This window comes from Pseudoduganella sp. GCM10020061 (genome assembly GCF_042683405.1).
Lineage (GTDB): Bacteria > Pseudomonadota > Gammaproteobacteria > Burkholderiales > Burkholderiaceae_D > Telluria.
In genome coordinates, this window is the sequence record NZ_JBHUJS010000003.1 from 56,475 (window position 1) to 113,173 (window position 56,699).

The window sequence follows — 56,699 nt, forward strand, 5'->3', positions numbered from 1 at the left end:
GCGCGGCATCCGCGAGAAGAAGCAACTGGTGCGCCTGGCGGCCGGTGGGGAATCGGACGTGTGCGTGACGTCGGTGCTGGAAGTGGACCCGGACAGCGACAGCGTCTACCTCGACTGCTCGATCGACCGTGCCCAGAACCGCCGCATGGTCGAGGCGAAACGCGTCGGGTTCGAAAGTTCGCTCGACAAGATCCGGATCATGTTCAGCACCGAGACGCTGGAAGAGACGACCTACGACGACCGCCCTGCACTGCGCATGGATATTCCGGAGTCGCTGATCCGCCTGCAGCGCCGCGAGTTCTACCGGATGGAAACGCCGGTCGGCAATCCGGTCAAGGTGCGCCTGCCTGCCGACGACTGCGGCGCGGTGCACCTGCTGCCGCTGGCCGACATCAGCTGCGGCGGCATCGCCATCCTCGACAACCAGCACCAGCTGGGCGACGAGGTCGGCAAGATGTTCGAGAACTGCATCATCGAAGTGCCCGAGATCGGCAACGTCACCACCAGCCTGCAGGTCCGCAACCACCTCGACATCACCCTGCTGAACGGCAAGACCAACCGGCGCGTGGGCTGCCAGTTCGTCAATATCTCGCGCGGCAACCTGGCCGCGGTGCAGAAGTACATCACCAAGCTCGAGCGCGAGCGCAACGCCCGCATCGCCGGACTGGGCTAAGGATCCTGGGACTGAACTGCCCGCCCAGCGGCGCAGGGGCAGTCCCCTTTCCTCCCTTACACCTGCATGTTCATGATTTCGTGATAGGCCGACACCAGCTTATTGCGTACCTGCACCGTCGCCTGGAAGTTGATGCTCGCCTTTTGCATATTGATCATCACATCCGACAGGCTGACCGAGTCGTCACCCAGCGCAAAGCGCTGCCCCAGCTCCTGCGCACTCTTCTGGCTGTCGCTGACCGCCTGGAGCGAGTTCTTCAGTGCGTCCGAGAAGTCGACCTTGGCGGCCGGACCCGCGCCCGGCACGGCGCCGCCGAGCCCGAGGGCATTGCCCACGTCGGGCGCGCCGGACGGCCGCTGCGCCGCCGCCTTGAGCTGCTCCATCATGGCCAGGATGCGATTCTGGTCAATGCCGCCAACGTTCATTTTGAGGTCCTCTCTGTTGCCCCGGTAAAATACCGATTCACTTTTTTCAGGCTGTCAGGATAACAGTGGCAGGTCACGCAATTTCTCAGGAGTAGGACCGGAATAGGCCTCCTATTTGAAGGTTTGCCCGCCCAGGCCCGGGTCCATAATTCTGCCTGAGCCCAACCCACATTCACCGGAACCAACCATGGCAGTAGCCGACGCACTCGACACCGCTCCTACCCCATTCCTGCAGACCTCGTTCGGGAAGAACATCCTCATCGGCGGCGGCATTGCGGTCGTGGTCGCGATCATGGCGGCGGTGTGGATGTGGAGCCAGCAGCCGGAATACCGTGTGCTGTTTGCCAACTTCACCGACCGCGACGGCGGCGCCCTCACCGCGGCGCTGGACCAGATGCAGATCGAGTACAAGTTCTCCGAAGGCGGCGGCGCGATCCTGGTCCCGGCCGACAAGGTGCACGATGCGCGCCTGAAGCTGGCCGCGCAAGGCCTGCCCAAGGGCGGCAACGTCGGCTTCGAGCTGATGGAAAACCAGAAGCTGGGCGTGTCCCAGTTCCATGAACAGGTCAACTACCAGCGCTCCCTGGAAGGCGAACTGGCGCGCTCGATCGAGTCGCTGGCCGCCGTGTCGGCCGCGCGCGTGCACCTGGCGCTGCCGAAGGACTCCGTGTTCGTGCGCGAACAGCAGCAGCCGACCGCTTCGGTCCTGCTCAACCTGCACCAGAACCGCGCGCTCGACCCGGCCCAGGTGCAGGCCATCGTCAACCTGGTCGCCTCCAGCGTACCGAAGCTGACCGCGTCGAACGTGACGGTGGTCGACCAGTCCGGCAACCTGCTGTCCGAGACGTCCCGGCAGGCCGGCGCGCGCCAGCTCGACCCGAACCAGCTCAAGTACGTGACCCAGCTGCAGCAGCAGATCGTGCGCCAGGTCGAATCGATCGTCACCCCGATCGTCGGCCAGGGCAATGTGCGCGCCGAAGCGACCGCCGACATCGATTTCGCGCAGGTCGATACCGCCGCCGAAACCTACAAGCCGAATTCGCCGCCCAACGAGTCGGCCATCCGCAGCAGCCACACCGCCGAATCGGGCGCCCCGGCCACGCCGCCGGCCGCCGGCGTGCCGGGCGCGCTGTCGAACCAGCCGCCGGGCGCCGCCGCCGCACCGCTGGACGCGAACGGCGCGCAGGCTGCGCCAGGCGCACCGAACACCCAGGCCGGCCCTGCGAGCAGGAACGCCACCACCAATTTCGAGGTCGACAAGACCATCCGCTACGAGCAGCGCCCGATGGGCGGCATCAAGCGCCTGACGGTCGGGGTGGTGGTGAACTACCGCCGCATCGTCGATCCGAAGACCGGCAAGGTCACCGTGCGTCCGCTGTCGCCGGCCGAAGTCACCCAGATCAATGACCTGGTGCGCGGCGCGATGGGCTTCTCGCAGGAGCGCGGCGACGTCGTGAACGTCACCAACGCCCCGTTCGACGGCGTCGACAAGCCGGCCGACCTGGGCCCGCAGGTGGAGTGGTACCGCGATCCGGAGAATCTCCCGCTGGCGAAGGAAACCGCGAAGTACATCGTGGCGATCGTGCTGCTCGCCTTCCTGTACTTCCGCATGCTGCGTCCGTTGATGCGCCCCGTGATGCGCAAGCTGGACGAGATCACCGATGTGCCGGAGCCGGTGCGTCCGGATCCGGAAGAGGCGGAGGATGCGCTCGAGCGCGCCCAGCTCAACGAGCTGGAAGTCAAACAGAACCGCGGCTACCGCGACAACCTGGAAGCGGCCAAGACGCTTGCCAAGGAAGATCCGCGCGTCGTCGCAAACGTAGTGAAAGCATGGGTGGGTTCCAATGAATGATAACGGCATCCAGAAGGCCGCAATCCTGATGCTCGCCATTGGCGAGGCGGAAGCGGCCGAAGTGATGAAATTCCTCGGCCCGCGCGAGGTTCTCAAGCTGGGCGCCGCGATGGCGACCATGAAGGGCGTGCAGCACGAGCAGGTGGTGGGCGTGCTGGAATCGTTCCGCGAGCAGACCGACCTGAATTCAACCGTCGGCCTGGACTCGGACGAGTACATCCGCCAGGTGCTGACCAAGGCGCTGGGCGACGACAAGGCCTCGGTCCTGCTGTCGCGCATCCTGGGCGGCAAGGACGCGAGCGGCATCGAAAGCCTGAAGTGGATGGACGCAAACTCGGTGGCGGAACTGATCCGCAACGAGCACCCGCAAATCATCGCGACCATCCTGGTCCACCTGGAACGCGACCAGGCCTGCGAGATCCTGTCCTGCTTCACCGACCGCCTGCGCAACGACGTGGTGCTGCGCATCGCCACGCTGGACGGCGTGCAGCCGGCCGCGCTGCGCGAACTGAACGACGTGCTGACCAAGCTCCTGTCGGGTAACGAGAACATCAAGAAGTCCTCGCTGGGCGGCGTGCGCGCGGCGGCGGAGATCCTCAACTTCATGTCCGGCGACCAGGAAAGCTCGGTCATGGACAACATCAAGAACTACGACAACGACATGGCGCAGAAGATCATGGACGAGATGTTCGTGTTCGATAACGTCATCGACATCGACGACCGCGGCATCCAGCTGCTGCTGCGCGAAGTGCAGTCCGAGATGCTGATCATCGCGCTCAAGGGCGCTTCGCAGGACCTGCGCGAGAAGATCTTCCGCAACATGTCCTCGCGTGCGGCCGAGATGATGCGCGAAGACCTCGAGTCCAAGGGCCCGGTGCGCCTGTCCGAGGTCGAGTCGCAGCAGAAGCAGATCCTGCAGATCGTGCGCCGCCTGGCGGACGAAGGCCAGATCGTCCTGGGCGGCAAGGGTGAGGACTCGTTCATCTGATGAGTATGTCGAAAGAAACGATGAGCGCCTACCAGCGCTGGGAAATGACCTCCTTCGGCGACGAGCGCCCGAGCGTGGTCGCAGCACGCCAGCCTGCTCCGCCGGCTGTCGAAATGCCGACCGAGGCGCAGGTCGCGGCGGTGTTCGAACAGGCCCGCCAGGCCGGCCTTGAAGCGGGCCGCGAGGCGGGCTTCCAGGAAGGCCTGGCCATCGGCCGCACCGAGGCCGCCGCGGAGCTGCAGTACGTGCGCCAGATCGCCGCTGAATTCAGCCAGGCGCTTGCGCGCGCCGACGAGCACATCGCGGCCGACGTGCTGGACCTGGCGCTCAACCTGTCGCGCTCGATGCTGCGCACCGCGCTCGAAGTGAAACCCGAACTGGTGCTGCCGGTGGTGCGCGAAGCGATCGAATACCTGCCGGTGGTGCAGCAGCCCGCGCTGCTGATGCTCAATCCGCTCGACGCCGACCTGGTGCGCGAGGGCCTGGGCGACGAGCTCGATGCTGCCGGCTGGCGCATCGTGGAGGATTACCAGATCGCGCGCGGCGGCTGCAAGCTCGACACACCGCATAACCAGATCGACGCGCAAGCCGCGAGCCGCTGGAACCGCATCGCCCACGCGCTGGGCAAGAACACGGACTGGCTCGGATAATGGACGCGGCAACTGCCAACGCAGCGGCGCCGGACCGCCACACCGCGCGCTGGCGCTCCTACCTCAAGGACTGCAGCGCGCTGGTCGGCTTCGTCGAACCGATGCAGATTTCCGGCCGCGTGACGCGCGTCGCCGGCCTGGTGATGGAATGTGTGGGCCTGCGCCTGGCGGTCGGCTCCGCGTGCACGATCCCGCTGTCGAACGGCGCGCGCATCGAGGCGGAAGTGGTCGGCTTCGACGGCGACCGCCTGTTCCTGATGCCGCAAAGCGATGTGGAAGGAGTGGTGCCCGGCACGCGCGTGTTCCCGGTCGAGGCCAATGTGCCCCGTCCCGGTTCCGTGTCGCACCCGCGCCGCCGCCCGAGCGACCGCGCGCGCCACCTGCCGGTGGGCCAGCAGCTGCTGGGCCGCGTGCTGGACGGCGCCGGCCGCCCGCTCGACAACAAAGGTCCACTGCACACCGAAGACAGCGCGCCGATCAACGTGCGCCCGGCCAATCCGCTCGAACGCCAGCCGATCACCGACACCATGGACGTGGGCGTGCGCGCCATTAACGCCATGCTGACCGTCGGCCGCGGCCAGCGCCTCGGCCTGTTCGCCGGTTCCGGCGTCGGCAAATCGGTCCTGCTGGGCATGATGGCGCGCTACAGCGCCGCCGACGTCATCGTCGTCGGCCTGATCGGCGAGCGGGGACGCGAGGTGAAGGAATTCATCGAACATATCCTGGGCGAGGAAGGCCTGGCGCGCTCGGTCGTGGTGGCGGCGCCCGCCGACACCCCTCCCCTCATGCGCCTGCAGGGTGCGGCCTACGCCACCGCGATCGCGGAGCATTTCCGCGACCAGGGCAAGGACGTGCTGCTGATCATGGACTCGCTGACCCGCTACGCGATGGCGCAGCGCGAAATCGCGCTGGCGATCGGCGAACCGCCGGCCACCAAGGGCTATCCGCCGTCGGTGTTCGCCAAACTGCCGGTGCTGGTCGAACGCGCCGGCAACGGCCCGGAAGGCGGCGGCTCGATCACCGCCTTCTACACCGTCCTGACCGAGGGCGACGACCAGCAGGACCCGATCGCCGACTCGGCGCGCGCGATCCTGGACGGCCACTTCGTCCTGAACCGGCGCCTGGCGGAAGCGGGCCACTACCCCGCCATCGACATCGAACAGTCGATCAGCCGCGTCATGCACTCGATCACCACGCCGGAGCACCAGAAATCGGCGCGCAAGCTCAAACAGCTGTACTCGCGCTTCGAGCGCTCGCGCGACCTGGTCGCGGTGGGCGCCTACGCGGCCGGCACCGACCCGGTGCTGGACCAGGCGATCCAGCTGAATGGCGCCATCGAAGAGTTCCTGTGCCAGGAAATCACCGAAAAAGTCGGCATGGACCAGAGCTTGGCCCAACTTACCTCGCTGTTCCCGTGATCGGACGCGCGGGCGGGCTCCTATAATCGTCTCCAATGGCTAAGCAATCCGCACTCGAGACGCTGATCGAACTGGCGCAGCGCGACACCGACGACGCCGCCAAGCGGCTCGGCGCGGCGCTCAAAGGCGTCGAGGAAGCGCAGCAAAAGCTCGAAATGCTGCTCGGCTACCGTGACGACTACGCCGCCCGGCTGCTGCAGGCGCAGTCCAGCGGCATCACACCGATGGCGTACCAGAACTTTGTCGCCTTCATGGGCAAGCTGGATGCGGCCACCAACGGCCAGCGCGAAGTGCTCAGGCACGCCCAGGCCAAGGCGGCGACGGAAAAGACCAGGTGGCAGGACGCGGAGCGCAAGCGCCTGTCCTACCAGACGCTCTCGAACCGTGCGGCCGAAGAGGCGCTCAAGCTCGAGAACAAGCGCGACCAGAAACTGATGGACGAACACGCGGCACGGCAAGCCTATTACCGGCGCTAACGAAACACCCCCGAAAATATGCAAGCTCAGACCATCCCGACCTCGATCAACGCCGCCAGCGCGGCCCCTGCCGGCGCGCGCGGCCCCGCCGCCGCCGCCCCGGCGGACGCCACCACCCCGTTCGCCGAAGCGCTGTCGCGCGAGATCGGCCAGCGCCAGCAGCCCGCAGACAATCTGGCCACCGACCCCGCAGCGGACCTGCGTCCCGGCGCCGCTGCCACAGCAGCAGCGCAGCCACACGACGCAGCCGCCGAGGCAGCCGCCGATGCAGCGGAAGAAGCCGCCCTCGCCGCCGACGCATCCGCGATCGCCCCCGTCACCGACATGCTGGCCCTGGCGGCAAGCCTGGCGCAGCCAGCGCGCACCGCCGCCCCAGCCGCACCCAAAATGGGGACAGACCCCATTTCGAAAATGGGGACAGACCCCATTTCTGCCTCCATTTCGGCTGCCAGCATCCCGGCGCCCTTGGCTCAAGCCGCACCGGAAATGGGGACAGACCCCATTTCGGAAATGGGGTCTGTCCCCATTTCCGGGTCTGTGCCCGGGTCGGGTGCGGCGGCGCTGGCTGGCGCCGGCCGCGCAGAGGCCGTGGCAGCGCAGAAGCCTGCTGTGGAGGTGCACGCGAGCGGTGTCACGCCGCGATCCCCGGCTTCTGCCATGTTTGCGCAGGCGCTGGTCCAGGCTGTGCAGACGGTTGGCACGGGCGCCGCGGCGCGACCGGAGGGGGAAGGCGGAGCTCAGCTGCGGTCCATGTTCGCGAGCGCGACGCAGGTATCGCAGGCCCCCGTCTCCATCACGCCAGGCGATACGGCGCAGACGGTGTCCGACCTGCTGGCGGGCGTGGTGGCGCAGCCTGCGCCGGCCCGCCCTGCGGCAGCACAGCCAGCCCAGCCGGCCGCGGCGCAGGGGGCCCAGTCTCAAGAGGAGCTGGCAACGCTGGCTTCCGCAGGTGAAGCGATGCCAGAGCCGGTGGCGGCTGAAGCACCTGCGCCCGCCGAGGCCTTTGCAACGCAGCTGCAGGCAGCGCGCACCGATCAGGTGCAGGCCAGCGCGATGGCCGGCGGCGATCGCCTGGCCGCACGCGTGGGTACGCCCGCCTGGGATAAGCAGCTGGGTCAGAAGATCGTGTTCATGGCCGCCGGCGCGGAACAAAGCGCTTCGCTGACCCTGAACCCGCCGGACCTGGGTCCGGTGCAGGTGGTCCTGAACATCAGCAATGACCAGGCCAGCGTGGCATTCAGCTCGCAACAGCTGGAAGTGAGGCAGGCGCTGGAAAACGCGATGCCGCGGCTACGCGAGATGATGGGCGAAAGCGGCATCACGCTGGGCAGCGCGACCGTCAACGCGGGGATGCCGGAACAGCAACAGCAGGCGCAGCGCGGGCAGGATGCGCGCGCGGGTGGCCACAATGGCAATGGCAATAACCGTGGCAACGGCGTGGCGGCGGATGGCGATGGCGCCGCGCCTGCAGCGCCGGTGCGCCGCGTCGCGAACGGCGTGGTCGACACCTTCGCGTAAGTAGCACGTCGTACCTGCGGACGCGGGCCCCGATTACGAGCATCCGAGGCCGCGCGATGAGCGGCCACGGTGCAAATCCGGCATGGGTCGCCGCGTCGGCGGGAACGGCGTGATGGCTGGTCGCCCGAGAAAGGCGTGGTTCCTCCCCCTTTTCGACGCATCTGCCTGCTCAATCTTTCCCGATAATGACATAATTACGGCTCATCCCGGAACCACCCCTGAAGTATCGAGGCGCCCTTGAACGCAAAGACAAAATCCAAAGCCGATTCGAAAGCCGACGCACCAGCTGTCGCGCCCAAGAAGAACATGCTGATCATCGCCCTGGCCGGCGCCATCCTGGCGGGCGGCGGCGGCGCGGCCGCGTGGTACTTCTCGCAATCGGCCGATGGCAAGCCGGCCAAGGAAGAAGTCTCGAACGAGCCGGCCGTGTTCGTTCCGCTCGAGCAGTTCGTGGTGAACCTGCAGCCTGAAGACGGCGACGCCTACCTGCAGATCGCCCTGACCCTGCAGGTGCCGAACCTGGAACAGGAAGAACTGCTGAAGCAGAACATGCCGAAGGTGCGCAGCCGCGTGCTGATGCTCCTGTCGGGCAAGCGCAAATCCGAAATCTCCACCGTGGAAGGCAAGCAGCAGCTGGGCCGCGAGATCGTCGCGGCGGTCAAGGAGCCGTTCGTGGCCAAGGGCGCGTCCCCGGTCGTGAGCGAAGTGCTGTTTACCTCGTTCGTCATCCAGTAACAGAGCATCATGGCCGATAATTTCCTCTCCCAGGAAGAAGTCGATGCCCTCCTCAAGGGGGTCAACGGCGACCAGGACGACGCAGTCGCGCCTGAAGAGACTTCGGGGGTACGAACTTATAACCTTGCGACGCAGGAGCGCATCGTCCGCGGCCGCATGCCGACGCTCGAGATCATCAACGAGCGTTTCGCGCGCCTGCTGCGCGTGGGCCTGTTTAACTTCCTGCGCCGTTCCGCCGAAGTCTCGGTGGGCACCGTGCGCGTGTCGAAGTATTCGGAGTTCGTCCGCAACCTGGTGGTACCGACCAACCTGAACCTGGTGCACATGAAGCCCCTGCGCGGCACCGCGCTGATGGTGTTCGATCCGGGCCTGGTATTCCTGCTGGTGGATAACCTGTTCGGCGGCGACGGCCGCTTCCACACCCGCGTCGAGGGCCGCGACTTCACGCAGACCGAGCAGCGCATCATCATGCGCATCCTGGACATCGTGTTCGACGCCTATACACGTTCGTGGGAGCCTGTGTTCCCGGTCGAATTCGAATACATCCGTTCGGAGATGAACACGCAGTTCGCCAACATCGCCACGCCGAACGAGGTCGTGGTGGCGTCGACCTTCACGGTGGAACTGGGATCGGTATCCGGCCAGATCCACTTCTGCATGCCGTACTCGATGATCGAACCGATCCGCGACGCGCTGACCTCCAGCCTGCAGGGCGAAGCCCTCGAGGTGGACAAGCGCTGGATCCGCCTGCTCACGCAGCAGATCCAGGTGGCGGAAGTCGAACTGGTGGCCACGCTGGGCACCGGTAAGGCCTCGTTTGACGAAATCCTCAATTTCAAAATCGGCGATATCATTCCGCTGCAGGTGCCTGAGATGATCCAGGCCACGGTGGATGGCGTCCCGGTCATGGACTGCACCTATGGCGTGATGAACGGCCAGTACGCAGTCAAAGTGGAAAAACTTCTCGCCGCCTCGAGCGAGAACAACAAGTAGCGCAGGAACTTAGGAGTACACGATGTCTGATACCCAGGACGATCAAAGCCTCGACGACGAATGGGGCGCCGCGATTGCGGAACAGGCGAAAGCCGAAGCGGATGCGCTGGCCAACCAGCAGACCGCCAGCGCCGCCGTGTTCAAGGATTTCACCAACAAGGGCGCGCGCAACGAGACCCCGAACGATATCGACTTCATCCTCGACATCCCGGTCCAGCTGACCGTGGAACTGGGGCGCACCAAGATCGCCATCAAGAACCTGCTGCAACTGGCGCAAGGCTCGGTGGTGGAACTGGACGGCCTGGCCGGCGAACCGATGGACGTGCTGGTCAACGGCTGCCTGATCGCCCAGGGCGAGGTGGTGGTCGTGAACGACAAGTTCGGTATCCGCCTCACGGACATCATTTCGCCGTCCGAGCGCATCCGCAAGCTCAATAAATGATCGCCCGCCTGGCGCTGGTCATGCTGCTGGGGACCGTCCTCCTGGGACCGTCCCCGGCTTTCGCTGCAGTCAAGGAGACCGTCCCCGCAGCGGACCGTCCCGCGGCCGCAAGCGAGGCGGGAGCGCGTGGCTTCGTAGGAACAGCCCCCGCCGCGCCCGGCACAAAGATCACGCCGATCCCGGCGCCCACCACCGAAGACACGACGGCGGCCATGCCGCGCCCGGCCACCCCGGCCAATCCCGTGCAAATCGTCCCGCCGTCCACCGGCACGCCCGGCGTCGGCAGCCTGCTGCAAACCATCATGGCCCTGGGCGTGGTCCTCGGCCTGCTGGCCGTGATGGCCTGGGGGCTGAAGCGCTGGGGCCCGCGCCAGCCGACCGGCGCCAGCAACCTGCACATCGTCGGCGCGCTGAACCTGGGCGGCCGCGAACGCATCGTGGTGGTGGAAGTAGGCGACCAGTGGATCGTGGTCGGCGCATCGCCCGGCCGTATCAATGCCCTTGCCACCATGCCGCGCCAGGAAGGCCTTGCCGCCAGCGCGGAACTGCAGGCCCACGCCGCACCCGCGCCCAACTTCGCGCAGTGGCTGAAACAGACGATCGAAAAACGTAATGCAAAATAAGAATCTCCGCCGCCTGCTGACGCTCGGCGTGGTACTGCTATTGCCGCTGGTCGCGGGCGCGCAGGGCATACCGGCCTTCAACAGCGCGCCGGCGCCGGGCGGCGGCACGTCGTACTCGCTGCCGGTCCAGACGCTGCTCCTGCTCACGTCCCTCACCTTCCTCCCGGCCGCGCTGCTGATGATGACCAGCTTCACGCGCATCGTCATCGTGCTGTCGCTGCTGCGCCAGGCGCTGGGCACGCAAGGCGCGCCGCCGAACCAGGTGATCGTCGGCCTGTCGCTGTTCCTCACGCTGTTCGTGATGGGTCCGACGCTGGACCGCATCTACACCGAGGCCTACCAGCCGATGCAGGAGAACCGCATCGAGATGACCGAGGCGATGAACCGCGCCGCCAAACCGCTCAAGGAGTTCATGACGCGCCAGACGCGCCAGGCCGACCTGGCGCTGTTTGTCAAGATCTCGCGCTCGGCGCCGCTGCAAAGCGCCGAGGACATTCCGCTGCGGATCCTGATCCCGGCCTTCGTCACCAGTGAGCTCAAGACCGCATTCCAGATCGGCTTTGCGATCTTCATCCCGTTCCTGATCATCGACATGGTGGTCGCATCGGTGCTCATGTCGATGGGTATGATGATGATGTCGCCCGCAGTGATTGCGCTGCCGTTCAAGCTGATGCTGTTCGTGCTGGTGGACGGCTGGCAGCTGCTGCTCGGCTCCCTCTCCCAAAGTTTCTATTAGGTGGGCACATGACTCCAGAAACCGTCATGACCATGGGCCGCACGGCGATGGAAGTCACGCTGATGGTGGCCGCGCCCATGCTGCTGGTCGCGCTGATCATCGGCCTGATCGTCTCCATCTTCCAGGCGGCGACCCAGATCAACGAAGCGACGCTGTCGTTCATTCCCAAGCTGGTCGGCATCTTTGTCGCACTGGTGGTGGCCGGGCCGTGGATGCTGGCCGTGATGCTCGACTATATGCGGCAGGTGTTCACCAGCATTCCGGGCCTGATCGGCTAGCGATGCACGATCCCGTCTCATCCCCGCGCACGCGGGGATCCGTACCGAGCGTACGCACCCTCACGCATGCGCGGGGACGCCCCTCATGCTGACGCTGACCAGCGGCGAACTCAATACCTGGATCGCCGCCTTCCTGTGGCCGCTGTCCCGCATGCTCGGGCTGGTCGCCTCCGCGCCCCTGTTCGGTAATTCCGCCGTGCCCACCACCGTCAAGGTGATGCTGGGCGCGACGCTTGCGCTGGTGATCGCGCCCGCGATCCCCGCCATGCCGGCGGTGAACCCGACCTCGATGGCCGGCTTGCTGATCGTCGCGCAGGAGATGCTGATCGGCCTGGCGATGGGCTTTGCCATGCGCATCGTGTTCGCTGCGATCGAGATGGCCGGCGAAGTCGCCAGCCTGACCATGGGCCTGGGCTTTGCGAGCTTCTTCGACCCGCTGACGCAGGGACGCTCGTCCGGCATCAGCCAGTTCCTCACGCTGGTCGCCACCATGGCGTTCCTGGCCGTGAACGGGCACCTGATCCTGATCGAAGTGCTGGCCGAGAGCTTCTACACGCTGCCTGTGTCGGCCACGCCACTGTCGATCGGCGGACCATATGAAATGGCGCGCTGGGGCGGTGAGATCTTCCGCTCCGGGCTGCAGCTGTCGCTGCCGCTGGTCGCGGCGCTGCTGATGACGAACGTGGCGCTCGGCATCCTGACGCGGGCGGCGCCGCAACTGAACCTGTTCGGTATCGGCTTCCCGATCTCGCTAGGGGTGGGCTTCATCGTGCTAAGCCTGGTGCTGCCCTACCTCGCGGGTCCGTTCCAGGGGCTGTTCAACCGGGGGATCGAGGCCAGCAGGAGTATCCCGAGGGCGGCTGCGGCGAGGGCGCCGGTGGCTGCACCGGCTCCGCCGGCTCCCGCTCAGCCCTGACCTGAAAATGGGGTCTGTCCCCATTTCGAAAATGGGGACAGACCCCATTTTTTGAGGTGACGGGGCGGGTTAGCCGATGTAGTTGAAGAGGGACAGGCCGGTCAGGGTCTTGAACGATTTCTGCGCGGCTTCGAGCGCGAACTGCTGCTGCGAGAACTGCGAGATCGCTTTCACCATGTCCAGGTCTTCCAGCTCGGATTTGCGCGCGGCGTACTGGATGTCGAGGTCTTCGCCGGCGCTGTCGAGGTAGTCCAGTTCCTTCATCCGGGCGCCCACGCTGGCACGCGAGGTCAGCACGTTGTCCAGCGCGTTCGACAGGTTCTGGCCGATCTTCGACAGTTCGGCGGTCGCCTTCTCGCGGTCCGTCGCCGATGGCGTCGGCGTGCGCAGCACGTTGATCAGGTTGCCGATCGTCTCGAACATGGACTGGCGCTTGGCCGGTTCGATCGTGAAGCGGTCGCCGTCCGCCGGGGCGCCCTTCACGTCGAAGGTCATGCCGCTCACCGTGATCGGATCGCCTGCCTTGTATGCCTGCGCAGACGCGAGGACGGCGCCGGTGCTGGTGTTGGTCACCGTGTAGGTCGGGTTGGCCGGATCGGTCGTGTCGAATTCGAGCTCGAAGGTGTCGTTGCTGAGCGCTGCCGGATTCGATACCGTGCCCTGCGAGATGACGCCGGTGCCCGTGTTTGCGGCCACCGCGCTGGTCGAGAATTTGCCGTTGCCGGTCGGGATATCGAGGAATACCGAAGCGCCGGACTCGGTGGTCTCGAGCTTGCGCGCGCTGCCAACCTGCAGCTCGCGCTGGCCGTAGTCGCCGCCGTAGCTCACGACGCCGCCCGAGGTCTTGGTGAATGGCTGCGTGGTGCTGCGGTAGCCCGAGAACAGGTAGTTGCCCATGCCGTCGGAACTGTTCGCGATGGCCATCAGGTCTTCCAGGCGCCCCGCCAGTTCCGTCGCCAGCGCTTCGCGGTCGGACTGCTGGAGCGCCGCATTGCCCGCGCTGACAGTCATTGCCTTCACGTCCTGCAGCAGTCCGGAGGCGTTGGCCAAAGCCATCTCGACGTGCGACAGCGAGTCGCGGGCGTTCGAGCGGTTCACCGCGTACTGCGCATTGACTGCCTGCGACTGGGTGATTTCCAGCGCGCGCGCCGATGCGATCGGGTCGTCCGACGGCGTGAGGATGCGGCGGTTGGTTGCCAGCTGCATCTGGGTCTTGGCCAGCTGCGACTGCAGGGTGCCCAGCTGGTTGGTGCCGGTCTCAAAGAGGACGCGGGTGCTGATGCGCATGATTAGTGTCCTAACGAGAGCAGGGTGTCGAACAGGGTGCTGGCAATCTGCATCGCCTTGCCGGCGGCCTGGTAGGCCTGCTGGTACTTGAGCAGGTTGGCCGCTTCTTCGTCCAGGTTGACGCCCGAGACTTCCTGCTGCGAGACGGTGGCCTGGTTCAGCAGCGCCTGGCCGGCGCTGGCGTTGACCTGCACTTCGCGGGTCTTGTTGCCGACGTAGCTGACCAGCTGCGCGTACGAGCCCTGGAAGCTGGACGTCTTCCCGTCGAACAGGTTGGTGGTCTGCAGCTGGCCCAGCAGGCGCATGTTGCGGTTGTCGCCCACGCCGCCCGTGTTGGGGCCGACCGTGAAGGTGTCGCCGTCGTTCGGCGTGCCCGAGATCGAGAAGTGCATGCCGCCCATGTTCAAGTCGGCGCCGGCCACGTACGGAATCGGCGCGGCGCTCGGATAGGCGGCCGGCGGCACGGTGGCGATGGTGCCGGTGAACGAGTTGGTGGCCTTGTCGTACGTGAAGGTGACGGGAGCGGCCAGCGGCGCTCCCCGGTAGCCCGCATCGACCGTGCCTTCGGTAATGGTGGCGTTGCCGGTGTTGTTGCCACGGCCCGTCGCGATCGGCGCGGCGGCCGCGATCTGGCTCACGTGGTTGATGTTCAGCGTAATGGCGGACGCGCCTTCCGAGGTCGGACGGATGCGGAAACGGTCGCCGGCGGTCGCGGTGCCGCTGGTGGTATCGAAACGCAGGCCGTCGATGATGCCGCCGCCGGAAACGGCCGAGAACGAGCCGGCCACTTCGCCCGCGGGGATGCGCGTGACGATGTAGTCGGTGCCGTCGAAGGTCATGTCGTAGTCGGACAAGGTCAGGCCCTGGACGTTATCCACGGTGACAGCCGGCACCACGGTGGACGCCGGATTGTTGGTGCCCGCCTCGCGCACGGTAATCGGCGAGAGCTTGAAGAAGTCGACGCCCGCCGCGCCGTTCATATCCTGGCCCAGGCGGTGCTGCGCATTGAAGGTCTCGGCCAGGCCGATCGCGATGCGGCCGATCGCATTCTGGGCGCGGTCCAGCGACTCGGAACGGAATTCCATCAGGCCGCCCAGTTCGCCGCCCTGCATCGACTTGGCGCTGAGCTGGGAGACCTTCCCGTTCGAGAAGTAGCCCACTTCGATGCGGCTCGGGTCTTCTGCCGAGGTGGTCGTGGTCAGCTGGAAGGTCTTGGCGCCGACCACCAGCGGCTGGCCGCTGCCGATCGACACGGTCAGGCTATTGTTGGTGCCCGGCGTGACGGTCGCGCGCACGTGCTTGCTCAGGTCGATCACCAGCTGGTCGCGGCGGTCGAGCAGGTCGTTCGGCGGCGCATTGGAGTTGCGGCTGTAGTCGGCGATGCTGTCGTTCAGCTGCGCGATCTGCTGGGCGTACGAGTTGATCGAATCGACATTGGCGGAGATCTGCGCATTGACGCTCTCGCGCACTTCGGACAGGCGCGCGTCGATGGCCTGGAAGCGCGCGGTCAGCGTGCCGGCCGAGGACAGCAGGCTTTGGCGCGCCGCGGTGGAGCCGGGATTGGAGGCGGCGTCCTGCACGCCCTTGAAGAAGTCCTGCAGCGCCGGCGACAGGCCAGACGAAGCGTCGGCCAGCACGTTGTCGATCTGGGTGACCTGCTCCATATAGGAGTTGAGCGAGCTCACGGTCGCCGTGGCCGAGCGCACCTGCGTATTCATGAAATCGTCGGAATAGCGCTTGATCTGCGAGATCTCGGTGCCGCCGCCGACGAAACCGTAGCCGAAGTCCTGCGCGGTGCCGGCACGCTGCACCACTTCCTGGCGGCTGTAGCCGATCGTATTGGCATTCGCGATATTGTGTCCGGTCGTACTCAAGCCTGCCTGGGCGGCGAGCAGTCCCGACTTCGCAATGCTGAACAGGTTACCGGCCATAATTCCTCACATCCTTCTCTATCCTATCCGTATCTACGGCATGCCGTACGGAAACTTTATGCTGTCGTTTCGTCAACGCCGGCTCGGGGAATGTCCCCTTCCCTAACCAGCCAGCGAGTGACGAATGATCCGTTCCAGCTTGGCGCCATAGGCCGGGTCGGTCGCGTAACCGGCGCGCTGCAGGCCGTGGGCGAAGCTGGCAGCGTCGCCGGCACTGGCCATCACTTTTTCGTAACGTGGATTATTCGACAACAGCCGCGCGTAATCCTTGAAGCTGTCCGCGTACGAGTCGTAGGCGCGGAATTTCTCGACCTTGCGCTGGGCGACGCCGTTCACGTATTCGGTGGTGACCACGTCGGTGGTCTTGCCGGTCCAGCCCTTGCCGGCCTTGATGCCGAACAGGTTGTGGCTGGAGGTGCCGTCCGCATTGCGGATCTCGCGCTTGCCCCAGCCGCTTTCCAGCGCCGCCTGGCCGATCATGAACTTGGCCGGAATGCCGGTCGCGCGGCTCGCTTCCTGCGCGTGCGCTTCCAGCTTGTCCTGGAACCTCTTCACGTGCGGCGCCTGCGGGCGGCCGGACGCGCTGCGTCCCGTTTCGACCGGCGCCATCGCGGCGAACGCGCCTGCGCCCGACGCGCGGGCGGCCTTGCCGGCGTGCGCGCCTGGGCCGTAGGCCTGCAGCGCTGCCATCGCATTGCCCGGAGCGGACGCGCCGCCCTCCCCGCCGATCGCCAGCGCCTGCCCCTGCGTGACCGGGGACAGCTGGCGCACCAGCATGTCGGCCAGGCCCATGCCGCGCTTGGCCATGTTCTGGCTCAGCTGCTGGTCCAGCATGGTGGTAAACATCTTGGTCTGCTGGTTGTCCATCATGCCGTCCTGCGGCGTGGCGTCGCGCATCGACTTCATCATCATGTTGATGAACATCGCCTCGAACTGCGTGGCCGCGCCCTTGAGCGCTTCCGGCGAATTGTTCTTGGCGGCCTGGCGCAGCTGGCCAAGACCCTTGGTGTCGAGGGCCAGCTTGCCGGTCAGGTCGTTACGGTCGATCATGGCAGTGCCTTAGATGATCTCGAGCTCGGCGCGCAGCGAACCCGCGGCCTTGAGCGCCTGCAGGATCGACAGCAGGTCCTGCGGCGAGGCGCCGATCGCATTCATCGCCTTGACCACTTCGGCCAGCGAAGCGCCGCCTGGCACGTTCAGCACCTTGCCCGGATCCTTGCGGATTTCGATGCTGGCGTTCTGCGTGACCGCGGTCTGGCCGCCCGAACGGGGATTCGGCTGGCTGACCTGGGTGTCGTTGGTGATCGTGACGGACAGGTTGCCGTGCGAGATCGCACAGGCTTCCAGCATGACCGCCTGGTTCATGACCACGGAACCGGTGCGCGCATTCATGATGACTTTCGCCGCGCCCTTGTCCGGGCTTACGTCCAGGCCCTGCAGGATGCCGAGGAAGGCCACGCGCTGGTCCGACGAGGACGGGGTGCGCACGCGCACCACGCGGCCGTCCAGCGCGGTCGCGATGCCGGGACCGAAGTGGTTGTTGACCGCCTCCACCACGCGCGCAGCGGTGGCAAAGTCGGTCTGCTTGAGTTCAAGGCGGATCTGGTTGTCCGCGCCGAGCGAATTGGCGACCGCCCGTTCGACGGTGGCGCCATTCGAGATCTTGCCGACCGAGAGGTGGTTCACCACGGTCTGCGCGCCGCCGGCCTGTGCGCCGACGCCGCCGACCAGCACATTCCCTTGCGCCATCGCGTAGATCTGGCCGTCCGCGCCCTTCAGCGGGGTCATGACCAGCGTGCCGCCGCGCAGGCTTTTAGCGTTACCGATCGAAGAGACGGTGATATCGATGGTCTGGCCCGGCTGCGCGAACGCAGGCAGCGAGGTGGTGACCATCACGGCGGCGACGTTCTTGAGCTGCAGCGCGGTGCCCGGCGGCAGGCTCACGCCCTGCTGCTGCAGCATCGCGGCGATCGATTGCACGGTGAACGGGGTCTGGGTGGTCTGGTCGCCGGTGCCGTCCAGGCCCACGACGATGCCGTAGCCGGACAGCTGGTTCTCGCGGACGCCGGCAATCGTGGCCAGGTCCTTCAGGCGTTCCGCCTGTGCCAGCGGACTGGCAAGAAGTACGGCTGCGGCAGCAAGGAAGGTAAGGAGTTTGCGCATGGTCGCCCTCACTAGAACGGCAGCATCGACAGGAAGAAGCGCGACGCCATCGACATCATCTCGGCGCGGTCCAGGCGGCTGTTGGTGCGATACTCGATGCGCGCATCGGCGACCTGGGTCGAGAGCACGCTGTTGTTGGTGATCGAGTCGGGGTTGACCATGCCGGAGAAGCGGATGAATTCCACGCCCTTGTTCAGCGAGACCTGCTTCTCGCCCGCCACGATCAGGTTGCCGTTCGCGAGCACTTCGGTCACGGTGACCGACAGCGTGCCGGAGAAGACATTGCTGGCGCTCTGGCGGTCGGCGTCGGTGTAGTTGATGTCCGATTCCAGCGACACACCGCTGCCCAGCTTCGCCTGCATCACGCCCGGCACCGCGAATTCGGCGGAACCTGCCTTGTTGCCGGAGCTCGCGCCCGCCTTGTTGGCGGTGGTGTTCTCGACGATCCGGATGGTCATGATGTCGCCGATGTGGCGCGCGCGGCGGTCCTCGAACATCGGGCGGTAGGTCGCGGCCTGGTAGATGGCGCCGTTGGCGTTGGCCTGCGGCTCGGGCGGCAGCGGACGCGCGCTGGTCGGCGCCTGCACGATGGAGGTGGGGGTCGTGCCGCAGGCGGCCAGCGCCAGCGCCGCGGCAAGGATAAAGATGGTCTTCATTGCTTCCTCAATCACCCGGGAAATCAGAGCTGCGACAGCTTCTGCAGCATCTGGTCGGAGGTGGTGATGGCCTTCGAGTTGATTTCGTACGCGCGCTGGGTCTGGATCATGTTGACCATTTCCTCGACCACGTTGACGTTGGAGGTTTCGACATAGCCCTGCATCAGCACGCCGGCGCCGTTGGTGCCCGGGGTGTTGACGTTGGCGGTGCCGGAGGCGCCGGTTTCGACGTAGATGTTCTCGCCCTTCGCTTCCAGGCCGGCCGGGTTGACGAAGGTGGCGAGCTGCAGGGAGCCGATCTGCGCCGGCGCCGCGGTGTTCGGCAGCGTGACCGACACGGTGCCGTCGCGCGCGACCGTGATGGTCTGCGCGTTCGGCGGAACGGTGATCGACGGCTGGATCACATAGCCGCTGGAGGTGACCAGCTGGCCGTTGGCGTCGCTCTGGAACGAGCCGTCGCGGGTGTAGCCGGTAGTGCCGTCCGGGAGCAGGACCTGGAAGAAGCCGCTGCCGTTGATCATCAGGTCCTTGGAATTGCCGGTGGCCTGCGGATTACCCTGGGTGAAAATGCGTTCCGTCGCCACCGCGCGCACGCCGGTGCCGATCTGCAGGCCGGATGGCAGGTTGGTCTGCTGCGACGACTGCGCGCCGGGCTGGCGCACGTTCTGGTACAGCAGGTCCTCGAACACCGCACGCGAACGCTTGAAGCCGTTGGTGCTGACGTTCGACAGATTGTTGGTGATGACGTCGAGCTGGGTCTGCTGCGCTTCCAGGCCGGTCTTGGCGATAAACAGGGAACGGATCATAAACTCTCCAGATTAGGCGTGCGAAAAGGGGACAAGCCCGAAAATGGGGACAGACCCCATTTTTTTTGAAAATGGGGTCTGTCCCCATTTCGGGGGGCCCCACCTTTCGCCCACAAATCAATTATGCAGCGGAGAGCGTCAACCCAAAGCGAGGATCTGGGTGGCTTTCGCCGCGTTATTCTCGGCGTTCTTCAGCAGGCTCATTTGGGTCTCGAACGCGTGCGCGAGCGAGATCATGGTGACCATCGATTCGATGGCGTTGACGTTGCTGCCTTCCAGGGCGCCGCCGGCGACGCGCACGTCCGGGTCGGCAGGCGCCGCGGCGCCGTTCTTGAGGCGGAACAGGCCGTCGTCGCCGCGCACCAGGTCGGCCTCCGGCGGGTTGACCAGCTTGAGGCGGCCGAGCGTGGTCGGCGCGCCCGGCTGGGTGGTGCTGGCAATGGTGGTGATGGTGCCGTCGCCGCCGATCGAAACGGTGACTTCCGGCGGGACCGTGATCGGGCCGCCGTCGCCCTGCACTACCTGGCCGGCGGCGGTGGTCAGCACGCCGTTCGGGCTCATTTGCAGCGAGCCGTTGCGGGTATAGGCTTCCGAGCCGTCCGCCATCTGCACCGCGATCCAGCCCTTGCCCTTGACCGCGACGTCGAGGTCACGGCCGGTGACCTGGAATGCGCCGCTGGAGAAGTCCGCGCCGACCGTGGAGTTGACCACGAAGGTGCGCGTGGGCAGCCCTTCGCCCTGCACCGGCACCGCGCGGAACGAATCGATCTGCGCACGGAAGCCCGTGGTGGACAGATTGGCCAGGTTGTTCGACGTGGTCGCCTGGCGCTCGAGGAGGTGCTTGGCGCCGCTGCCGGCGGTGTAGATGAGACGGTCCATGATGAATTCCCGTTAACTCGGGGACAGTCCCTTAGGGACAGTCCCCGTTCTTTGCTGCTCTTATTAACGCAGGTTGACCAGGGTCTGCAGGACCGAGTCCTGCGTCTTGATCGTTTGCGCGTTGGCCTGGTAGACGCGCTGCGCGGTGATCATGCTGACCAGTTCCGCGGTCAGGTCGACGTTGGAGTTTTCCACGGCTGACGATTGCAGCACGCCGAAGCTGCCCGAGTTGGGGCTGCCCACCAGCGCGGTACCGGACGCCGAGGTCTCGGACCAGGCGTTGTTGCCCAGCGGGGTCAGGCCGTTCGGGTTGGCGAAGTTCGCCAGCACAATCTGGCCCAGCGCCTGCGACTGGCCGTTGCTGTACTGGCCCAGCACGACGCCGTCGGCGCCGGCGGTGAAGCGGGTCAGCTGGCCGGCGGTGTAGCCGTCCTGGGTGATGCGGTTGACGGCGGTGGTGGAACCGAACTGGGTGGAGCCGGTGAAGTCCAGCTCCAGCGCGATCGGGTCGGCGCCGGTGGCCGGGAACAGCGGCATCGACACCGTGAACGGCATGGCCGGCGTGGTCAGCGCGCTCAGCGTGCCGGACTCGTTGAAGACCAGGCGGCCGACGCGCGACGCAGGAATGGTCTGGCTCGGCGGCACCGAGGACAGCGATGCAGCGATGGCCGCGTCGATCTGGTCGGCGTTGGTGCCGACCACGCCCGCTTCGGTCGTTGCGGCAGCGCTGACGATAGCTGCCAGCGATGCCGGCGCACCGTTCGCGGAAGCGACCGCGTTCACGGCAGCCGCTGCGGCGTTGGCATAGTTGGTCGCGTTGAACGGCACGGCATTGCGCGCAGCCAGCGCAGCGGCGCCCAGCGCGGTGCTGTCGTCCGATGCGGCGGCGGCGGCGGCCTGCATCTGGCGCTCGACGCCATCGCTGGCCACGTACACGTCCCATTGCGACGGGCCGGCCTTCACATAGAACACGGACAGGGTGTGGGCGTTACCGAGCGTGTCGTACACGTCGATCGGCACCTGCTTGTTGTAGGTCTCCGGATTGCTCGCATCGAACGGTGTGTTGACCGGGACGGTGGAACGCGAATCCAGGTTGATGCCGGTGGTGACCAGGCTGGTGACGCGCGGCGGCAGGTCGGCGGTGTCGATGCGCAGCGGCTGCGGGGTGCCGGCGAGGATCTGGCCGCCGTTGTCGGCCATGTAGCCGGTCAGCGTGGCGCCCTGGGCGTTGACGATGTAGCCCTGCTTGTCCATCGAGAACTGGCCGTTGCGGGTGTACTGGATCGCGCCGTTCAGCGAAGTGCGGAAGAAGCCGCCGCCGTTGATGGCGATGTCGAGCGGGTTGTTCGACGATTCGATATTCCCCTGGGTGAACTGCTGGGCGATCAGCGAGACCTTGGAGCCGATGCCGGCCTGGTTGCCGCTGGTGCCGTTCAGCGAGTTCGCGTACACGTCGGCGAACTGCGCCTGCGAACCCTTGAAGCCGACGGTGCTGGCGTTGGCGATGTTGTTACCGATGACGTCCAGCGATTTCGCCGCGCCGTTCAAGCCACTAAGACCTTGTTGGAAAGACATGTGATTTCTCCTGAATTTTGAGAGTGTGAGGCGCGGTTTACAGAACCTGCTTGACGTCGGCCATCGTGACCATTCCCTTGGCAGGGAGGTTCAGCTTGACGCCGTCCTTGGAATTGGTGGTGACGCTGACCACGCTGTCGAATTGCAGCGGGTTGGCATCGGTAAGCTCCTGGCCGCCGCGGGTGGCGACCACGCGGAAGCGGTAGCTGCCGTCGGCCACCGGGATCGGCTTGCCGTCCGCATCGAGCTTGGCGTCGGCCGTGATGCCGTCCCAGCCCAGCGGGATGATGCCCGGCTGCTGCGCGCCCAGGTCGATGGTGTGGATTTCCTTGCCTGCCGCGTCGGTGATGACGACCTTGACGTTGTCGGCCGGCGTCGCCAGCTCCACGCCCATGACGCCCTGCCCTTCGACCACCTTCAGGCCGGAACCGTCCACCAGCACGCCGCGGCCAATCAGGTTGGTGGCGGCCAGCGCCTCGGACGAGCGGTAGCTGTCCTTCAGCGACTCCAGCGTGTCGTTCAACTTGTTCACGCCGGTGACGGTGGACAGCTGCGCCAGCTGGCTGGTGATCTGCGCGTTATCGAGCGGGTTGAGCGGGTCCTGGTTCTTCAGCTGCGTGACCAGCAGGGTCATGAACTTGTCGGTCGCGTCCTGGACCGCGTCGGCGGAGCCCTTCGGTTTCGCGTTGACGGCGGCGAGCAGGTCGCTCGACGGGCCGGTGGTTGCGGTAATGGCCATCTGTGTTGTCCTTGTTATGCGCCGATCTGGAGCGTTTTCATCAGCAGCTGCTTGGCCGCGTTGGTGGTTTCCACGTTGGTCTGGTACGAGCGCGAGGCCGACAGCATGTTGACCATTTCATCGACCATGTTCACGTTCGGCATCGCCACATAGCCCTTGTCGTCGGCCATCGGGTGCTTGGGGTCGTACACCTGCTTGAGCGGGGACGGGTCCTCGATCACCTTCGCGACCTTGACCGCGGTGCCGCCGTTCGCGGTCGGCACGGCTTCGAACAGCACCTGCTTGGCGCGGTAGGCTTCGCCGGTGGCGCTGGTCGCGCTGTCGGCGTTGGCCAGGTTGGAGGCGACCGTGTTCAGGCGCTGCGCCTGCGCGCTCATCGCCGAACCGGACACGTTGAGGATATTAAAGAGCGACATCAGCTACCTCCCTGGATTGCGGCGAGCAGGCCTTTGATTTGACTGTTGATCATGGTGATGCCGGCTTCATAGCGGATCGCATTGTCGGCGAACTGGTTGCGCTCGACGTCCATGTCCACGGTATTGCCGTCCACGGCGCCCTGCACCGGCTGGCGGTACAGCACCGGGGTGCCGTTGGGGAGCATGTCCTGGCTGGCCAGTGCATTGTTGATATGGGCCGGATCCGTCCCGGCCATGACGCCTGCCGGCGGGGTGGTGCGCGCCAGTGCGCCTTGCAGGGCGCTGTTGAAATCGATGTCGCGCGCCTTGTAGTGCGGCGTGTCGGCGTTCGCGATGTTCGACGCGAGCAGCTGCTGGCGCTGGGCCCGCAGGTCCAGTGCCAGTTGATTGAAGCGCAGGTAGTCGTCGAGTTTTCCGATCATATCGCCCCCTTGAGGGTTTTCTGGTGATGACAGGTTCGATATTACGGACCCTGTGCGCAAGTCAATCGAAGGATAAGCACATGCAAAACGGGGCTTTTCGCGGCTTCACGCGCGAGGCCGCGCCGTCAGAATGGCTACCTCTGAGGGGACAATCCCCGCCTGCTGCACTGGCAAACCATGAAACTCACCAAGATCGTCTCCACCCTCCTGCTGCTGGTCCCGCTGCTCGCGCTGGCGCAGGCCCCGGCCCGCCAGGACGCGGCCGCGCTCAGGGCCGCCGCCGAGCAGTACCTGCAACAGCAGTCCGCCGGACTGCCCGGCAAGGTGACAGTTACCGTCGGCGCCGTCGACCCGCGCCTGGCGCTGGCCGCCTGCCCTGCCCCGCAAGCCTTCCAGGCGCCCGGCGCGCGTGCCTGGGGCAAGACCACGGTCGGCGTCAAATGCACGGCGCCGGCGTGGACTGTCTACCTGCAGGCGCAGGTGAGCGTGGTGTCCGGCTACATCGCATCGAGCGTGCCGCTGGCGCAGGGCCAGCCGGTCGAGGCGGCCCAGCTGGTCACGCTGCAAGGCGACATCGCCGCGCTGCCGAACGGCGTTGCGACCGACATGGCGCAAGTGGTCGGCAAGATGCCGACCGTGTCGCTGCCGGCCGGCGCGCCGCTGCGGCTCGACAACCTGAAAGCCCGGCCGGTGGTCCAGCAGGGCCAGACGGTGCAGGTGGTCACGGCAGGACAAGGATTCCGCGTGTCGGCGGAAGCGCGCGCGCTCGGCACCGCCGGCGAAGGCCAGGTGGTGCAGGTGCGCACGCCGAACGGCGCAATCATCAGCGGGGTTGCCCGGGCGGGCGGCCTTGTCGAGGTTGCACTTTAATTTTCCAGTGGGTAACGCCGGAAGGGGACGGAGCAAAAAAATCCGATATGCGCTAAAGTTTGCGGAATCCGCGCCGTTAGAGTACGCATATCCCGGAGAAGGTTTCTCCGTCCACACAAGGACGATGCTGTGAAAATCAACGACACACTCAAGAACCAGGGGCCCGCGGTAACCAATACGCCGGCCCAGGGCACCAGGACCGATAACAAGGCCGATGCTGCCAGGACGACCGCCACTGCGCAAAGCACGCAGGCATCGTCGGACAGCGTCCGCCTGTCGGCCCAGGGACAGGCCCTGGCCAGTGCCGTCGGCGGCAGCAACGCGGTGTTCGACACCAAAAAGGTGGAGCGCATCAAGCTTGCGATCGCGGACGGCCAGTACCAGGTCAACACAGAAAAAGTGGCGGATGGCTTGCTCGAGACCGTGCGAGACCTGCTGCATTCCCGTAAGCGATAAACCTACATGGCAACCCCGAGCCCGAAAAACGTACTCCGCACCGAATTTGACACGATGACCGAACTGCTGGACCTGCTCAAGCAGGAACAGCAGTACCTGGTGAACGCGAATACCGAGGCGCTCGAACAAGCCACTCCCGCCAAGACCGCGCTGGTGACCCGCATGGCGGCCGCCTCCGCCCAGCGCCAGCAGGCGCAGGCCGACGCCGGCTTCGCGGCCAGCGATTCCTCGATGGATGCGTGGCTCGAAGCCGCGGGCGATGCCGAAGCGACCGCGCTGTGGCAATCGCTGCTCGACATCACGCGCGAAGCCAAGGAGCTGAACCGCGTGAACGGCATGCTGATCGCGCGCCACCTCGCCAACAACCAGACCCTCCTCAACGCCATGCGCCAGCCTGCGGCCGGCGCCGACGCCGGCGTGTACGGCCCGTCGGGCCAGACCCAGGCTGGCGGTCCTTCGCGCCGCTTCGTCGTCGGCTGATGGCCGGGACCGTCCCCACGGGGGACCGTCCCCTGAACCTCACCTCGCATCGCGGCCCATGCCGCTGAATTATGTCCGCGCGCTGACCGCCACGCAGCGCAGCGCGCGCGCCAACCTGCATCTCGGAGTCGCGCTCGCATTCGTCGCGGGCGCGGCCAACGCCGGCGGCTTCCTCGCGGTCGGCCAATTCACCTCGCACATGACCGGCATCGTCTCGATGATGGCCGAACATGCAGCCGTCGGCGCGACCGGACTGGTGCTGGGCGGCGCGGGCGCCCTGCTCTCCTTTGTCGCTGGGGCGGCGTGTTCGGCCATGATGGTCAACTTTGCGCGGCGGCGCCGGATGCGCAGCCAGTTTGCGCTGCCCCTGCTGTTTGAAGCGGTCCTGCTGCTGGCATTCGGCGTGCTGGGCGCGCGGCTGGCCAGCGTGGAAGCGTTCTTCGTGCCGCTGACGGTGATGCTGCTGTGCTTCATGATGGGGCTGCAGAACGCGGTCATCACCAAGTTGTCGCGCGCCGAGATCCGCACCACCCACGTGACCGGGCTGATGACCGACATTGGCATCGAATTGGGGCGGATGATGTACTGGCGCGACCTGGGCGCGAACCGGCGGCTGGGCGTGCTGGTACTGCTGGCCGGCGGCTTCTTTGCCGGCGGCGTCGCCGGCGCGCTCGGCTTCCACCACCTCGGCTACCTGTCCACGGTGCCGCTTGCGCTGCTACTGGTGGGCCTGGCGATCGTCCCCGCCCTCGACGACCTGCGCAGCCGCTAACCAAAATGGGGACAGACCCCATTTTCGAAATGGGGACAGACCCCATTTTTCAACGGTCTCCTGCCGGGAATTTGCGATAGCCCATCGCTGAATCGCGCGGTTTTGCTAAGTTCGAACTCCACATCAAGGAGTTCAAATCATGGCGCGAACTGCGCGTATCGTGGTCCCCGGCCTGCCGATGCATGTCATCCAGCGAGGCAACAACCGGCAGCAGTGTTTTCGGGGCGCTGCGGATTGCCGTCGCCTGCTTCGCAGCATCCAGGAGCAGGCCGGCGAGACAGGATGCACGATCCATGCATATGTCTTGATGACAAATCACATTCACATGCTGCTGACGCCGCCTGACGCAAGGGCCATTGGGACACTGATGAAATCCGTGCTTCAGGAATACACCCAATATTTCAACCTGAAGCATCAGCGGACTGGCAGTCTTTGGGAAGGAAGGTTCCGCTCCTCGCTTGTGCAAACGGAGAACTATTTTCTCGTCTGCCAACGCTACATCGAGCTCAACCCTGTCCGCGCGGGTATCGTTACCAGCCCTGCGGATTACAAATGGTCGAGCTATCGCAGCAACGGAAATGGCGAACCGGATCCGCTGCTCGTCCCGCATGCCATCTATCTCGGCCTCGGCGAAAGTGATGAAGCCCGCCGTGCGAGATATCGCGCCCTGTTCAGCACCGAGATTGGCGAACACGCACTCCAACACATCCGGGATGCCGCTCGCAGCAACGGTGCGCTGGGCTCGACCGCCTTCATCGAGCAGATTCAGCAGCGTACCGGCCGAAAATTGCGATCACATCGGCCGGGCAGGCCCAGGAAAACAGTCCAGAGTTGACTGAAAAATGGGGTCTGTCCCCATTTCGAAAATGGGGTCTGTCCCCATTTTAGGGGGCGGCGAGGATGGTGATGGCGACGCGGCGGTTGCGGGCCCGGCCCGTCGGCGTGGCGTTGGAGGCGACCGGGCGGGTGTCGCCGTAGCCGAGCACGGTCAGGCGCGCAGGGGCGATGCCGGCGTCGGCCAGCAGGCGCACGACGCTGCCGGCGCGCACCGCCGACAGCTCCCAGTTGCTGGCAAAGCGCGGGGTGGCGATCGGCGTGGTGTCGGTGTGGCCTTCCACCTGGATGGCGTGCTTGTCGCTCCGGAGCACGGCGGCGACCTGGCGCAAGGGGTCGAGCGCTTCCAGCTGCAAGGCGGCGTCGCCCTCTTCGAACAGGACGCTGGTGTCGATGTCCACCAGGATGCCCTGCGCGGTCTGCGTGATGCGCACTTTGCCGGCCTTGACCAGCGGGCCGAGCGCGCTGGCGAGGTCGGCGGAGATGCGCGCCAGGCGCTCGCGCTCGCGCCGCGCTGCCTCGGCGCGCTTGCGCTGGATGATGTTGGGGAGCTGGATGACTTGCGGCTCGCCCGCCGTCGTCTGCGTGCCGCTGCCGCCGAACGCGCTGCCGAGCGAGTCGGAGAAGACGCGGTACTTGCCCTCGTTGACCGAGGAGATGGCATACATGACGACGAAGAACGCGAACAGCAGCGTGATGAAGTCGGCGTACGAGATCAGCCAGCGCTCGGTCTGTTCGGGCTCTTCCTGGAAGGGTTTGCGCGCCATGGCGGTGTCACGCCCGCGACAGCAGGCTTTGCACGCGCTCGTCGACGACGCGGCTGTAGTCGCCGCTGGCGAAGTCGTGGAACACGTCGGTGAGGATGTCGTACTGCGTCACGCGTTCGGCGATGATGGCCTTGAGCTTGGCGCCGACGGGATGGAAGAACAGGTTGGCCAGGCCGACGCCGTAGATGGTGGAGACGAATGCGACCGCGATGCCGGCGCCCAGGCGCGATGGCTCGGCCAGGTTTTCCATCACGTTGATCAGGCCGAGCACGGCGCCGAGGATGCCGATGGTGGGCGCGTAGCCGGCGGCCGAGTCCCAGATGCGGGCGCCCTGCCGCTGCGCGAATTCATAGGCGGAGACTTCGGTCTCGAGGATGTTGCGCACGCGGTCGGGCGCGACGCCGTCGATCACCATGCGCAGGCCCTTCTTGATGATGCGGTCGTCGTGCGCTTCCATGAACTGTTCCAGCGAGAGCATGCCGTCGCGGCGCGCGTAGGCGCTCCAGTTCTGGATGTCCTGGGCGAGGCGCTGGCGGCGCGAGACGGGCGGCAGGAACACCCAGCGCAGCATGCGCAGGCCGCGGCGGAAGGTGGCGGCGTCGTTCTGCAGCAGGACGGCGCCGAAGGTGCCGACGACGACGATGGCAAAGGCGGCAGGCTGCACCAGCGATGCGAGCTTGCCGCCTTCGAGGCCGTGGCCGAGCAGCACGCCGGCCAGTGCAAGAAGTATCCCTGTCAGGCTGGCCCAGTCCACGCCTTCTCCCTGAGGGTGGCGCGCAGGCGCGTCACCGCTTGCGTGTGCAGCTGCGACACGCGCGATTCGGAGACGCCCATCACGGCGCCGATTTCCTTGAGGTTCATCTCTTCCTCGTAGTAGAGGCTCATGAGGATCTTTTCGCGTTCCGGCAGCCGGTCGATGGCGTCAATCACGGCCTGGCGGAAGTCGCCTTCCATCAGGGCGCTGAGCGGGTCGGCGTCGTCCACGGCGTAGCGGTCGAGGAAGCTGTCGTTGCCGTCGTCGTCGTGGAAGTCCTCGTAGTACACGAGCTGGTGGCCGCCGCCGTCGGACAGCATCTCCTGGTAGTCGGCGAGCGACATCTTGAGCGCTTTCGCGACTTCCGATTCGGTGGGCGGGTGGCCGAGCTTCTGCTGCAGCGCCGTCATCGCGGTTTCGATCTTGCGCATGTTCTGGCGCATGGAGCGCGGCAGCCAGTCGCTGTTGCGCAGCTCGTCGAGCATCGCGCCGCGGATGCGCAGCACGGCGTAGGTCTCGAACTGGGCGCCGTGCGTCTCTTCATAGCGGGTGATCGCATCGAGCAGGCCGATCATCCCGGCCTGGACCAGGTCGTCCACTTCCACGCTCGGCGGGAGCTTGGCTTTCATGTGATGGGCCAGCCGCTTCACCAGCGGCATGTGCTCCATCAGCAGGTCGTCCTTGTTCGCTTTCCCTTTGGCCGTGTACATGTATCTCTTTTATTATTCGTCGTCGCTCCCGCGCAGGCGGGAGCCCATACTGCGCATCGCAGTACGATTGTAGCTGCGCTGCCTCTTCTCGTTCCGGTTTTCTTCGCCCGCCCCGGCATGGATCCCCGCGTCCGCGAGGATGCCGCGCGAGCGTTAGCGCACGGCGCCGGATGAAGAGAAGCGGCCAGCCAGGCGGCGGAACGCGACCGATGCACCGGCCAGCGGGAACGCATCCACCACCGCGCGCCCGAGGCTCGCTGCGCGGTGCAGGTATTCGTCGGCCGGCACGGAGCCCATCGACGTCAGCTGCACGGCGAGGTATTTGCTTGCCGCCGATGCCATATTATCGTAAACCACCTTGGCCGCAGCCTCGGAGGCGCCGGTGACCAGCAGGCCGAATGGCCGGCGGCCGAGATGCAGGGCCAGGCGCTTGATCAGCGCGTAGCCTGCCTTGATCGATTCGGCGCTGGTGCCGACCTGGATCACGATCTCGGACGACTCCATCGCGCGCACCGGGAAGGCTTCGCCTTCGGCCAGTTCGCCGTCCACCATGACGATGTCGGTCTGCTTGACCAGCACCTCGAAGGTGTTGGCGAGGCGGCGCGATTCGGCCAGCGTGGGCCACTCGCCGCGGCGCGACAGGCGCGCGACGGAAAAGCCCTGCGGGACGCTGCGGATCACCTGGTTCAGGCCGCACTCCTGGCGCGCGACGTTGGCCAGCGTGGGATTGCGGTCGACGCCGAGGCGGCTGGCGATGCCGTAGTCGCGCTGGCAGGCGTCCACCACGAGCACGTCGTTGCCGGCCTGGGACAGCGATGCGGCCAGGTTGACCAGCATGGCGCCCTTGTCGTCTTCGGGCGTGGCGCACAGGAAGGTGACGATGCGCGGCTTGGGGCCGGCCAGCATCCGGCGCAGGCCTTCGGCCTGGTCGAAGTCGAAGTTAGCCAAGCTGCACCTCGCGCAGCGTGCGGTCGGTGGCGGCGGTGCCGGCCTGCGCCATCAGCAGCGGCAGCTCGTCGTCCTGGTAGTCGGTGGCGGTGTCGCGCACGCGCTTGAAGGCGCGCTCGATCAGGAACTCGCGGTCGGCCACGTGCAGGTCTTCCGGCACGCGCTGGCCGGTGGACATGTAGAACATGTTCAGCTTGTGGCGGATCACGACGTCCAGCACGTTGCCGATCGACGCGGCTTCATCCAGCTTGGTCATGATCACGCCGGCCAGGCCGCTGCCCTGGTACGCGCGCACCACTTCGGACAGGGTCTCGGTGGTGGAGGTGGCGTTGAGGCACAGCAGGCGCTTCACGTCGGCGCCGGTATCGGACAGCATTGCCACCTGCTCGGTCACCATCTGGTCGCGCTGCGAGACGCCCACCGTGTCGATCAGCACCGTGTGCTTGTTGCGCAGTTCCTTCAGCGCGATGCGCAGGTCCGCTTCGTCCTTGACCGAGTGGACCATCACGCCGAGGATCTTGCCGTAGATGCGCAGCTGCTCGTGCGCGCCGATACGGTAGGCGTCGGTGGTGATCAGCGCCAGCTTCTCGGGGCCGTGGCGCATCACGACGCGCGCGGCCAGCTTGGCGGTGCTGGTGGTCTTGCCCACGCCGGTCGGTCCGACCAGCGCGAACACGCCGCCGTTGTCGAGGATCGCGTCCTCGTTGGCGATGGTTTGCAGGTTGCGCGACAGGACCGTCTTGATCCACGCGAGGCTGGCGGCGGCGTCCTTGCCGGCCGGGAGCTTCTCGACCAGGTAGCGCGCCAGGCTGGCGGAGAAGCCGGCCGACAGCATCTCGCGCAGCACGGCGGCCTTCTGCGGCTCGCGCTGCTGGGTCGAGCCCCAGGCGATTTCGGCCAGCTGCGACTCCATCATGCCGCGCATGGCGCGCAGTTCCTGCATCATGCCGCTGATTTCGGTGTTGGCGGATTCCTTGGCCTGTGCGATCGCGGCCTTCATCATCTTCGCCATCTCGGCCTGCATATCGGCGGCGCGGAACGTGTCGGCAGGCGCAGAAACGGGCACGCGCCCGGAAATGGCGGTACGCCCGGAAATGGGGACAGACCCCATTTTCGAGAAAATGGGGTCTGTCCCCATTTCCGTCCCCATTTCCGTCCCCATTTCCGGCCCCATTTCCGGGCGGGCCGCCATTGCCGGGCGCGGCGCCGGCTCGGGGCTCATGTCCAGGCTCGGGCGCGGCTGCGCCATTTCGGTGTTCGGTGCGGGCGAGGCGATCGAGGCGACGTCGTCGCTGGCCAGCGCCAGGATCTCGACCACGCCATCGACCGGGCGGTTGGACAGGATGACGGCGTCCGGGCCGAGGGCCTCGCGGACTTTGCGCAGCGCTTCTCGTGCAGTTGGCGCTGTAAATTTTTTGACGTTCATGTTCCGGCTCCGATGCTCTTGGGCTGCTGCGCGCCACCGCGCAACTGGCCTATCTCACAGGAACCATTATTGACGATGCCTATCGGAAACCATCCGTGGAAAAGGAGGGTAAATCTGGCGCTTTCCCAACGCGCTGGTACCGCCAGGCGTGCGCTTTTACAGACGATCGGTTGCAGGTTTTCGCTGCAACTGGTACAAGGTGGCAAGTGGCTGCTTCGCAGCAGCACTTCCGCCACCGTCCGCTTGCCGGACAATATTTCGCGAAAGGCTCGCCAACCTTGATCCAGCGAATCTTCCTTCTTGCGCTGCTGTCGGTGTGCGCGCTCGCCCAGGCCGCCCCGGCGCGCTTGGTGCGGGTCGGCATCTATGCCAATGCGCCCAAGGTGTATATCAATGCAAACGGCGCGGCGGACGGCATCCTGGTCGACATGCTGCGCGAGGTCGCCCGCGGCGAACAGTGGACACTGCAGTTTGTCGAATGCAACTGGGCGCAATGCCTGGCGGCGCTCGAACAAGGCAGCATCGACCTGCTGCCCGACGTCGCCTGGACCGAGGAGCGTAGCCGCCTGCTCGATTTCCACGAGGTCCCTGCCCTGATCAGCTGGTCGCAGGTCTACCGGCGCTCCGGCGTGGCGATCAGCTCGCTGGCCGACCTTGGCGGTAAGCGGGTGGCGGTGCTGGCCGGCTCCATCCAGCAGCGCTTCCTTGCCGATTTGCACGGCCACGGCGGTCCCGCGCGCCTGGTGCCGGTCAAAACGATCGCCGACGGCTTCGACATGGCCGAGCGCGGCGAGGTCGATGCGGTGGTCACCAGCTATTTCGTGGGCCGCCATCTCGGCGCCGGGCGCAGTGTCGTCGAGACGCCGATCATGTTCCAGCCGGCCCGCCTCTTCTATGCCGTGGGAAAAGGCCGCAACCGCGACCTGCTCGGCGCGCTCGACCTCACGCTTGCCAACTGGCAGCGCGATCCCGACTCGGCCTACTTCGAGATCCTGGAGCGCTGGCGCACGCGCGACCGGATTGCGCAGGTGCCGGGCTGGCTGTGGTGGGCCGGCGGCGTGATCCTTGCCCTGCTGCTCGGCAGCGTGGTGCTGGTGGTGGCGCTGCGGCTGCGCATCGCGCGCAAGATCGTTGCGCTATGGGAAACCGAACACCGGCTCGGCACGGTGCTCGACAGCGTCGACAGCCTGATCTACATGAAGGACCGGCATCACCGCTACACCTATGCCAACCGATCCCTGCGCACCTTCCTCGGCCGCGACGAGGCCGGCATCATCGGGCGCCAGGACAGCGACCTGTTTTCCGAGCCGGTGGCGGCGCAGATCCTGGGCGACGACGTGCGCACCATGGCCGAACGCCAGCGGCTGGTCACCGAGGAGACCGTGCCCGATGCGCACGGCCGCCCACTCACCTTCGTGACCACGAAAATCCCCCTGTGCCGCGAGGATGGCAGCGTGTATGGCCTGTGCGGCATCTCGACCGATATCAGCGAGCGCCGTGCGGCCGAGGAAGCCAACCGCATCGCGGCCACCGTGTTCCAGTCCGCCGAGGGCATGTTCGTGGCCGGCCCGGACCGCCGCCTGCTCAGGGTCAACGACGCGTATGCCTCGATGACGGGCTTTGGCGCCGGGGAACTGGCGGGCGCCCCCCTGCCGGCGTTTTCGCTGGAGCGCGACGGCGAAGACGCCGGCGCGGCCATGTGGGCGAGCGCGGAGGCGGGCGGCAAATGGCAGGGTGAAATCTGGACCCGCCGCAAGAACGGGCGCGCCTACCCGGCCCGCCTGACCGTCACCGCGGTGCGCGACGCGGGCGGGCGCATCACCCACTTTGTCGGCACCCAGGGCGACATCACCGCGCAGACCCTGGCCCAGGACGAAATCGCCAAGCTGGCCTACTACGATTCCCTGACCGGGCTGCCGAACCGGCGCCGGCTGCTGGAGCGGCTGCGCCATTGCCTGCCGCTGCACCGCAGCCGCGGCCAGGTGCTCGCTCTGCTGATCCTCGACCTGGACAACTTCAAGGACCTGAACGACTTGCGCGGGCACGAGAACGGCGACCGGCTGCTGCAGCAGGTCGGCGAGCGCATCAGCGCCTGCACGCGCCCGGGCGACACCGTGGCGCGCCTGGGCGGCGACGAATTCGTCGTCGTCCTCGAGAACGCGGGCATGGACGAACAGGAAGCGGCCAGCCACGCTGCCGCCACCGGCTGGAACATCATCGCCGCCGTGCGCGAGCCATTCCTGATCAACGGCATGCCGCACTTTGCCACCTGCAGCGTGGGCGCCGCGCTGGCCACGCCGGACGATGGCGACATCGACAGCCTGATGAAGCGCGGCGACATGGCCATGTACGGCGCCAAGCGCAACGGCCGCAATACCCTGCAGTTCTTCCATCCCGACATGGAAGCGGCCGTCACCTGGCGCCTGGCACTGGAAGGGGAACTGCGCGACGCGCTGGAGCGCTCCACGTTCGCGCTGCACTACCAGCCCCAGGTGGACGGGCAAGGCCGGATCACCGGCGCCGAAGCCTTGCTGCGCTGGAACAACGCGGCGGGCCACGCCGTCAGCCCGGCCGAATTCATCCCGGTGGCCGAAGCGTGCGGGCTGATCATCCCGCTGGGCCGCTGGGCCCTGCGCAGCGCCTGCACGCAACTGGCGCACTGGCACAAGCGGCAGGCGATGCGGCACCTCTCGGTCGCCGTCAACGTCAGCGCCAAGCAGTTCCGGCAGCCCGACTTTGTGGGCGAAGTGATGAGCATCGTGCGCGAGAGCGGCATCGATCCGGCGCGGCTCAAGCTGGAGCTGACCGAAAGCGTGCTGGTCGAAGACCTGGACGACACCATCGGCAAAATGCTGCAGCTGAAGCAATTCGGCGTCGGCTTCGCGCTCGACGACTTCGGCACCGGCTATTCCTCGCTCAGCTACCTCAAGCGGCTGCCGCTGGACCAGCTCAAGATCGACCGCTCGTTCGTGCGCGACATATTGTGCAACTCCAACGACGCCTCCATCGCGCGCAGCATCGTCGCGCTGGCCCAGGCGCTGGGGCTGGGCATCATCGCCGAAGGCGTCGAAACCGAAGCCCAGCGCGCCTTCCTGGCCGAACTAGGCTGCGAAAGCTGCCAGGGCTACCTGTTCGGCAAGCCGATGGAAGCGTCCGCCCTCGAGCGCCTCGCCGCCCCCGAAGAAATCTGCTCCTAGCAAAAAAATGGGGACCCCGAAAATGGGGACAGACCCCATTTTTTTGGAAAATGGGGTCTGTCCCCATTTTCGGGTGTCCCGATTTCGGTTAGCTGGCGCGCGACGAGCCCGGTGACGCGGATCGTCTTCGTTTCGGGAATCTCGTTGTGCGCGAGAGGACCTTCACGAAAATGGGGACAGACCCCATTTTTTTTGGAAAATGGGGTCTGTCCCCATTTTTGGGTGTCCCGATTTCGGGTTAGCTGGCGCCGACGAGGCCGGTGACGCGGATCGTCTTCGTTTCGGGAATCTCGTTGTGCGAGAGGACCTTCAGCTGCGGGAGGCCGCGCCGCAGGAAGCGGGCCAATATGGCGCGCAAGGGGCCAGGCACCAGCAGCACCGGCGTCAGGCCGAGCTGCTCTTGCTGGGCCGCGGCCTGCCCCGCCTGCTGGGCGATGGTGTCGGCCAGGCCAGGCTCGATGCCGGCGACGTCGCCGTTGCCCGTCATCGCTTGCAGTAGCAGGCGCTCGAGGCGGTTGTCGAGGGTCATGACGGACAGCTCGTTGGTGCCCGGGAACAGCTGCTGGACGATGGCGCGGCCCAGGGCGATGCGCACCTGTGCCGTCAGTTCGTTCGGGTCCGGCACCGCAGGCGCGTATTCCGACAAGGTCTCGATGATGGTGCGCATGTCGCGGATGTGCACGCCCTCGGACAGCAGGTTCTGCAGCACTTTTTGCAGCGAGGACAGCGAGATGACCTTCGGCACCAGGTCTTCGACCAGCTTCGGCGCTTCCTTGCCCAGGTGGTCGAGCAGCGCCTGCACTTCGGTGCGGCCAAGCAGTTCGCCGGCGTGGGTGGTGATCAGGTGGTTCAGGTGCGTGGCGACGACGGTGCCGGCATCCACGACGGTGTAGCCGAGCGCTTGCGCTTCATCCTTCAGCGACGCGTCGATCCAGGTGGCCGGCAGGCCGAACGCCGGATCGGTGGTCTGCGCGCCCGGCAGCGTGCCGGTGGCCATGCCCGGGTTGATCGCGAGGAACTGGCCGTTGATGGCTTCGCCGCTGCCCACTTCCACACCCTTGAGCGTGATGCGGTAGGCGGACGGCTTGAGTTCGAGGTTGTCGCGGATGTGCACCGGCGGCGCGAGGAAGCCGACTTCCTGCGCGAATTTCTTGCGGATGCCTTTGATGCGCTTGAGCAGTTCGCCGCCCTGGGTGGTGTCCACAAGCGGGATCAGGCGGTAGCCCACTTCCAGCCCGAGCGTGTCGACCGGCATGATGTCCTGCCAGGTGGCTTCTTCCTGTTCCGGCGGGGTGGTGGCAGACGAGGCGTTACCCCCCGCTGCGGCGGCCTGTTCGGCCGGGGCGTCCGCCTCACGCTTGATGCGCTTGCTGACGAGGTAGGCGGACCCGGCCAGGGTGGCGGCCAGCAGCAGGAACACGAGGTTCGGCATGCCCGGGATAATGCCCATGCCGGCGATGATGCCGGCGGTGATGTACAGCACCTGCGGCTTGGCGAACAGCTGGCCGACCAGCTGGGTGCCGACGTCCTGGTCGCTGGCAACGCGCGAGACGACCACACCGGCTGCGGTGGAGATGATCAGGGACGGGATCTGCGCGACCAGGCCGTCACCGATCGCCAACAGCGTGTAGACCTTGGCCGCGTCGCCAAAGCTCAAGTCGTGCTGGACCACACCGATGATGAGGCCGCCGATCACGTTGATCAGGGTGACCATGATGCCGGCCACGGCGTCGCCGCGCACGTATTTGGAGGCACCGTCCATGGCGCCGTAGAACTCGGCTTCCTGCGCCACTTCCTGGCGGCGGCGGCGGGCTTCCTGTTCCTGGATCAGGCCGGCGTTGAGGTCGGCGTCGATCGCCATCTGCTTGCCCGGCATCGCGTCCAGGGCGAAGCGCGCGCCGACTTCGGCGATACGGCCCGCGCCCTTGGTGACGACGGTGAAGTTGATGATGGTGAGGATGATGAAGACGACGATACCGACCGTGTAGTTACCGCCGATCAGGAAGTTGCCGAACGCTTCGATGACGTGGCCGGCCGCGGCGCCGCCGGTGTGGCCGTCGGTCAGCACGACGCGGGTGGAGGCGACGTTCAGCGACAGGCGCAGCATGGTCGACACCAGCAGGATGGCCGGGAAGGCCATGAAGTCGAGCGGCTTGACCGTGTACAGGCTGGTCAGCAGCACGATCACGGACAGCGCGATGTTGAACGTGAAGAACACGTCCAGCACGAACGGCGGCAGCGGCAGCACCATCATCGCGAGCAGGAGGACGATGATCATCGGCGCGGCAAGCGCCTTGCTGTTGGCGCCGGCCAGTCCGTTCATCCAGGCTGGTTTGTTCACGTGAGGTACTCCGCTTGTATTAGGTCTGGCAATGATGCCGTAAGTTGCCTTACGTCCATACCGCGAATAAGCGCGGAAAACCCGTTCTTATAGGGAAGGAAGACCTGATCAGCAGAGTTTGAAAGCGCGATACTCCCTAAGTATCACAGAGCCATTTTCGAGTCGCAGAAAATATCACCAATATAATGGTTCCATTTTCCGCTCCCCCGGGACAGCTCTTCACTTCCCTGCACACCACGCAAGAAAAAGGCTCGGCCGTTCAAATTGCACCACTGTGTATGCGTCATCCGAAATCTTTTGGGCAGAAATCGCCGAGCAAAAAGCCTCAAAATCCTCGCGCCAACGCGACGCTTCGCTGAAGGAATGGACCAACATCATCGCGGTGGAGGCGTGGAACTGGCGGGCGGTCAGAATTGCCGACGCAGTCCTATGCATGAGCTGATATCGCACTGCCGGGTCCGGGGCCTGTCCCCCGAATAGCAGCGACACGAGAAAGTCGATGCGTTCCATCTGGCCTGTTGTTGCGTTGGCCATTTTCTCGCGAACAGTTGGCCCAAACGGCTCATCGACCTTCGCCTCGACTGCGATGACCACCAGCCCTAGCGCATTTCGCGTAATTGCCAGCACATCGGTACACGAGCAACGCTCACCGCCGGGTAGTTTCGTTTGCCATTCGGGAAATGCCGCTAAGAGCTCGAGGTTCGCCAACGATGGATCGCCGCTTGCTGTGAGCACGCCCGAGACCTCGGGCGGCAGGTGGAATCCGCCTCGAGAATCCCATCGTTCGGCGGCCATCATCGCGGAATAACCCGGCTTCCAGTGGAGCTCAGGCTTTGCCAGGAATCGCTTCCAATCGTCGGGACCTTGCGTGGGTATGAAAATCCGTTTCATGGACAGAGCATAGTCCTGGCACGGACGAGGACGGCGCTAGATTGAGCCCACCCCGCAAAAAGCTGGGGAGGGTCCCTTGCAAGGACAGTCCCCCGCGCCTAGCGGAGCGCCGCCACTCCGAAGGCGCCAGCCGCCACCAGCCCTGCGGTCCACACGACGATCCCCGCACCCAGCAGCGCCAGCGATCGCGCCCGCGGTAGTCCGATCGCTCCAGCGAGTCCCGCTGCGATCGTCGGCCCCAGCAGCCCAGGTCCCAGCAGGCCGATTGCCCACGGGCCCTTTGCGATAAGCCATTTGGACACCCGGCCCTCCTCCGTCTTTTCCTTCGAGCGCCAGAACATCAGGCGGCGAAGCCCGTTCCCCAGGTAGATCGCCGCGACGGCGCCAGCGAACGCGCCCGTCATCGTCGCAACCGCCAGCAAGACAGGATGCAGCTTCAGGTGGAAACCCAGTGGGATGGCCGCCCACATTTCAATGATCGCCAATGCGAACACGCCAAGGAAACTCTCAATCATGTTTTTTCTTCTATCAGGTCTGGTGTGGATCGGGTACTGCGGCCGGCGCCATACGCCGCGTTAATGCCGCGTGAGATACAGGACGAAGCTGTCAGTCAGGCTTCGTGCGAGTTCCTCCTCTGAAAATGCTGGCGCCAGGTGCCAGATGGATCGGTCGTCCAGCGCGTACACCTCGACGGCACAGGCGGCCTGGAGCACGGCGAAGCGCAGCGCCGTTTCCGGCTGCGCATGGCGGATCTCCTCCCGGTGCGCGAGCAGGATGCGGATCAGGCAGTCGAGGTTCTGCCCCAGTATGGCGCGCGCCTTGCTGACGAATTCCTGGTCCGAGTCCGTCTCGATGAAGCGCGAAAGCGAACGCATGAACAGCGGATGGCTGCGGTATTGCTGGAACATCAGCGCGATGACCTTGGCGACGGAGTCGGCCAGGTGATCGCCGAGGATGTGCTGGGCGAGCAAGGCTTCATTGTTCTGGTTGCTGCGCGACAGGGCGTGGAGGAACGCAGCCCGGATCAACGCTTCCTTATCGACGAAGCGGCGGTAGACATTCGCGGGCGCCATGCCGGCATCCTTGGCGATGCGTGGAATCAGCGCGCCTTCCAGCCCCGCCTGGTTGAGAATGCCGATAGTGGCGTTCAGCAGGCGTTCGACGGTGGCGCGGCTGCGCTCCTGGCGCGGTTCCAGTGTTGTGGGATTGCTCATGCGCCCAGTGTAATAGAGCTGCCGCAAAATGTAAACGTGAATTCACGTTCACACCTTGCAAGCGGCTCTAACCGCACGCCTCCATGCTGAGTCAGCTAGGGGTCCGAAATGGGGACAGACCCCATTTCGAAAATGGGGTCTGTCCCCATTTCTTCCCCATTCGGGTTACTGAGGCGGTTTTTGGGAGGCGGGGTTGTGCGGGTCGAGCTCGGGCGGGACCTGCAGCCTGGTCGGGCGGTCCGGGTAGTGGCCGCCAGCTTTGGCATAGTTGCGCAGCTGGAAGACGTAGGCCAGCACTTCGGCCACGGCCGCGTACAGCGCTTCCGGGATCTCGTCGCCGATTTCGGTGTGCTTGTGCAGCGCACGCGCCAGCGGCGGCGCTTCCAGCATCGCGACCTTGTGCTCCTTGGCGATCTCGCGGATCCTGGCCGCCACTTCGTCGGTGCCCTTGGCAACGACGCGCGGCGCGCCCTTCTGCCCGTCCGCGTACTTCAGCGCCACCGCGAAGTGGGTCGGGTTGGTGACCACCACGTCGGCCGTCGGCACGTCGGCCATCATGCGGCGCTGCGCCATCTCGCGCTGCATCTGGCGGATCTTGCCCTTGATCTGCGGGTTGCCGTCCGATTCCTTCGATTCCTGGATCACTTCCTGGCGCGTCATCTTCAGCTTGTCGGCGTAGTGCCACATCTGGTACGGCGCGTCGATCGCGGCGATAAAGCCCAGCCCGCCCACGATGAAGATGAAGCCCCACGCCAGCATGTCGATCATGTGCAGGCTGCCCGCCTCGAGCGTTTCCAGCGCGAGGCCGAACACGGCGTCCTTCTGGCTCATCACGACGGTATAGGTGACGGCGCCCACGACGAGCGTCTTGGCGATCGCCTTGAGCAGCTCGACCAGCGCGTTCTTGGAAAACATGTTGCCGATGCCCTTGATCGGGTTCAGCTTGCCGAAATTGGGCATGAAGGCCTTGGAGCTGAACAGCCAGCCGCCGATCAGCAGCGGCGAGGCCAGGGCGACCAGCATGATGATGCCGGCCAGCGGCAGGCAGGCGAGCAGGACCGAGCCCACGTCGACGGCGACGCGCTCGATCAGGACGTCCGGGTTGTAGATCTGCTCGCGCGTGAGCGCCAGGCCCGAGACCGTGGTGGACTTGAGTTTTTCCGCCAGCGCGCCGCCCGTGAACCACAGGCCGACGCCGGAGACCATCAATACTGCAAAGGTTGCCAGTTCCCGCGACCGGGGCACGTCGCCTTCTTCACGCGCTTGCTCCAGTCGCTTGGGTGACGCCGGTTCTGTTTTTTCTGCGTCGCTGTCTTCTGCCATGCCGCACTCCTGTTGTGACAGCCAGCATTATTCCGGATGTTGCCCCACGGCGATAGCGCAAACAGCAGCCGTTTTCCGCGCCTGCTCCAGGTGAGACTCTCCCTGCCAGCGGCAGTTCCTCTCCCCCCGCAAATCTCACCGATTCCCGCAAACCTGTGACGCACTCATCCCAACATTTAAAACCCGTTGTAAAGATGCATACATCCTTATAAAAAAGTTTATCTTCGTTGCAAGTAAATATATTTTCGCGGTACTCTCCTGTCACCAATTGTGCAATGGAAACCGGTAACTGGTATGCAGTCCTCGTTCTGCCAACCGCCGTCACCTGCGCGCGAGGCACATAACGATAACTAAGCCGCGCAGCACGCCTGTAGCGGCAATGCGGAGATACAGATGGAAAACGCTGCACAGAGGCCAAACGGTCTCGGCTTTACTATTGGTATTGTCCTGTTGGCCGCGGTCGCGGTCACGCTGGTCGCCAACGGCGCACCGGCCCCTGCGCTGAGCGCGTGGATCATCCTGTCTGAAATCACCTACCTGATCTGGGCCGCCTGGGGCGAGAGTCCGCACCGTGGCGACGCCGCCGCCTTCGCCGTCAAGATGAACGTGCAAGCGGGCATCCGGGTCATGTTCCTGCTGGTGCTGGCAATGATGGGGCTGCTGGCGACATCGCTTCTACCGGGCGTGTCCGCGGCGGACATCATCGGCGCGCTGGATCCGAACGGAGACCTGGCAGGCGGCGGCGTCGTGCTGATCAAGCTGGCCATTGCTGCCTCGATCGCCTTGGCAGCGGTCCGGCTGCAACGCGCGCGCCAGCGTGGAATGAGCTTCAGAAGCCTGGCCGATGGCAGCTACTGCAAGCATTCGGTGCGCATACAGGGCACCCTCACCGAGGTGAGCGATGCGCTCGACGAACGCCTGGCCTTCCTGGCACTGCCGGACGCGCCACGCTTCGGCGGTCTGCTGCTCGCCTCGCGGGTGCGGGTGCTGCGCACTGAGGAAGACGGGCGGCCGATCGCACGCCTTTACTTCAGCAACTTCCCGGTGCGTGCGACGATCTCGCTGCGGCAGATCGACCAGCGGCATACGGACCTGCGCGTGTGGTTCCGCGTGCGCGGGGGCTACCTGCTGAGTGAGCTGTTCCCAAATCCGCTCAACGTGACGGCGCTGCAGGAGTTCCTCGACGACGCTGTTGTCGAGCCGATTAAAAACAGGCAGGAGCAGTTGGCTCCGCTGCCGGGATCGCCCCGTCCAACGAGCGACATGCACATCCCTGCGGCTGCCTGAAGCTTCCTACGCTTAGGTAGAGCATTCGCGGCGCCAGCGCCGTGTTGGAACAAGGCGCTTTCCGCCTGGGCTGCTTGAAGAATGACCACCAATTGTCAGGCTGGTCTAATTTCGGCTGCCGGCGTTGACGCCTGAGATGTAGCCGTTGAGAGCAATGTGGGCCAATCCGCGCCGCCCAGGTTGCCTTGCGAAGAGAATCAGGCGCTAGCTCATGCGTTTAGCGCACACACCAGTACACCCCGCCGCGAAGCTGGATTGTTCACGAATTCGCACCACTCCTCGAATTCGGCGATTGAACCGATGACGCGATTCGCGCCAGGCGCCATAGCAGCAACAGACAAGCCGGCATCCAGCAGAAGGCCCACGGCGAAATTCATCCGCAGTTTCCATTCCCCGGCTTGCTGCTCACTTGCGCTGCACAGCGCCGCCTCACTGATGACAACGCCGATCGGCTCCCACAGCAGTAACGCAGTCTCGTCCACCGGCACCAGCGGCCACCCATCTGGCTGCCCCAGGCTGTGCGACCAGTTCGACATTTCCCCGTGGCGGACATGCAGTCCGATCTGAAGGAATTCAGAGAATGCAGCCTGCAGAGCAGCCTGCTTTTGCTGGTCGATCGGAGCCGCATTGGACAACGCCCGCAACCTGATCCAGACGTCTGGTGGATTCCACATTTCAAATCTCACTCAAGAATAAAATAGTAACCGTTCTAAATTTCCGCACAATGTCACAACAGCGTCGGCGATAAAAAAACCGCAGCCTCGGCTGCGGTTTTTTTGCACTGCTACCAGCGAGCGATTAGCCGCCGCTGCCGCCGGTGCCACCGGTAACAGGGTTGTTTTTAGCGTTGTCGATAACACGCTGGATCACTTCAGCAGCAACTTGGCCGCCAGGGGTGACAACGTTCTTCGTCTTCAGGATTTCCAGCACCTGGTCCAGTGCGTTACCTGGATTGGTTGCGTCCTTCGGGATCAGCGTGCCGGTAAGGAAGTCCGCCGGCACGGTCACGCCAGGGCCCGCTGCGGTTTGCACCACCTTGATCACTTCAGTCACGGTTGCCGACATCATGGTCGGGTTGGTGACGATGGTCTTGACGTTAGCGCTCTGTGCCAGCTGAGTTGGCGTTGCGGTCGCGCCGGCGCCCGACGAAACAGCGATGTACTGAACCAGCATTTCCGACAGCGGAGTCACGTTGGCCTTGGCGCCATCACCTGCTGCGATCGAACGCAGGGTCAGGTTGCCCTTGGTGACCGCGATAACGCAAGGGCCTTCGCCTGGTACCGGCACCTTAATCGTGTAAGAACCTTTCGAATCGGTGGTTGCGGTACCGGAACCGACCTTGCAGGCCACGGTGACGTTGCCGTTATCGATCGCAGCGCCGGTTGCAGCGGTGCCGGTCATGGTCATCGCGTAGGTGACGACTGGAGGTGGTTTGACTGGTGCAGGCGAATCATCGCCGCCGCCGCATGCTGCCAGGGTGGTAGCCATACCGGCCATCAGCACCAGTTTGAAGGCTGCGCTAAATTTAAAGCTCTTGTTCATCAAATACGTCCTTTTCAGTTGTTTTTACTAGTTTTGCAGTGATTTCTTGTGCGCGCTGCACTCCGGCCGCAGAGCCGGTATTCAAACAAATGCGTGGTGGCCCGCCAGTTTCTTCAGCTCCGACACTATATACCAGTGCTTTACCGAGAACAACTCCTAAAAGTCGATAACGATGCCTAAGTGGTTGATAACTAACACCAAAACTCACGCAAATCCACCATTCCCCGTTATCCGATCCGATCTGCAGCCAAATGGCGGGGTTATTATTAAATTATTCGTTAATTCATCAGACCGGTGTATTGACGGAATGCGTTCCGCATTCTCGGCATTTGGCGGACGATATATTCCCGGCCAATTCGGCCCTGATTGAAGAACATCGCCCTGGCGCTGTACGCCATCGGGAATTCCTCGACCACGCCCATGTTGATGCAGTTGCACTCGCCGCTGCTCGCCAGCTTGGTTTCCACCCGCGCCATATAACTGCCGGACCCTTCGATGTGGGTCCAACCCGGCTTCATGCCCTTGCGCGGGGTCAGCGGAATCGCCAGGCCAAAACCGACTCGTGTTTCGATCTCGCTCTTCTTCACATAGGCCTGCGCCTGCACATCGCCAAACCAGCGGCTCACTTGCAGGAACGGCCCCTGGTCTTCGCCGCGGTAGCGTTGGTAGCCAGCTTCCACAGTGGCGTTGAGTGGAGCGTAGTTCCACATATATGAGACGGCGCCGGTCTCGATGTGATCCGTGCGGTAGCGGAATTCCTCGCGCAAGTGGGTGTACTGCACGCGCACCTGGTCATCCGTGCCGGGCACGAACCAGGTAGTCTCGTTCTGTACGCCCTTGAGATCGTAGAGGTACTTGCCGGCGGAGGTGACGTTGACGATATTGTCCGTCAGCCAGACAGCCTGGCTGAGGATCGCAGTGCGCAACCCGTTGCGCTGCTGCGCCCAGCCGAGGAAGCCGTGCGCCACGTCGTCCGATTCATGCACAGTCTCCAGGTAGCTGGTCGATAGTTCAGCGCCCTTCCATACCGGCACGTAAGCCTGGATGTTGGCGGCGAGGCTGTAGTCGAGCAAGCCCTTCTCGGTTCCGACAAAGTGAACCGTGCGTGGCTCGACGCGAATGCGCGAGTAACCGCGCGGCCCCTCGTCCGTATCCAGCCACTGCACGCCCCAGCCGCCATCCGGACGGAACTGGAACGACAGCGCCGACTGCGCCTCGCGCCACTGGCCGTCTTCAAGGAAGCGGCGGTAGCTCGTCTTTTCGACCGTGGTCTTGTACAGTTGCAGGCCGGCCTTCTTGGTGACCACCGACACGTAGCGGATCTCTTCAGGCGCAAGTGCCACGCCAGCGCCAAGCGCTATGCCAACGGCGTCGACTTCATTTTGGTTGTAACGGTGGTTCTCGTACTCGACCACCATTTCGGCGCCGCGTTTGCCGACGCGCACGCGTTCGAGACCGGAATTGACCAGCTCTTCCCAAATGCGCGCCATGGCGTCACCAGCGAGCATGCGCGGCGTATCAGCGGCAGCTACAGCAGGAGCCGCCGTAGCGTAGTTCGAAGCAAAGGCTGCGGTAGCGCTGCTATCGGCACGCGCCGTGGCGGACGCCGGTGGCGTCGACTGTGCCGGGGCGGCAACTTGTGCAACCCGGTGTGCGGGATAGGCTGCAGCCACTGCCGCGGCTGGCGCAGTGGAACGCGCAGGCACATCCCAGATACGGCCATTCTCACCGACCGGAATCACAAGGTTAATGCCAAACGCCGAACGATCGTACGGTTTGCCCGCGGGAGTATTCGTTTTGAACGCGCGCTGCGCGGTCGCAACAATACTCGAGTTGGCCAAGAACGGAATAGTCCGGCTCTCATACCGCACCCCCAAGTTATTGGCGGAACCATTACGTTCCAAGATGACCGACGCGCCAGTCCTCCAGAGAGGCAGCTCTGCACTGGCAAAGTAATTGCCGAGATAGTCTTCCCCTCTGGACGCCCCGATGATCCAGCGCACGGGACCATAGCTATCGCTCATTGAAACATATTTCGACTTGAAAAAGGAAGCGCCGCCACTCAGGTCATTGACGCCAACTGCAATATTCGGCTGCCATGCAACAAACCGTGGCAGCATGAACTTGACGTTGGCAGAGAGATCGCGAATTCCAAGCGTTCCATTCGGACGCGGCATCTCAGCCAATCGCGCCGAGATCTCGAGATGCGGCATCAAGCCCAGTACAAACTGGTAGTTTTTTGCGCCGCGGAACCGAGTGAACCCAGCACCGAGATGATTGTTGTAGCCGAACGCTAATACACCGTCGGCGATAGTGCGCCCATTCGGCAGGTTCAGCGTGCCTGATGGGCCAGTCGTCGCTAACGACGGAACGGACAGGGAAGGCGTCGACCAGTAGCGCGCTATTTCCTGCGCAAAGGCAGCGTCAGAAAGAAGAAACGGAGAGGCGAGCGCGACAAAGTAGAAGAAACGTGACTTTTTCAATTAAACCACTATCAGTTGAAGAGCCGGTAAATATCAGCAAGAGCGGATGATACCAGCTAACACATCCGCACCCGGCATCCAACTTGCCAAGAATTAAATTCCTCAGCTATTAATACAAACTCAACACACGCCGGTGACCGAACTTATGCCGCCTGCGCGACGTCGTCGTCCACGTTGGCCACAACAGAAAGGACCTGCCCGGGCTGAAATTCGACAACTTGAGCAGTCGCGCTCGGAGCAACATGCTCGACCGCTGGAATGTTCGCAAGCAGGAGGTAGATCCCGACGTAGAACAGAAAGCTGGCCAGGCACGCAACCATCAATGCGGCGGTGTTGGTCGAAAACTGCACAGCGAGGACTGCTGGCACCGCCGCCACGGCCCAGGAGAACGGCGACACGGAAGCATTACGAAGGCTGGCCGTAACGCGCCTAAAGATGCGCATACAAATCTTGACCTTAATTAGAGTGTGCAAATGATTGCCATCTGGCTGCCCTGGATCAGCCTTAGCCAATACGCGTCGGATGATGGTAAACACCGTCTCAAACACCGGGTACCCGCAAACCAGGAACGGCGCCCATGCCGAGACGGATGGATTACGCGCGGGTAGCATTACAGCCAGCCATGCAAGGATGAAACCAAGCAAGTAAGCACCACCATCCCCGAGGAACAACTTCCCAAAAGGGAAGTTCAGAAGGAAGAACCCGAGCGTAACGCCGCAGACAATAAAGCAAACCAACGCCAGATTCGTATCGCCTGCGTTAAGTGCAATGAGCCCAAGCGCAGCCAAGGCGATCATTACCGAGCCACTCGCGAGACCGTTGAAACCGTCGATGATGTTGACGGCATTTGCAACGCCACTGACCGCGAAGGCGGTGAATATGACCGATATTGGCAAAATGCCGAGCGCGGAGTCGACTCCCCACACACCCGTGTTAGTGACACTGGCTCCCGTGAGGTACCATGCAAAGATACCGCTAGCCATCGTCGCCAGAAGACGAGCTCGCACCGAGACGCGCTTCGTAACGTCCTCTGCGACACCAAAGCAGAATGCTGGCAAGCCCGCCACTAAAATTGGAGCCAGGATAGCCCGCCGTTCTTCAGCGGCGACTAGGCATGCGCAAACTAGACCGGCGAAGATTGCGAGGCCGCCGATTCGGGGTGTGGGTACCGCATGAAATTTCTGAATTCCAACCAACTGGTCGAGGCTATATTTACCATGCCACCGAGTCGTGAGCACGAGGCCTAATGAGACAACAATTGACACTGCGAACCCCACGATCACGCCAACTGTCACGAATTCCGAAACGCCCATAAAACTCCTCATACTTAGATACACATCAATGCATCCAGAAACAAACCCCTACTATGGTAGGTAAGCGTCGTCATACAAGCAAATAACATTACGCGACGCCCGCAACGACTTCACAATTCCTTCGCCACTTTAAGAACTCCGAAAGATTTCGTGACAATTTCAGTATCAGCATCTCTCATCTCGGCCCTCTAGCAAAAAGCTAGATAACATCCAACGATACAATGTGTGAAATAGCTCGCGTCTGTAACGCTATTCCCAGCAGTTGTTTCTACGCAACAAACTCCTCTCTAAAAGTTCCACGGACCTTAGCCAAAAACACCAGCGAACGCGTGCGTATGCATCGTGATAATGTTGCTCGGCGGCATCCTATGCCAAGGGAGCGCGATAAATCGCAGAGGAATATGAGAACTCAAGCAGATTCCCGGATTGAAACCGTGAATCGACTATAAGCTGGTCGCTTCATAATTAGAACGTAGAAATTTATAAGCCCACCCTAGGACCGGCCTTGGAGAAAGACGCAAAAATGAGCGCGATGCAAGGTTAAAAATTAACGCAGGTAATCTAATATGTCCCGATCGGAACATAAAAAACTGCAATCTGAACTCTTTTTTTAAATATGACATGCCTCGGCGCCGCGATAGCATGCCACTACCAGCACTGACATTTACCAGCGGAGTATCAAGATTCGCGCAAACTGCGCCCGCATTCAGGGCACGCACCCATAAATAATAGTCCTCCACACCCGAGAACGAGTTGTACCCACCAAGAGAGCGCAACAGTGCTGTCCGAATAAAAACCGTCACGTGATTGAACGGACAACGATAACGGGAGAACTTGCGAATATCATCGATTGACAGAGGTGCCTTCCTAACAGAAACTATTCCGCCCGAATCCCATTCATTTATATGCCCGCCAACAATATCCATATGTGGATGGGCCTGGATGAAGTCGGTTTGAACTTTGAATCGTTGTCCGTGCAACCAATCATCCGGGTCCATACGCGCTACATAGTCAGAGTCGCAATAATCCAAGCCAGCATCAAGCGCCTCCGAAAATCCGACCATCGCCTCTCTCTCAACCATCACGAACGTCAGCGAGGGAAAAGTTAGCTGGATTGACTCACGGAAACTGCGTGCCTTGATTCCGTTGAGCACTAGGATGACGCTGTCAGGCTGGGCGGTCTGACCCAAAAACGATTCGAAACAACGGACGAGATCGCGGAACTCATCAGTGTCGCTGAACACCATGAGAACCGAAAAATTAACATTGATAGAGGACATCTGCATAGCTCTCAATCATTTTTTTATATTTAAAAAGGGACAAATCTGGCGGCACCAAAGGCAACTGCAACTGACGAACCTGGCTAAGCGAACGAGCAAACTGACGTTCAGAATCGGCGAATACCACACCATCAAACCCTACAATTTTCTGCAACTCAACGAAAATATCCAATTTCAGGCAAACAATCGGCATCCCAGACGCCATCGCCTCAATAAAGACCAATCCGAAACCCTCGCTGAGCGAGGGTATAATTAAGCAGTCATAGCTAGAAAAAAGCGAAGGTACGTCATTCACCTGTCCGAGAAAAGAAATATCACTCCGGCAGGCAGCGAACGATCTCAATTCCGATTCACAGGGCCCCGTACCCGCAACAGCGAGCACATCGCCATCAACCGCAACTTCTATAAACGACGTAATACCAAGCTTCACATTTTTCACTGGGCTTAGAGCCGACACAATAAGAAAACGCGTAGCTCTTCGTGTTGTTCTCGGAACTCCCCATCGGGCTACCACGAAAAACTTCTCGTCTACAGCGTTATAGATCACCTTTTTTTTTAACCCATCCGGCAGAGACCGCGCAACCTGCTCTGACACGCACACTACCAAATCAAACCTGCGCAACGCGCGGAGATGAACTCGATAGACTATTCTCCCAAACCACTTATAATTCAAAGCGTATTCGGCAGAGATGCAACTATGTACGGTCGTCGAATAGCTTACCCCGCGAAATAAGATCGAAAGCAATGCAGCAACAACATCAGGCAAAAAACACGACGAGTGCAGCCGTTTGACCGGAGCGCTTCGCATGGCCACCAACAGCTTAGCTAATCCATGTATCAATAAAACTGCGTCAAAAAGACGCATAGAAAGCGAAAGCCTTGGCGACCTGGCGGCGCTACGCAGATACACGACGCTCGCGCCCGGAATAGAGTTCGCAAGGGATTCCATCAGTTTATTAGGCGCGGTTTGCGCTTTTCTTGGAAGTAAAAACAGCATATATCAGCCCGGTAATCCCCAGCAACAAATGCAAAGAAACAAACTTGAAATAAGACAACCCAAAAGTGGGCATTAAAATTACCTTGATTGCAGTCTTTATCGAACCTTTCGGATTCCTAAAGACCAATGACTTATACCTAGAAGACAAACCATCACACTGATATTCCACTTGCACCACCCTACGTCCAATCGCGTGAAAACAGTTCCTTCGATGCAATGCACTCCACAAATAGGCCTCGGTTAAGAAGAACTCATCAACGCAATCTGGGAATGGGCGCTTGGCCATCTCTGATGTCGGCACAACCCTAGTGCAATCCTGACTGATCTTAAAATACTGCCTATAACTCACACTAGTGCCAGCATACTCAAAAGGCACGCCTTGCATAGTGGGAAATATGCAAAACCTAACTCCGCAATTTATCAGATCCTTCACACACTCAACAGCATCTGGATATAGTAAATCGTCGCTATCGACAATCATCGTGTACTCGTACTTGCAGAATGAAATCGCACTATTTATGGCAACGTGCTTCCCCCGATTTCTCTCATGAATATGATATTCAAATTCAAATTTTCGATCTTTAGCAGTTGCTACGGCATTTAAAAAGCCGCGAGTACCATCGGACGACCCATCGTCAACGACAACCCATTTAAACTCTAAATCGCTCTGCTCAAGAAGGCTCAAGTAGAGCCGCTCTAATAAAGTACATCTGTTTAACGTGGCTGTAACTATGTTGAGCACTACAAGCCCCAGAAATTAATCATATTCTGACCATTGAACGATATCTCATTCAATCCCAAATCATTCTTGACAAGCCAGCGAAAGAACTGCAGCACAAACATCACACCCAATGGGATCAATAAAAACCGCCTTATACCGCCTCGACAAACGGAAAGGGCATAAGAATAATACAAAGGAAAAAACACAATAACGGCCAATCCCATCCTTGAACCCAAATTGCCTATCTCACGGAAATAGATCAGAAACAGCAGAGAGAAGTACATCAAAACCTGCACGTCTGACGAAACCGCGTGCTTGACCTTAGTTGACGAAAAACCTATAGCAAACCACGTGAGCAACGGGAACAAAATAAGAGGAGAATAAATTGGAATACTGGCTAGCAAACGCTCGCCGTAATACGCGTAGCGATATTGCAGATCGGAATCTAATAGCGAAAATAACTGTGCGAACTTCGACCCAACAGGAAAAACAATAGCGACGAGAATCAGTAACACCTGGAACAGGAAATTCACGCGCACTATTCGCGTCGCATATGATATAACCATAAAGATCGCAGAGCTCGTGTGTGTCAACACCGCGACTACGAACATGAATAACTTTCCTCGCTCGCGACGAAAAACGCAAATCGCCGTGAGAACAAAAAGCATCGCGAAAGTTTGCCTGGTCGAAAACAAGGGAGCCTGATACAACGCCGGATTAAAAAGCATGAGCGAAAATCCGACAGGACCAAAATACCGGTAAGATAAACTCAGGGCCAAAATCGCAAAAAGAAGAGCAGTGAAAAACAGGTATTGATCCTGTGTCGCAAAACTTCCTAATACAGTCAAATACGATGGGTAAACAATTTCACTTCCAAACTGAGTGAAGTCCAGACCAGAGTCAGCCGCTTCTGCAAATAGATGAAGATATCGTTCTACATCACTGACCCTGTCAATAGTTGACGATACCAGAGCAACGACAATCGCCACTAACACAAAGCCAAGTTTTTTTACTGGCGCGGATCGTAGGAATAACACAGCAAACGCAGCTAACACGAGTCCGGCCATTGGGGACAGCGCGACGAGACTGGTTATTACAATACCCCACGAAAGAAATTTCGCGACATAATGAATTCGATTTTCAGCGCCACCTTGAGCGGCATAATTGTTCGGTGCCTGTAACATTCCAGCAATACCTCAAATAGCCCTACACGATTTAAACCTGCAAGCCGCGAAAGACACAGAAAGTAGTTTCTCTGGGTAGGCGACATGCAAGCGCCGTGCTTTTCGAGAATTTTTCTGAATCCAGTCGCTCTTTTGATCGAACTTGTAATGCGGTTTGGTGAATCCAGCGTCGCAAAGTAATCGAGGGTATCCCATTTGATCATTTTGCCGCCGTGTTTCAGCACCCGCATCCAAAGCTCCCAATCCTGACTCCCAGTCATCTCTTCATCGAATCCGCCTGCTTCCACCAAGAGATCCTTCCGGATCAAGCAGGAGATCCCGACTATGCACTGCTCGAAAAAGTCATGCAGTCCAAAGATGCCAGGCACATCACCCTTAAATCTTGAATGCGAGTCGCCCTCGACTTTGACAGTGGTGGTACCCAAGAATTTATAAGTGGCAGAGTCGTCACCTTGCATGAAGCCAATAAGATTTTTTATTCGATCCACGCCCAAAAAATCATCATCATCCAAAAACGTTATCCATGCTGTTGTCGCAAGCCTCGACCCGACGTTCCGTCCAAATGGGGCCCCTTTTTTTCCACCGGTGTAGTGGTAGATCAACTCTACGCCTAAACAACTAAAATCGATGTCAAGCGGGATCGTCCCATCGTCTATCAAAATAACTTCAAACCGCCTGTCAGTTTGCGCCGCGCAACTCCGCAATGCGCGTTCACATAAACTAGGCCGATCACATGTAGTTAGTACAACACTAATCAACGGATGCTTTTCCATTATCCTATTTCATCAAACTTTAAAACGGCCGCCTCGAATCCCTTAGGCAGATCGAGGAATTCCAATTAGTTTATAAAGTGATCGTGTCCAGTCACGATTGAGCACATGACTGAGCGCAATGTATATCGAGGCCGACACACAAGCCCCCACAGCCAGACGTGTAACCGACTGGGTTAATGGTGCAACCAAAATATAAGTAGGCCAGAGCGCCAGTAGCGAGAGGAGCATCGGCCGCAGCGTCGCTAATAAGTATTCCGAAAAAGTAGCTTGGGTAAGCGGTCGAACTATCAATATCCAAACTAAGCAGAACTGAAACATATTCCAATACATCAGTGCTCTCGCAATTCCAATCGGTCCATAGAATGCCCCCAACCAAAGGCAAGGGGCAACGATAAACGCTAACGCCAGATTCCATTTGAGCGAGAGATCGGCACGTCCCATTCCTAGCAAAAGACTACCAGCAGGATTTCCCGTAGCTCGAAGGAAGCCCCAAAGCGCTAACGGGACGAGGAGCTCAGTCGACTGAGCCCACTGCGGGCCCAGCACAGCGTGTACAACCTCAGGCGCGAAGATAGCCATGCCCATGTATAGAGGAGCATTAGCAGACGAAGTCATATTCAATGACATGAGAAAGATTGCACGAACAAGGGGCACCTCAGCTTGGACTTGAGCAATGACTGGAAATCCGACACGATTCACAATTGGATTTATTAGTCCTTGAACTTGGAATACAAGAGCACGAGGAATACTCAGATATCCTAATGCCTGTGCGCCAAGCAGGCGACCGGCTAGCATTAAATCTACATTTCGATTGAACTCGTTCAGCAAATTACTCATGACGAGAGCACCACCGAAGCCCGCGTAACCTCGAACGTCGTCCAGACGGAACTTTAATTTCGGACGCCAACCTTCAGACAAGAAGATCCACGCAAAGATTGCATTACTAGTCGAGCAAGCTACGGAGCTTATAACCAACGAATAGAAGCCTGCACCAGAGTAGGCGCAGATCACTGCGAGAACAAACGCCATCACAGCAGAAAAAACTTCTATTAGCGTAACGACACGAAAATTTAAACTCTTTTCCGCATTCATGCGAAGCTGCTGCCCAGTCGCGTTGATGAGCAGAGTCAAAGCTGCAAAAATGAGGGCACCCTGCAACTCAACACTTCCGAACCACAGCGATACAATATGGCTAACGCAGACAACGAGAACGAAAATTAAACTAGCAATTGCTACGTTGAGCCAAAATAGGCTATTTCGTTCATCATCGGTCACAACCCGACGCTGCATAAATGCACTGCTCAGCCCCATATCCGCAAACAAGGTAGCAAAGCCTAAAACCACGGTTACCATCGCCATCAGGCCAAAATCGCTGGGCGGAAGAAGTCGCGCTAGAATTGCAACTTGGGCTACCTGCAAGCAAGCGCGTAATCCGCCACCGAGCGTAGTCCACCGCACGGCCGAAAAAACTCTACTTTTGATAGTGGGCTCCACGCTAATTTTCCCGTCGTTTAGTAAAATCTAAAGTGGCGCCCATATTGGAGATTCCCACTCAACGTCCAGTCGAAATGCGCTTTATCGTACGCGCGATGCGCAAGGCCAAACTATAAGTTTTCGGAAATCGAGTGATATAAGGAAAGCGGATATTGTCGTAACTGTCCGCCATCTTAACCAGTTCACCGCCTAGCGGAGTTCTTTCGGCACTCGCAAAAATCCGGTTTATCACCGCGAACCTTTGATTCCAGTCCAAATGATTAAGTGCGTACTCTCTAGCCTGCGATCGATATTGGGATAGATTGTTCACATCACGCAAAAAAAACTCCATTTGCTTACAGAAGGAATCAATATCCACTTCACTAATAGGCCAGTAATACCCATCTGCGCGACAATAAAATTTCTGGACCCTTGCGACACGTGACGGAGGCTCGATAAATTCGTTCATTGGCGCATTGTCTATTGTCACTACAGGAAGACCGCACGAAATTGCCTCCGCGACTGTCAAGCCAATACCCTCAAGACGGGACGGGTAAAGGTAAACGTCGCCTAGATGATACAACCCTGGGGCGGGTACTGTTTTCGTGATGACTTCCAGCCGTCCCGCAGCTTTTAGCCCTTTGATCAGGTGGACTACTTCAGGCAAAGCATTCTCCAAGTCGGCTTGGGAATGTATTAGTAGGCGACAATTAGCATAGGATTGAATTAGACGATCAAACGCACATATCGCAAGATCAGTACCCTTCCTGCGAGGACTCATACCGGCGGAGTGGAAGAAAACAACATCCCGCCCATCGCAGGACGCAGGAACGCCGAAGCCCTGCGGATGAAAAACATTTACGTCCGTTCCCCAAGGGACATAATGACATTGCGGATGCCACGAAAAGGCAGAAAAATGCCTTTTTGTATTGCATATAAGAAAATCATAAATGCCAAACAGGGGGAGGGTCAGTTCGGTATAATAATCGATGTAAGCCCCTGTCTTCACCCCTAGTCTCTTGCACAGCAATACCGTTTGCCACCAGTTTTGCTCATTAAAAAACACCACATCGATGTTTAAATTGAGCAACCATTTCGAAAAGTCCGCTTCATCAATATAAGTACCGGTATTGGGCATTGGATATGTCTTTGCCCAAGTAACGTTGGGCGTGTCCCATTCCGGGTCCCCGATTGCCCGTGCTTCACCGCCCCTTGCGTAAATAAAAACTTGATTTTCTTCGGAGAGCGCCCGCACATATGCCTTAGAAACGTACGCGGCACCGCGCTCAAACCAAGTCGTAACAATTCCAATATTCATCTAATGTGTATTCGGTATCAACTTTTGTTTGCATGCCAGGTTATAAAGAGACTTTCAACAATTCTTTCACATGCCTTGCCATCACCATATGGATTATGAGCTTGACTCATGCGCAGGTATTCCTCTTTATCCAGCAGTAATCGTGAGGTTTCCTCCACAATCTTTGCGACGTCCGTTCCGACAAGCCGCGCAGTTCCGGCCGAAATGGCTTCAGGTCTCTCGCTGTTGTCCCGCATGACCAACAATGGCTTTCCTAATGAAGGTGCTTCCTCCTGAATCCCACCCGAATCCGTTAATATTAATTCGGAACGCTGCATAAGATAGACAAACGGCAAATAGTCAAGCGGCGGAATCAAATATATGTTCGCAACCCCGCCTAGCAGTCGATACGCAGGCTCAGACACATTTGGGTTCATGTGGACCGGGTAGACTATGTCAATCTCTGGGAACAAGTGCGCAATACGGTAGAGCGCCTCACAAATCCGTTCGAAGCCACTACCGAAGCTCTCGCGACGATGGCCAGTGACCAGTATGACCTTTCGGCTCGAATCGAGAAATGCACTCGGCATTGACGCCTTCGAATACAGCTGGGGATCGGTCTTCAAGCGATAAACTGTGTGCAGCAGCGCATCAATAACGGTATTTCCGGTTACGACTATGTTATTGTCGAGTATCCCTTCGTTTAGGAGGTTCTGTCGCGCGGCAACTGTCGGAGCAAAGTGAACCTGCGCTAACACTCCGGTCAGCTTTCTGTTCGCTTCTTCCGGCCACGGGGAAAATAGATTCCCTGTACGCAGCCCAGCCTCGACATGAGCGACAGGTATCTTGTGGAAATAAGACGCTAACGATGAGGCGAAAGTGGTCCCTGTGTCTCCGTGGACAATCACGATATCGGGCTTAAATTGCGCAAATACCGCCTTCAAGCCCTGTAAAATTGACGACGTTAGATCAGCAAGATCTTGGCCGGGCTGCATGATGTTGAGATCGAATTCTGGTTGAATCGAGAACAACCGCAATACTTGATCCAACATTTCTCTATGTTGTGCCGTAACACATACCTTTGCATCGAAGCGATTATCTTTTTTAAGGGCTAACACAAGAGGAGCCATTTTAATGGCCTCAGGTCGGGTTCCAAAAACGCAAAGAACTTTCATAATCGATAATGACTTCAAAAAAACAAATGGCTGTGCCGGGCTGTCCAGCTCGGGGCCGAGCTCGACCGTTACTAACGAACACTCAATGTGCTAGATCGTCGCTCGCAAGGAGGTAACAGCTTCTGCAGATAACATGGAACCCTAGAGTGCTAGAGTCTGCCGTCTGCGCTGCCGGCAGGCAGGAGTGCTTTAACATCAAACAATATTGCGTTTTGCTTTCCAAACGACTTGATTCCTTGTGCCCCCATTCTCCTAAATTCATCGTGACCCACCGCTAGAATAATGGCATCATAAGATTCGCAAGATGGCATATCAGTTAGGCACTGGAGCTTATACTCATGCAGCGCTTCTTCGGGGTCAATCCAAGGATCGTAGATATCTACCGCGCAGTGATATGCCTGGAGATAACGCACTAAATCGACAACTTTTGTATTACGCAAGTCGGGACAGTTCTCCTTGAACGCCAAGCCGAGCACAAGAACTCGACTTTTTAGTACCGGCATGCCGCCCTTCAATAGCAACTTGATAGTCTCATCCGCTACATGCTGCGCAACGCGGTCATTTACGCGGCGGCCAGCAAGAATTACCTCGGGA

57 protein-coding genes (2 of these 57 cut by a window edge) are annotated in these 56,699 nt (G+C 61.8%); 21 read left to right on the forward strand and 36 right to left on the reverse strand.

The genetic code is table 11. From position 1 onward, the window contains the following. Nucleotides 1–673 carry the 3' portion of a flagellar brake protein gene (locus ACFSQR_RS07675; protein ID WP_377729097.1) on the forward strand. The gene continues 68 nt to the left of window position 1, outside the view, so the window shows 673 of its 741 coding nt (coding positions 69–741); its start codon lies off the left edge, out of view; it ends in the stop codon at nt 671–673. 56 nt (nt 674–729) lie between these two features. Here the strand turns inward: ACFSQR_RS07675 and fliE are convergent, their stop codons facing one another. Further along, nucleotides 730–1,098 carry a flagellar hook-basal body complex protein FliE gene (gene fliE / locus ACFSQR_RS07680; RefSeq protein WP_377729098.1) on the reverse strand — a complete coding sequence of 123 codons (369 nt, stop codon included), beginning with the start codon at nt 1,096–1,098 and terminating at the stop codon, nt 730–732. 187 nt (nt 1,099–1,285) lie between these two features. On the opposite strand from fliE, the gene fliF reads away from it, so the two are divergent. The 13 genes from fliF to fliR all read left to right on the forward strand — a co-directional run bounded on the left by fliF (nt 1,286) and on the right by fliR (nt 12,723). Further along, entirely contained in the window at nt 1,286–2,950 is a 1,665-nt protein-coding gene (gene fliF / locus ACFSQR_RS07685; protein ID WP_377729099.1) for a flagellar basal-body MS-ring/collar protein FliF, read from the forward strand. Further along, complete coding sequence (gene fliG, locus ACFSQR_RS07690; protein ID WP_377729100.1) at nt 2,943–3,938, forward strand: flagellar motor switch protein FliG; 996 nt, start codon at nt 2,943–2,945, stop codon at nt 3,936–3,938. Before fliF ends, fliG begins: the two co-directional genes overlap by 8 nt. Then, the gene (locus ACFSQR_RS07695) at nt 3,938–4,588 is read left to right on the forward strand and encodes a flagellar assembly protein FliH (RefSeq protein ID WP_377729101.1); all 651 of its coding nucleotides are present in this window, start codon (nt 3,938–3,940) and stop codon (nt 4,586–4,588) included. The genes fliG and ACFSQR_RS07695 overlap by 1 nt, the downstream gene beginning before the upstream one ends. Further along, the gene (gene fliI, locus ACFSQR_RS07700; protein ID WP_377729102.1) at nt 4,588–6,006 is read left to right on the forward strand and encodes a flagellar protein export ATPase FliI; all 1,419 of its coding nucleotides are present in this window, start codon (nt 4,588–4,590) and stop codon (nt 6,004–6,006) included. Before ACFSQR_RS07695 ends, fliI begins: the two co-directional genes overlap by 1 nt. A 35-nt stretch (nt 6,007–6,041) precedes the next feature. Next, nucleotides 6,042–6,482, forward strand: a complete 441-nt coding sequence (fliJ, locus tag ACFSQR_RS07705) for a flagellar export protein FliJ (RefSeq protein WP_377729103.1) — start codon at nt 6,042–6,044, stop codon at nt 6,480–6,482. 18 nt (nt 6,483–6,500) lie between these two features. After that, nucleotides 6,501–8,000, forward strand: coding sequence for a flagellar hook-length control protein FliK (locus ACFSQR_RS07710; RefSeq protein ID WP_377729105.1), 1,500 nt, complete (start codon nt 6,501–6,503; stop codon nt 7,998–8,000). A 237-nt stretch (nt 8,001–8,237) separates the two neighbouring features. Further along, the gene (gene fliL / locus ACFSQR_RS07715; protein WP_377729106.1) at nt 8,238–8,735 is read left to right on the forward strand and encodes a flagellar basal body-associated protein FliL; all 498 of its coding nucleotides are present in this window, start codon (nt 8,238–8,240) and stop codon (nt 8,733–8,735) included. A 9-nt stretch (nt 8,736–8,744) separates the two neighbouring features. Next, nucleotides 8,745–9,728 (forward strand): flagellar motor switch protein FliM, encoded by a 984-nt coding sequence (fliM, locus tag ACFSQR_RS07720; protein WP_377729107.1) that lies wholly within the window; start codon nt 8,745–8,747, stop codon nt 9,726–9,728. Nucleotides 9,729–9,750: 22 nt separating this feature from the next. After that, on the forward strand, nt 9,751–10,170 hold the full coding sequence (gene fliN / locus ACFSQR_RS07725; RefSeq protein WP_377729108.1) for a flagellar motor switch protein FliN: 420 nt from the start codon (nt 9,751–9,753) through the stop codon (nt 10,168–10,170). Next, entirely contained in the window at nt 10,167–10,793 is a 627-nt protein-coding gene (fliO, locus tag ACFSQR_RS07730; protein ID WP_377729109.1) for a flagellar biosynthetic protein FliO, read from the forward strand. The genes fliN and fliO overlap by 4 nt, the downstream gene beginning before the upstream one ends. Next, nucleotides 10,783–11,529, forward strand: coding sequence for a flagellar type III secretion system pore protein FliP (gene fliP, locus ACFSQR_RS07735; RefSeq protein WP_377729110.1), 747 nt, complete (start codon nt 10,783–10,785; stop codon nt 11,527–11,529). Before fliO ends, fliP begins: the two co-directional genes overlap by 11 nt. Before the next feature lie 8 nt (nt 11,530–11,537). Then, the gene (gene fliQ / locus ACFSQR_RS07740) at nt 11,538–11,807 is read left to right on the forward strand and encodes a flagellar biosynthesis protein FliQ (protein ID WP_377729111.1); all 270 of its coding nucleotides are present in this window, start codon (nt 11,538–11,540) and stop codon (nt 11,805–11,807) included. An 85-nt stretch (nt 11,808–11,892) separates the two neighbouring features. Then, complete coding sequence (gene fliR / locus ACFSQR_RS07745) at nt 11,893–12,723, forward strand: flagellar biosynthetic protein FliR (protein WP_377729112.1); 831 nt, start codon at nt 11,893–11,895, stop codon at nt 12,721–12,723. A 69-nt stretch (nt 12,724–12,792) separates the two neighbouring features. On the opposite strand, the gene flgL is transcribed toward fliR, so the two are convergent. From flgL to flgB, 11 genes are all read right to left on the reverse strand, one after another. After that, complete coding sequence (gene flgL, locus ACFSQR_RS07750; protein WP_377729113.1) at nt 12,793–14,010, reverse strand: flagellar hook-associated protein FlgL; 1,218 nt, start codon at nt 14,008–14,010, stop codon at nt 12,793–12,795. Nucleotides 14,011–14,012: 2 nt separating this feature from the next. Continuing rightward, nucleotides 14,013–15,941, reverse strand: a complete 1,929-nt coding sequence (gene flgK, locus ACFSQR_RS07755; protein ID WP_377729114.1) for a flagellar hook-associated protein FlgK — start codon at nt 15,939–15,941, stop codon at nt 14,013–14,015. A gap of 102 nt (nt 15,942–16,043) precedes the next feature. After that, entirely contained in the window at nt 16,044–16,991 is a 948-nt protein-coding gene (gene flgJ / locus ACFSQR_RS07760; protein ID WP_377729115.1) for a flagellar assembly peptidoglycan hydrolase FlgJ, read from the reverse strand. A 9-nt stretch (nt 16,992–17,000) separates the two neighbouring features. Beyond that, nucleotides 17,001–18,104: a flagellar basal body P-ring protein FlgI gene (locus ACFSQR_RS07765; RefSeq protein WP_377729116.1), complete on the reverse strand. Its 1,104-nt coding sequence runs from the start codon at nt 18,102–18,104 to the stop codon at nt 17,001–17,003. 11 nt (nt 18,105–18,115) lie between these two features. Continuing rightward, nucleotides 18,116–18,760, reverse strand: a complete 645-nt coding sequence (locus ACFSQR_RS07770) for a flagellar basal body L-ring protein FlgH (RefSeq protein WP_377729117.1) — start codon at nt 18,758–18,760, stop codon at nt 18,116–18,118. Nucleotides 18,761–18,783: 23 nt separating this feature from the next. After that, on the reverse strand, nt 18,784–19,566 hold the full coding sequence (gene flgG, locus ACFSQR_RS07775) for a flagellar basal-body rod protein FlgG (protein ID WP_377729118.1): 783 nt from the start codon (nt 19,564–19,566) through the stop codon (nt 18,784–18,786). 138 nt (nt 19,567–19,704) lie between these two features. Then, nucleotides 19,705–20,445 (reverse strand): flagellar basal-body rod protein FlgF, encoded by a 741-nt coding sequence (gene flgF / locus ACFSQR_RS07780; protein ID WP_377729119.1) that lies wholly within the window; start codon nt 20,443–20,445, stop codon nt 19,705–19,707. Nucleotides 20,446–20,508: 63 nt separating this feature from the next. Then, nucleotides 20,509–22,020, reverse strand: a complete 1,512-nt coding sequence (locus tag ACFSQR_RS07785; RefSeq protein WP_377729120.1) for a flagellar hook protein FlgE — start codon at nt 22,018–22,020, stop codon at nt 20,509–20,511. 37 nt (nt 22,021–22,057) lie between these two features. Next, nucleotides 22,058–22,759 carry a flagellar hook assembly protein FlgD gene (locus tag ACFSQR_RS07790; protein WP_377729121.1) on the reverse strand — a complete coding sequence of 234 codons (702 nt, stop codon included), beginning with the start codon at nt 22,757–22,759 and terminating at the stop codon, nt 22,058–22,060. 14 nt (nt 22,760–22,773) lie between these two features. Further along, entirely contained in the window at nt 22,774–23,175 is a 402-nt protein-coding gene (gene flgC, locus ACFSQR_RS07795; protein ID WP_377729122.1) for a flagellar basal body rod protein FlgC, read from the reverse strand. Next, on the reverse strand, nt 23,175–23,597 hold the full coding sequence (flgB, locus tag ACFSQR_RS07800; RefSeq protein ID WP_377729123.1) for a flagellar basal body rod protein FlgB: 423 nt from the start codon (nt 23,595–23,597) through the stop codon (nt 23,175–23,177). Before flgB ends, flgC begins: the two co-directional genes overlap by 1 nt. 177 nt (nt 23,598–23,774) lie before the next feature. Here flgB and flgA point away from each other — a divergent pair, with 177 nt between their 5' ends. The 5 genes from flgA to ACFSQR_RS07825 all read left to right on the forward strand — a co-directional run bounded on the left by flgA (nt 23,775) and on the right by ACFSQR_RS07825 (nt 27,010). Next, a complete protein-coding gene (gene flgA / locus ACFSQR_RS07805) occupies nt 23,775–24,467 on the forward strand; it encodes a flagellar basal body P-ring formation chaperone FlgA (RefSeq protein ID WP_377729124.1) in 693 nt (230 codons plus the stop codon). 129 nt (nt 24,468–24,596) lie between these two features. Then, entirely contained in the window at nt 24,597–24,923 is a 327-nt protein-coding gene (gene flgM / locus ACFSQR_RS07810) for a flagellar biosynthesis anti-sigma factor FlgM (RefSeq protein WP_377729125.1), read from the forward strand. A gap of 6 nt (nt 24,924–24,929) precedes the next feature. Next, complete coding sequence (locus tag ACFSQR_RS07815; protein ID WP_377729126.1) at nt 24,930–25,403, forward strand: flagella synthesis protein FlgN; 474 nt, start codon at nt 24,930–24,932, stop codon at nt 25,401–25,403. A 58-nt stretch (nt 25,404–25,461) separates the two neighbouring features. Beyond that, entirely contained in the window at nt 25,462–26,175 is a 714-nt protein-coding gene (locus tag ACFSQR_RS07820; RefSeq protein WP_377729127.1) for a YoaK family protein, read from the forward strand. Between the two features lie 139 nt (nt 26,176–26,314). Continuing rightward, nucleotides 26,315–27,010 carry a transposase gene (locus ACFSQR_RS07825; RefSeq protein ID WP_377729128.1) on the forward strand — a complete coding sequence of 232 codons (696 nt, stop codon included), beginning with the start codon at nt 26,315–26,317 and terminating at the stop codon, nt 27,008–27,010. 49 nt (nt 27,011–27,059) lie between these two features. Here ACFSQR_RS07825 and motD read toward each other — a convergent pair whose 3' ends face one another. The 5 genes from motD to flhF form a co-directional block, all read right to left on the reverse strand. Then, nucleotides 27,060–27,776 (reverse strand): flagellar motor protein MotD, encoded by a 717-nt coding sequence (motD, locus tag ACFSQR_RS07830; protein ID WP_377729130.1) that lies wholly within the window; start codon nt 27,774–27,776, stop codon nt 27,060–27,062. A 7-nt stretch (nt 27,777–27,783) separates the two neighbouring features. Then, on the reverse strand, nt 27,784–28,530 hold the full coding sequence (locus tag ACFSQR_RS07835; RefSeq protein ID WP_377729131.1) for a flagellar motor protein: 747 nt from the start codon (nt 28,528–28,530) through the stop codon (nt 27,784–27,786). Beyond that, the gene (locus ACFSQR_RS07840) at nt 28,512–29,240 is read right to left on the reverse strand and encodes an RNA polymerase sigma factor FliA (protein WP_377729132.1); all 729 of its coding nucleotides are present in this window, start codon (nt 29,238–29,240) and stop codon (nt 28,512–28,514) included. Before ACFSQR_RS07840 ends, ACFSQR_RS07835 begins: the two co-directional genes overlap by 19 nt. Nucleotides 29,241–29,393: 153 nt before the next feature. Then, nucleotides 29,394–30,188: a MinD/ParA family protein gene (locus ACFSQR_RS07845; protein WP_377729133.1), complete on the reverse strand. Its 795-nt coding sequence runs from the start codon at nt 30,186–30,188 to the stop codon at nt 29,394–29,396. Then, entirely contained in the window at nt 30,181–31,614 is a 1,434-nt protein-coding gene (flhF, locus tag ACFSQR_RS07850) for a flagellar biosynthesis protein FlhF (RefSeq protein ID WP_377729134.1), read from the reverse strand. Before flhF ends, ACFSQR_RS07845 begins: the two co-directional genes overlap by 8 nt. Nucleotides 31,615–31,892: 278 nt before the next feature. Between flhF and ACFSQR_RS07855 the strand changes: the two genes are divergently transcribed. Then, the gene (locus ACFSQR_RS07855) at nt 31,893–34,811 is read left to right on the forward strand and encodes an EAL domain-containing protein (protein ID WP_377729136.1); all 2,919 of its coding nucleotides are present in this window, start codon (nt 31,893–31,895) and stop codon (nt 34,809–34,811) included. 238 nt (nt 34,812–35,049) lie between these two features. Here the strand turns inward: ACFSQR_RS07855 and flhA are convergent, their stop codons facing one another. From flhA to flhB, 5 genes are all read right to left on the reverse strand, one after another. Continuing rightward, nucleotides 35,050–37,134, reverse strand: coding sequence for a flagellar biosynthesis protein FlhA (gene flhA / locus ACFSQR_RS07860; protein ID WP_377729948.1), 2,085 nt, complete (start codon nt 37,132–37,134; stop codon nt 35,050–35,052). Nucleotides 37,135–37,371: 237 nt separating this feature from the next. Further along, the gene (locus ACFSQR_RS07865) at nt 37,372–38,043 is read right to left on the reverse strand and encodes a DUF6946 family protein (RefSeq protein WP_377729138.1); all 672 of its coding nucleotides are present in this window, start codon (nt 38,041–38,043) and stop codon (nt 37,372–37,374) included. 98 nt (nt 38,044–38,141) lie between these two features. Next, nucleotides 38,142–38,558 (reverse strand): hypothetical protein, encoded by a 417-nt coding sequence (locus ACFSQR_RS07870; RefSeq protein ID WP_377729139.1) that lies wholly within the window; start codon nt 38,556–38,558, stop codon nt 38,142–38,144. A 60-nt stretch (nt 38,559–38,618) separates the two neighbouring features. Further along, a complete protein-coding gene (locus tag ACFSQR_RS07875; RefSeq protein WP_377729140.1) occupies nt 38,619–39,257 on the reverse strand; it encodes a TetR/AcrR family transcriptional regulator in 639 nt (212 codons plus the stop codon). A gap of 165 nt (nt 39,258–39,422) precedes the next feature. After that, nucleotides 39,423–40,580 carry a flagellar biosynthesis protein FlhB gene (gene flhB, locus ACFSQR_RS07880; protein WP_377729141.1) on the reverse strand — a complete coding sequence of 386 codons (1,158 nt, stop codon included), beginning with the start codon at nt 40,578–40,580 and terminating at the stop codon, nt 39,423–39,425. Between the two features lie 393 nt (nt 40,581–40,973). Here flhB and ACFSQR_RS07885 point away from each other — a divergent pair, with 393 nt between their 5' ends. Further along, nucleotides 40,974–41,867 carry a hypothetical protein gene (locus tag ACFSQR_RS07885; RefSeq protein WP_377729142.1) on the forward strand — a complete coding sequence of 298 codons (894 nt, stop codon included), beginning with the start codon at nt 40,974–40,976 and terminating at the stop codon, nt 41,865–41,867. Nucleotides 41,868–42,076: 209 nt separating this feature from the next. Here ACFSQR_RS07885 and ACFSQR_RS07890 read toward each other — a convergent pair whose 3' ends face one another. The 14 genes from ACFSQR_RS07890 to tviB form a co-directional block, all read right to left on the reverse strand. Then, the gene (locus ACFSQR_RS07890) at nt 42,077–42,541 is read right to left on the reverse strand and encodes a hypothetical protein (protein ID WP_377729143.1); all 465 of its coding nucleotides are present in this window, start codon (nt 42,539–42,541) and stop codon (nt 42,077–42,079) included. 124 nt (nt 42,542–42,665) lie between these two features. After that, nucleotides 42,666–43,409 (reverse strand): hypothetical protein, encoded by a 744-nt coding sequence (locus ACFSQR_RS07895; protein ID WP_377729144.1) that lies wholly within the window; start codon nt 43,407–43,409, stop codon nt 42,666–42,668. Next, nucleotides 43,393–43,617, reverse strand: coding sequence for a hypothetical protein (locus ACFSQR_RS07900; protein WP_377729145.1), 225 nt, complete (start codon nt 43,615–43,617; stop codon nt 43,393–43,395). The genes ACFSQR_RS07895 and ACFSQR_RS07900 overlap by 17 nt, the downstream gene beginning before the upstream one ends. A gap of 70 nt (nt 43,618–43,687) precedes the next feature. Further along, nucleotides 43,688–45,892 (reverse strand): YjbH domain-containing protein, encoded by a 2,205-nt coding sequence (locus ACFSQR_RS07905; protein ID WP_377729146.1) that lies wholly within the window; start codon nt 45,890–45,892, stop codon nt 43,688–43,690. Nucleotides 45,893–46,035: 143 nt separating this feature from the next. Then, nucleotides 46,036–47,205 carry a glycosyltransferase gene (locus tag ACFSQR_RS07910; protein WP_377729147.1) on the reverse strand — a complete coding sequence of 390 codons (1,170 nt, stop codon included), beginning with the start codon at nt 47,203–47,205 and terminating at the stop codon, nt 46,036–46,038. 443 nt (nt 47,206–47,648) lie between these two features. Next, nucleotides 47,649–48,485 carry a glycosyltransferase gene (locus tag ACFSQR_RS07915; RefSeq protein ID WP_377729148.1) on the reverse strand — a complete coding sequence of 279 codons (837 nt, stop codon included), beginning with the start codon at nt 48,483–48,485 and terminating at the stop codon, nt 47,649–47,651. Next, nucleotides 48,466–49,482 carry a glycosyltransferase family 4 protein gene (locus tag ACFSQR_RS07920; RefSeq protein WP_377729149.1) on the reverse strand — a complete coding sequence of 339 codons (1,017 nt, stop codon included), beginning with the start codon at nt 49,480–49,482 and terminating at the stop codon, nt 48,466–48,468. Before ACFSQR_RS07920 ends, ACFSQR_RS07915 begins: the two co-directional genes overlap by 20 nt. Then, a complete protein-coding gene (locus tag ACFSQR_RS07925; protein ID WP_377729150.1) occupies nt 49,442–50,224 on the reverse strand; it encodes a glycosyltransferase family A protein in 783 nt (260 codons plus the stop codon). Before ACFSQR_RS07925 ends, ACFSQR_RS07920 begins: the two co-directional genes overlap by 41 nt. After that, nucleotides 50,224–51,387: an EpsG family protein gene (locus tag ACFSQR_RS07930; RefSeq protein WP_377729152.1), complete on the reverse strand. Its 1,164-nt coding sequence runs from the start codon at nt 51,385–51,387 to the stop codon at nt 50,224–50,226. Before ACFSQR_RS07930 ends, ACFSQR_RS07925 begins: the two co-directional genes overlap by 1 nt. Further along, complete coding sequence (locus ACFSQR_RS07935; RefSeq protein WP_377729153.1) at nt 51,297–52,160, reverse strand: glycosyltransferase family 2 protein; 864 nt, start codon at nt 52,158–52,160, stop codon at nt 51,297–51,299. Before ACFSQR_RS07935 ends, ACFSQR_RS07930 begins: the two co-directional genes overlap by 91 nt. A 42-nt stretch (nt 52,161–52,202) precedes the next feature. Then, nucleotides 52,203–53,654: an MOP flippase family protein gene (locus ACFSQR_RS07940; RefSeq protein ID WP_377729154.1), complete on the reverse strand. Its 1,452-nt coding sequence runs from the start codon at nt 53,652–53,654 to the stop codon at nt 52,203–52,205. 58 nt (nt 53,655–53,712) lie between these two features. Continuing rightward, nucleotides 53,713–54,951: a glycosyltransferase family 4 protein gene (locus ACFSQR_RS07945; RefSeq protein WP_377729155.1), complete on the reverse strand. Its 1,239-nt coding sequence runs from the start codon at nt 54,949–54,951 to the stop codon at nt 53,713–53,715. A 17-nt stretch (nt 54,952–54,968) separates the two neighbouring features. After that, a complete protein-coding gene (gene wecB / locus ACFSQR_RS07950) occupies nt 54,969–56,108 on the reverse strand; it encodes a non-hydrolyzing UDP-N-acetylglucosamine 2-epimerase (RefSeq protein ID WP_377729949.1) in 1,140 nt (379 codons plus the stop codon). Between the two features lie 146 nt (nt 56,109–56,254). Further along, nucleotides 56,255–56,699, reverse strand: the final stretch of a protein-coding gene (tviB, locus tag ACFSQR_RS07955; protein WP_377729156.1) for a Vi polysaccharide biosynthesis UDP-N-acetylglucosamine C-6 dehydrogenase TviB. 833 nt of this gene lie beyond the right edge of the window; the window shows 445 of its 1,278 coding nt (coding positions 834–1,278); the start codon falls outside the window, past its right edge; it ends in the stop codon at nt 56,255–56,257.

Excerpts from the sequence above, each read along its gene's own strand:
- ACFSQR_RS07790 (WP_377729121.1), bottom strand. The coding sequence starts at position 22,759 with ATGGCCATTACCGCAACCACCGGCCCGTCGAGCGACCTGCTCGCCGCC.
- ACFSQR_RS07870 (WP_377729139.1), bottom strand. The coding sequence starts at position 38,558 with ATGATTGAGAGTTTCCTTGGCGTGTTCGCATTGGCGATCATTGAAATG.
- fliG (WP_377729100.1), top strand. The coding sequence starts at position 2,943 with ATGAATGATAACGGCATCCAGAAGGCCGCAATCCTGATGCTCGCCATT.
- ACFSQR_RS07915 (WP_377729148.1), bottom strand. The coding sequence starts at position 48,485 with ATGTCCTCTATCAATGTTAATTTTTCGGTTCTCATGGTGTTCAGCGAC.
- ACFSQR_RS07875 (WP_377729140.1), bottom strand. The coding sequence starts at position 39,257 with ATGAGCAATCCCACAACACTGGAACCGCGCCAGGAGCGCAGCCGCGCC.
- fliM (WP_377729107.1), top strand. The coding sequence starts at position 8,745 with ATGGCCGATAATTTCCTCTCCCAGGAAGAAGTCGATGCCCTCCTCAAG.
- ACFSQR_RS07910 (WP_377729147.1), bottom strand. The coding sequence starts at position 47,205 with ATGGGCGTTTCGGAATTCGTGACAGTTGGCGTGATCGTGGGGTTCGCA.
- ACFSQR_RS07820 (WP_377729127.1), top strand. The coding sequence starts at position 25,462 with ATGCCGCTGAATTATGTCCGCGCGCTGACCGCCACGCAGCGCAGCGCG.
- ACFSQR_RS07945 (WP_377729155.1), bottom strand. The coding sequence starts at position 54,951 with ATGAATATTGGAATTGTTACGACTTGGTTTGAGCGCGGTGCCGCGTAC.
- ACFSQR_RS07890 (WP_377729143.1), bottom strand. The coding sequence starts at position 42,541 with ATGTGGAATCCACCAGACGTCTGGATCAGGTTGCGGGCGTTGTCCAAT.
- fliN (WP_377729108.1), top strand. The coding sequence starts at position 9,751 with ATGTCTGATACCCAGGACGATCAAAGCCTCGACGACGAATGGGGCGCC.
- flgC (WP_377729122.1), bottom strand. The coding sequence starts at position 23,175 with ATGTCGCTCTTTAATATCCTCAACGTGTCCGGTTCGGCGATGAGCGCG.
- motD (WP_377729130.1), bottom strand. The coding sequence starts at position 27,776 with ATGGCGCGCAAACCCTTCCAGGAAGAGCCCGAACAGACCGAGCGCTGG.
- fliE (WP_377729098.1), bottom strand. The coding sequence starts at position 1,098 with ATGAACGTTGGCGGCATTGACCAGAATCGCATCCTGGCCATGATGGAG.
- ACFSQR_RS07825 (WP_377729128.1), top strand. The coding sequence starts at position 26,315 with ATGGCGCGAACTGCGCGTATCGTGGTCCCCGGCCTGCCGATGCATGTC.
- ACFSQR_RS07865 (WP_377729138.1), bottom strand. The coding sequence starts at position 38,043 with ATGAAACGGATTTTCATACCCACGCAAGGTCCCGACGATTGGAAGCGA.
- ACFSQR_RS07785 (WP_377729120.1), bottom strand. The coding sequence starts at position 22,020 with ATGTCTTTCCAACAAGGTCTTAGTGGCTTGAACGGCGCGGCGAAATCG.
- ACFSQR_RS07840 (WP_377729132.1), bottom strand. The coding sequence starts at position 29,240 with ATGTACACGGCCAAAGGGAAAGCGAACAAGGACGACCTGCTGATGGAG.
- ACFSQR_RS07930 (WP_377729152.1), bottom strand. The coding sequence starts at position 51,387 with ATGTTACAGGCACCGAACAATTATGCCGCTCAAGGTGGCGCTGAAAAT.
- fliR (WP_377729112.1), top strand. The coding sequence starts at position 11,893 with ATGCTGACGCTGACCAGCGGCGAACTCAATACCTGGATCGCCGCCTTC.
- flgL (WP_377729113.1), bottom strand. The coding sequence starts at position 14,010 with ATGCGCATCAGCACCCGCGTCCTCTTTGAGACCGGCACCAACCAGCTG.
- ACFSQR_RS07770 (WP_377729117.1), bottom strand. The coding sequence starts at position 18,760 with ATGAAGACCATCTTTATCCTTGCCGCGGCGCTGGCGCTGGCCGCCTGC.
- ACFSQR_RS07920 (WP_377729149.1), bottom strand. The coding sequence starts at position 49,482 with ATGCTGTTTTTACTTCCAAGAAAAGCGCAAACCGCGCCTAATAAACTG.
- fliQ (WP_377729111.1), top strand. The coding sequence starts at position 11,538 with ATGACTCCAGAAACCGTCATGACCATGGGCCGCACGGCGATGGAAGTC.
- flgF (WP_377729119.1), bottom strand. The coding sequence starts at position 20,445 with ATGGACCGTCTCATCTACACCGCCGGCAGCGGCGCCAAGCACCTCCTC.
- ACFSQR_RS07695 (WP_377729101.1), top strand. The coding sequence starts at position 3,938 with ATGAGTATGTCGAAAGAAACGATGAGCGCCTACCAGCGCTGGGAAATG.
- ACFSQR_RS07935 (WP_377729153.1), bottom strand. The coding sequence starts at position 52,160 with ATGGAAAAGCATCCGTTGATTAGTGTTGTACTAACTACATGTGATCGG.
- flgJ (WP_377729115.1), bottom strand. The coding sequence starts at position 16,991 with ATGATCGACCGTAACGACCTGACCGGCAAGCTGGCCCTCGACACCAAG.
- fliP (WP_377729110.1), top strand. The coding sequence starts at position 10,783 with ATGCAAAATAAGAATCTCCGCCGCCTGCTGACGCTCGGCGTGGTACTG.
- fliF (WP_377729099.1), top strand. The coding sequence starts at position 1,286 with ATGGCAGTAGCCGACGCACTCGACACCGCTCCTACCCCATTCCTGCAG.
- ACFSQR_RS07885 (WP_377729142.1), top strand. The coding sequence starts at position 40,974 with ATGGAAAACGCTGCACAGAGGCCAAACGGTCTCGGCTTTACTATTGGT.
- fliI (WP_377729102.1), top strand. The coding sequence starts at position 4,588 with ATGGACGCGGCAACTGCCAACGCAGCGGCGCCGGACCGCCACACCGCG.
- flgB (WP_377729123.1), bottom strand. The coding sequence starts at position 23,597 with ATGATCGGAAAACTCGACGACTACCTGCGCTTCAATCAACTGGCACTG.
- flhF (WP_377729134.1), bottom strand. The coding sequence starts at position 31,614 with ATGAACGTCAAAAAATTTACAGCGCCAACTGCACGAGAAGCGCTGCGC.
- flgG (WP_377729118.1), bottom strand. The coding sequence starts at position 19,566 with ATGATCCGTTCCCTGTTTATCGCCAAGACCGGCCTGGAAGCGCAGCAG.
- ACFSQR_RS07895 (WP_377729144.1), bottom strand. The coding sequence starts at position 43,409 with ATGAACAAGAGCTTTAAATTTAGCGCAGCCTTCAAACTGGTGCTGATG.
- fliO (WP_377729109.1), top strand. The coding sequence starts at position 10,167 with ATGATCGCCCGCCTGGCGCTGGTCATGCTGCTGGGGACCGTCCTCCTG.
- ACFSQR_RS07765 (WP_377729116.1), bottom strand. The coding sequence starts at position 18,104 with ATGCGCAAACTCCTTACCTTCCTTGCTGCCGCAGCCGTACTTCTTGCC.
- flhA (WP_377729948.1), bottom strand. The coding sequence starts at position 37,134 with ATGAACGGACTGGCCGGCGCCAACAGCAAGGCGCTTGCCGCGCCGATG.
- flhB (WP_377729141.1), bottom strand. The coding sequence starts at position 40,580 with ATGGCAGAAGACAGCGACGCAGAAAAAACAGAACCGGCGTCACCCAAG.
- ACFSQR_RS07815 (WP_377729126.1), top strand. The coding sequence starts at position 24,930 with ATGGCAACCCCGAGCCCGAAAAACGTACTCCGCACCGAATTTGACACG.
- flgA (WP_377729124.1), top strand. The coding sequence starts at position 23,775 with ATGAAACTCACCAAGATCGTCTCCACCCTCCTGCTGCTGGTCCCGCTG.
- ACFSQR_RS07710 (WP_377729105.1), top strand. The coding sequence starts at position 6,501 with ATGCAAGCTCAGACCATCCCGACCTCGATCAACGCCGCCAGCGCGGCC.
- fliJ (WP_377729103.1), top strand. The coding sequence starts at position 6,042 with ATGGCTAAGCAATCCGCACTCGAGACGCTGATCGAACTGGCGCAGCGC.
- flgK (WP_377729114.1), bottom strand. The coding sequence starts at position 15,941 with ATGGCCGGTAACCTGTTCAGCATTGCGAAGTCGGGACTGCTCGCCGCC.